Origin of the sequence: Rhodococcus sp. NPDC058532 (assembly GCF_042719255.1) — a bacterium.
GTDB lineage: Bacteria > Actinomycetota > Actinomycetes > Mycobacteriales > Mycobacteriaceae > Rhodococcus_G.
Window position 1 is genome coordinate 174,700 of sequence record NZ_JBHXNU010000007.1, and the last position, 55,315, is coordinate 230,014.

Below are 55,315 nucleotides of genomic sequence, written 5' to 3' on the forward strand. Positions count from 1 at the left end.
CCCGCCTCCGCGGCGATGACGTCGATTCCGGCGCGGGCGAAGCCGTCCCGGCCGAACACCTTCCTCGCCGCGTGGAGGATCGCGGTGCGCTTGTCGGAGCGTCGGGTCCGGCTCGCGGTGGTCGAGGTGTTGGCGCTGGTCATGGGCATGATCCTAGCGCAAGTACAACGACCGTTGCAATTATGCAACGGACGTTGTACTTTGGCGTCATGACCACAACAGCCACCCGGCGCGGCCGCGACACCGCGGTGCACCCCGACGCCCATCGCGTCACCCTTGCCGCCGTCCTCCTCGGCTCCCTGATCGGGCCGATGCTGATGTCCGGGACGGCCGTCGCGCTGCCGTCGATTGCCGCGGACCTGAACGCCTCCGGCGGTGCGGTGCAGTGGGTCGTCACCGGCTACTTCCTGTCCGCCGCCTGCTCCATGCTGGTCGCCGGATCCCTCGCAGACCGGTTCGGGCGCCGCCGAGTCCTGCGGGTCGGTGCCGCGATCTACGTCATCGGCACGGCCGCCGTTGCGGCAGCACCGAACATCTGGATTCTCAACCTGGCGAGGACGGCCTCCGGCATCGGGGCGGCCGGGATCATGGTCGCGGGAGGAGCGTTGCTCGCCGCGACCTTCGACGGTCCGGCGCGGACTCGAGCCTTCGCCGCCGTCGGGTCGACGGCGGGCGTGGGTCTGGCGATCGGCCCGACGGTCGCGGGCCTGCTGGTCGGCGGGGTGGGGTGGCGGGCAACCTTCCTCGTCTTCGCGGTGCTCGGGTCGCTGATCCTCGCCGGGGCGGCGGTCGTCGCGGAGTCCCGTTCCGACTCACCAACGGGCATGGACCACGCCGGACTCGTCACGCTCGTCGGGGGGCTCGGTCTGATCCTGCTTGCGGTCACGCAAGTGTCCGAGGCGGCGGGAGCCAGCCCCCGGGTGCTGGGCCAACTCGGACTGGGGGCGGCGCTTCTCGTTGCGTTCGTGGCGATCGAGCGGCGAGCCCAGAGTCCGCTGCTCGACCTGGATCTGTTGCGGGACAGGCGGTTTGTTGCATGGTGCTTGGCCTCCGGCCTCCTTGCCCTCGGATCGACCACCGTCCTCGTCTCCCTGCCGACCTATCTCCAGGGCGTGAACGGTCTCGCACCGGGGCGCGCGGGTGCCGTCATGCTGATGCTGACCGTCCCGGTGATGGCGGTCCCCGCGCTCGGTGCCCGGCTGGTCAACCGGGGAGTCTCGCCGCGACTGCTCATCACCGCGGCTCTGGTCGCGCTGGCGTTGGGAAACGCCTGGCTGCTCGTGCTCCATCCCGGCATCTCCACCGCCGAACTTGTTGGCCCCCTCGTCGCCATCGGTGCGGGCAACGGCCTCGCGATCGGCATCATCGACGCCCAGGCGATGGCCCTCGTCCCGCCCGATCGGGTGGGGATGGCCGCCGGACTGCTCAACACCGTGCGCGGCGCGTCGAATGCCGTCCTGCTCGCACTGTTCGGTGCGGCGATGGCCACGATGCTGCGCACCCGGATCGGGGATGGGCCGCTCGCCAGTCGGGTGCTGTCGGGTGAACTCGACGGCCCGGACATCGACTTCCTTTCCGACGCCCTCACCCAGGCGTGGCGGAGCGCGCTGCTCGTCATCGCCCTGCTCTGCACGGCCGCCGCGGCCACCGTCGCGGCACTGCTCCGCCCCGCAACTGTCGTCTCGACCCTGTCCGACTCAATCAAGGAGAACCGCTCATGACCACTCGCCGCCTCCGCATCGCCGTCATCACCGGCAGCACCAGGGACGGGCGCTTCGGCCCGACCGTGACCGCCTGGTTCGCCGAGCACGCCGCCTCGTTAGGGTCGGTCGACCTCGACATCGTGGACCTTGCCGAGTCCGAACTTCCTGTGGTGCATCCGGATTGGGGTGCTGAGCGGACGCCCGCGCACGCCCGGCTCGGCGTCCGACTCGATGCGGCGGACGCCTTCGTCATCGTCACCCCCGAGTACAACCACAGCTTCCCGGCGGCGCTGAAGAACGCGATCGACCTGTTCCGGGACGAATGGAGCGCCAAGCCGGTGGGATTCGTGTCGTACGGCGGGCTGGGCGGCGGGTTGCGCGCGGTCGAACAGCTTCGCCTGGTGTTCGCGGAACTGCATGCCGTCACCGTCCGCGACAGCGTGAGCTTCCACGGTGCCGGATCCGTGTTCGACGACGGCAGGCCCATCGACCCCACCGTGTGCACGTCGGCCGCGACGAACATGCTCGACCAGCTCGTCTGGTGGGGGACCGCCCTGCGGGATGCGCGGACCGCGCGCCCCTACGGAATCGCGGCCTGACCCAGGCCGCCGCCGACTGCCGATTCGTCCCGGGGCCGCATGTCGGTGCGGACACGTAGCTTGGGGCACGCACCAGTCCTTGGCAACACTTGCGATAGGAGTCTCACGTGCCTCAACGTCAGTCCCAGGTCGGTTCCCCCTGTTGGGTCGATCTGTTCACCTCCGATCCCGCCAGCGCCGTTCCGTTCTACAGCGGACTGTTCGGGTGGTCCTGCGACACCAACGAGGACCCGCAGTACGGCGGGTACGCCATCTTCAGCAAGGACGGTGAGCCGGTCGCCGGGATGATGAAGCAGGGGCCGGACGATCCGTACGGCGACGTGTGGACCGTCTATCTGGAGGCCACCGACGCCGCGGCCACCGTGGACCGGGCCGCCGCCGCGGGTGCCCAGGTGATGATGCCCGCCATGCAGGTGGGCGACCAGGGCACGATGGCGGTCCTCGCCGACCCGGCAGGTGCGGTGATCGGGGTGTGGCAGCCGGATCGGCACCGCGGGTACGGCCGCTGGGGAGAGCCGGGCACCCCCGCCTGGTTCGAGACGATGTCCCGCGACTACCGGGCCGCGCTGCCGTTCTACGAGTCGGTGTTCGGGTGGACGATGACCTCGATCGGGGACACCGACGAGTTCCGGTACTCGCAGGCAACCGTCGCAGGCGACGAGATCGCAGGCGTGATGGACGCGTCCGGCTTCCTGCCCGAGGGGGTGCCCTCGTTCTGGCGGTACTACCTCGCCGTCGACGACACCGACGCGGCGCTGGCGCGGGTCGTTGAGCTCGGCGGGACGGTGACGGCGCCCGCCGAGGACAGCCCGTTTGGGCGGGTCGCGTCGGTGGCGGACCCGCTCGGCGCGCAGTTTCAGATCGTGCAGCCGCCACGCGAGTGACGTGACGGGTCCGGGGTCTGCCACCGCAGGGGGGGCGGCCCCGGACCCTGCCGTCGTTGCGTGCCGTCCGGCCAGGAAATGGCAGGTCAGGACTATTGCCAACGGTGCAGACCCGGGCGTACCGTGAATCTTGCGGATCAAGGAAAACCGAATCGGTAACGGCTCGAAGAACCTTGAAAAGCAGAGATCCGGCCGGGAACGCGAACAATCGCTACGTTCTCGGCCGAACCCCTGTTCGGGGTTCTTCGTCCGACCCCCGGCGGTCGGCCCGGTCAGCGACCGGCCGCGAGCCGCTCCCGGCGCAGTCGGGCGACCTCCGGCAGATCCAGCGGCGCGAGCGCGTCGACGCCCAGCGCCCTGGCCAGCAGCAGATCCGCCAGCTCCGGGTTCCGCGCCAGCACGGGACCGTGCATGTAGGTGCTGATCACCGACCCCTGCACCACACCCTCGTGCCCGTCGCCGACACCGTTGCCGACGCCGTGGGTGACCTTGCCGAGCGGGGCGGCGGCAGCGCCGAGCACGGTGCCGCCGCGGTGGTTCTCGAACCCGGAGAGCGGTTCGCTCAGACCGTCGATCAGCGGGCGGGTGATCACCTCGCCGATCGCGCGGGTCTGCTGCGGGGAGGTGGTCACGTCGAGCATCGACACCCCGTCGACGCGTTCGCCCGCGGACGTCTCGTACCAGTGCCCGAGCACCTGGATCGCCGCGCAGATCGCCAGCACCGGCGCCCCCCGCTCCGCCGCCCGCTGCAGCCCGGGATACCGGGTGAGGTGGCGTGTCGCGAGCCGTTGGGCCGAATCTTCGGCGCCGCCAAGGGTATACACGTCGAGGGACTCCGGAACGGGGTCCGACAGGGTGATGTCGACGATCTCCGCGTCGATGCCGCGCATGCGCAGGCGCTGCCGCAGGATCAGCGCGTTGCCGCCGTCCCCGTAGGTGCCCATCACGTCGGGGAGCACCAACCCGATCCGCACGGTCGACTCAGACATGCTCGGTCCTCCTCGCGATCGCCGTGTTCAGGTCCCGGAAGGCGGTGTAGTTGGCCAGCACCTCGACCCGACCCTCGGGGCAGGATGCGATGGCGCGCAGCGGATCCGGCTCCAAGGTGTGCTCGACCCCGGCGTAGGTGAGTCGGACCGCGAGGTCGGTGGCCCGTTCACCGGACGCAACGACCTTGACGCCCTCGAAGTGCTCGAACCGGACGTCCCACAGCCAGGACAGGTCCTCCCCGTCCGGCACCTGGCCGTTGACCGCGATGACGAGGCCGTCGACGGAGTGGTCGATCATCGACAGCGCCTCCTGCCAGCCTGCGGGGTTCTTCGCGAGCAGCATCCGCAACGAGTGCGGTCCCACCTGCACGGCCGCGTACCGGCCCGCGATCTCCCGGACGCCCGCGGCCGCCGCGACCGCGGCAACCGGGTCGGCGCCGAGGGCGACGGCCGCGGCGACCGCCTGCGCCGCATTGCCGCGGTTCGCCCGGCCGGGGAGGGTCAGCGTCATCGGGATCACGAGACCGTCCGGCCCGTAGAGGTTCTCGTCGTCCAGCCACCACCGCGGGGTCGGGCGGGCGAAGTCGGTGCCGGTGCTGCGCCAGGTCCCGTCCGCGTCCCACACGATCGGCTCACCGCTGCGGGGGCAGCTGACCGAGTCGCCTGCCCAGCCGCTGCCCGCAGCCACCCACACCACGTTCGGGTTGTCGTAGGCGGCGGAGGTGACCAGCACGTCGTCACAGTTCGCGACCACCACCGCGTCCGGGTGGGCGGCCAGCCCGGCTCGCAGCCTGCGCTCGATCATGTTGATCTCGCCGACCCGGTCCAGCTGGTCGCGGCTCAGGTTGAGCAGCACGATCGCCTGCGGATCAAGCGCGTCCGCGACGTGCGGGGTGTGCAGCTCGTCCACCTCGATCGCGGCCAGCTCCGCGCCCTGGCCGACGCTCAGCGCGGCGACGATGCCCGCGTCCATGTTCGCGCCGTCCGCCTGGGTGGCGACGGTGCCGACGGTCGCGAGCGCCGCCGCCGTCATCCGGGTGGTGGTCGATTTGCCGTTGGTGCCGGTGACCAGCACCGTCCGCTTGCCGCGACCGAGCTGCGTCATCAGCGTCGGGTCGATCTTGAGGGCGATCAGCCCGCCGATCATCGAGCCCTTGCCCCGGCCTGCCTTCTGCGACGCCCAGGACGCCAGCGCCGCGGCGCGCAGGGCCAACCGCCCGCGCGCGGAGAATCGAGTGCTACTTGCCACGCGCGCAGTGTTCCACATCGGCCCGGAAGGCCCGGAGTCGTGCCGGTGCCGCGGTGGCAGGTGCCACAGTTCGCGGGCCGGGGCCGACCGGGCCGAGTGGGAACCTGGCGTCAGTTCAGGGTGACGGACCCGGTGCAGGACGTGGTGGGCATGCCCCACAGCGCGTGCTTGTTGTAGGCGCTCATCGTCAGGTCGTACTTTCCGGGGCCGGCGTCGAGGAAGAATTTCGCGGAATCGCCGCCCGGGGTGCCGACGGTCGCGGTGTCGGTGAGGGTTCCGGTCTTCCCGTTGTCGACGTTGCGCCAGTCCAGTCGGACGTCGGACTGGTACCCGCCCGCGAAGAACCACAGGCTCGCGACGTCGTGCAGCCGCAGGGTGCCCTTCCCCGGCCCCTCGTTGGGGAGGCTCTGGGTGAGGAACAGGCGGGCCGGTGCGTACGGCTGGTCGACGATGTACGGGCTGAGGCCGAGGCAGCGGGTCATCGGCACCTCGGTTTCCGCGGATGCCGTTCCGGCTCCGGCGACGGCGAGGCCGGCGGCGGCGAGAGTGGCGGCGGCGATGCCGGTGACGCGACGCAGGGACATGAGGAATCCTCTCCTAGACGGGTCGTACTCTTCGGTCTTGTTTTGTGTCGCCCGTGGCCGCCGATGTGTTAGCAAGGGGTGGACAGACGACCGCGCCGGCCCGGGGGGAGCCCGGACCGGCGCGGTGGTGTCGACGGACGACGATCAGCCGAGGGCCTTCGCCTTCAGCGTCGCGAACTCCGCGTCGGTGATGGTGCCCGCGTCGTGCAGCGCCTTGGCGTCCGCGATCTGCTCGGCGGGTGACTTGCCAGCCACGTCCCGGATGTAGGCGTCCTGCTCGGACTTCATCTGCTGCGCCGCGGCAAGCGACCGCTTCGTCATCCCGTCACCGCGGGCGATCAGGTAGATCAGGGCGGTGATGAATGGCAGGAAGATCAGGAAGAACACCCACACCGCCTTCCACCAGCCGGACAGCTTGTGGTCGCGGAACAGGTCCCCGATGATCGAGAACAGCAGCATCAGGTACGCCACGAAGGCGAACGTGATGAGGATCAGCCACAGAAAATCCCAGAACGAGTCGACGGCAGAGTTCATCGGACTCCTCCATTCACATGAGTGTTTCGAGTGTTGCTACGAGAATCCGTGATCGGGGGGAATCCTGCCTCACCCGTGGCAGGTGAGATCGGTATTCATCCGCGGAGGGTGAGGCGTGTCGCCGGTCACCCCTGGAGGCTGAGCGCATGGACGAGACGCTGAACATCGGTCCGGTGGAACTGGTCGTGTTGGCATTTCCCGGATCCCAGGTGGACGCCGCGACCATCGCCGCGCTCCAGGACGTCGTCGAACGGGGGTACGTGACACTGCTCGACCTCGTCTACCTGCACAAGGACGAGGCGGGCAAGGTGACGCAGGTCGACGTCGACGAGGACCTCGGCGACGTGGGGCTCCAGGTCCTGTCGATCGAGGCGAAGGCCCTGATCAGCGACGAGGACCTCGATATCGTGCGGGACTCGCTGGATCCGGGCAGCTCCGCCGCGATCATCGTCTACGAGGAGTCGTGGGCGCGGCAGATCGCGTCGAGCGCGCGGGCGGCGGGCGGCGAGGTCGCATTGCACGTGCAGATCCCGCGCGACGTCATCGTCGCCGCGGTTGAGGCAGCACTCTAGGAGAGGGAGAGATCATGGTGTTCAGGGCTGGACGTGTCGGACGTCCCGGACTGCTCGGCACCGTCGCGCGGACGGCGGTGGTCGCGGGCACCGCGCGGGCCACCACCAACGCGATGGATCGCCGGGCGCAGCGCAAGTACTCCGAGCAGCAGGCGTACGCGCAGCAGCAACAGCAGGAGCAGGCCTACCAGCAGCAGCAGTACGCCCAGCAGGCCGCGGCCGAGCAGGCCTACCAGCAGCCCCCGGCCCCGGCCGCGGCGCCGGCGGAGGACGACATCATCGCCAAGCTCGAGCAGCTCGGCAAGCTGCACGCTTCGGGCGTGCTCACCGACGACGAGTTCGCCGCGGCGAAGGCGAAGCTGCTCGGCTGACACCACCGAAAACGGGTGAAGGGCACTGGTCACCGGCCCGGCCGGTCGCCAGTGCCCTTCACCCGTTGGGGTGGGGAGCCTCAGTGGGCGCGGTTGACGGCGGAGACGAGCGCGCGCAGCGATGCGGTGGTGATCGAGGTGGCGATGCCGACACCCCACACGACCTTCGTCGACCCGTCGGGCAGCGTCACCGCGGCCTCGACGTAGGCGGCGGCCTGCGCGTCGTCGCCCGCGGACATCGCGTGCTCGCTGTAGTCGAGCACCCGCACGTCGAAGCCGATGGTGCCGAGCGCGTCCACGAAGGCGGCCAGCGGGCCGTTGCCGGAGCCGGCGATCTCCTGCTCCTTGCCGTCCACCTTCACCACAACGGAGATGGCGTCGACGCCGCCGTCCACCTCGGACGCCGTCACCTTCTGCCGCATCCGCTCCAGCGGGTTGATCGGGGCCAGGTACTCCTCGTTGAAGACGTCCCACATCTCCTTCGGGGACACCTCACCGCCCTCACCGTCGGTGATGCGCTGCACGGACTGGGAGAACTCGATCTGCAGCCGCCGCGGCAGTACCAGGCCGTGGTCGGCCTTCATGATGTAGGCGACGCCGCCCTTGCCGGACTGCGAGTTCACCCGGATCACGGCCTCATAGGTGCGGCCGACGTCCTTCGGGTCGATCGGCAGGTACGGCACCGCCCAGACAATGTCGTCGACGTCGGCGTCCTGCGCGTCCGCCGAGAACTTCATGTCGTCGAGACCCTTGTTGATCGCGTCCTGGTGGCTGCCGGAGAACGCGGTGTACACCAGGTCGCCGCCGTACGGGTGCCGCTCGGCGACGGGCAGCTGGTTGCAGTACTCGACGGTGCGGCGGATCTCGTCGATGTTGGAGAAGTCGATCTGCGGGTCGACGCCGCGGGTGAACATGTTCAGGCCCAGCGTCACCAGGCAGACGTTGCCGGTGCGTTCACCGTTGCCGAACAGGCAGCCCTCGATCCGGTCCGCGCCAGCCTGGTAGCCCAGCTCGGCCGCCGCGACCCCGGTGCCGCGGTCGTTGTGCGGATGCAGCGACAGGATCACCGAGTCGCGGCGCGCCAGGTTGCGGTGCATCCACTCGATCGAGTCGGCGTACACGTTCGGGGTCGCCATCTCGACGGTGGCGGGCAGGTTCAGGATCACCGGATTCTGCGGGGTCGCGCCGAGCACCTCGGTGACCGCGTCACACACCTCCTTGGCGTACGACAGTTCGGTTCCGGTGTAGGACTCGGGGGAGTACTCCCAGCGCCAGTGGGTGTCGGGGTACTTCTTGGCCTCCTCGAGCACCAGCGCGGCCGCGTCGGTGGCGATCTTCTTGATCGCGTCCTTGTCGGCGCGGAACACGACCCGGCGCTGCAGGATCGAGGTGGAGTTGTAGAAGTGCACGATCACGTTCTTCGCGCCCTGGCAGGCCTCGAAGGTGCGGGTGATCAGTTCCGGCCGCGACTGGGTCAGCACCTGGATGGTGACGTCGTCGGGGATGGCGTTGTCCTCGATGATCTCGCGGACGAAGTCGAAGTCGGTCTGGCTCGCGGACGGGAAGCCGACCTCGATCTCCTTGTAGCCCATCCGGACCAGCAGGTCGAACATGCGGCGCTTGCGGGCCGGGCTCATCGGGTCGATCAGCGCCTGGTTGCCGTCCCGCAGGTCGACGGCGCACCACTGCGGCGCCCGGTCGATGACCCGGTCGGGCCAGGTGCGGTCGGCGAGGGTGACCTCCTCGACCTCCTCCGCGAACGGCCGGTACCGGTAGGTCGGCATCGAGGAGTTCTTCTGGGTGTTCCACGCGGGCTGATCGGCGGGCGCGGGCTTGGACGGCGGCGTGATGGTGCGCGAACCGGAAGTAAAGGCGTCGGCGGGTGACATTGACGAATCTCCGAAATGAGGGGACGGGTAGTCCAAAAGGTGAATCGACCGGCGCGACTGAACCCCGCGACGGGAGCCGGTCTGGATCAGACCCCGTCGCGGCAGTTAAGGAGGAGCGCCCGCTGCATGAACGGCAGTCTACCCGCACGCCGGTTCGGTGCGCCGGGTGACCGGCAGCGTGTCGACCCGCCCCGGCGGCAGCTCGCGCCGTTGCTGGACGCTTGTTTTACGAATCCTCCACGCGGCCGTGACCGTTTCGTTAGTGTGTCCCGGTCAGGGCGGATTCGGCCCCCTGTCAGGGATTTCTCTTGGAAGCGAGAGCGTCATGGCGGTACTGAACAGAGGACGACACCGGATCGCTGCCCGCCTCGGCGCGGTGGCCGCGGGAGCGGGTCTGATCGCGGCCGGACTGGCCGTGGCGGCGCCGGTGGCCTCCGCGGACACCATCGTCGGCGGGTGCACGATCGTGTCGACCCCGACGGCGGCCAAGTTCACCAATTGCCCCGGCGCGACCCTGCAGGGTGCCGACCTCGAGGGCGTCGACCTGTCCTACGCGAACCTGTCCGGCGCGAACCTGCTCGGCGCGAATCTCGAGGGCGCGAAGCTCGAGAACGCGAACCTGTCCCAGGCGAACCTCTACCTCGCCCACGCCTCCGGCGCGAACCTGGAGGGCGCGAATCTCGAGCAGGCCACCCTGGTCAGCGCGGATCTCACCGACGCGACGCTGGTGAACGCCAAGCTGACCGGCGCCAAGTTCCACGAGGCCAAGATCCTCGGCGCGAACTTCGCTGGCGCGACCGGCGCCGACCTGGCCGGTGCGATCACCACCGGGGGCGGCAGCGCCGGCGGTTCGCTCGATCTGGGCGGCGGACCGCTGATCGACCTCGGGAACCTCACCGATCTCAGCTTCACCGGGTCGACCAACCACTCGCAGGTCGGCTGACCGCCAGACACCGACGAACGGACCTCCGCGACCGCGGGGGTCCGTTCCGCATTTCCGGTGGCGATATCAGTCGGGGAGCTGCCGCATCTCGACGACCGTCAGGCCGAGCGTGTCGAAGCGCGCGAGCATCGCGCGCAGCGCCCCGTCGTCCTCGATCGGGCCATAGAGCCGGGTGTAGTCCCCGGTGCCGTGCGAGCGCGCCAGTTCCGGGAACGCGGCAAGCGCGCGTTCGGACAGCTCGCCCCGCAGCAGGAATTCGTAGCGGGTCCGCCTGTGCCGGGGCTGTGTCACGGTCGCGGCCTCCTAGGGGCGGAGCGGGGGAGTGGGTGAATCCTCTTCTCCCACTGTCCCCAGTGGCCGCGCGCTGCGCCTCACCCGCGGGTGATGAGATGCCGGGTCACAGCAGCCCGAGCCCGCGTGCCGTGGTGATCGCGTCCCGTCGGGAACCGACCTCCAGCTTGCGGTAGATGCCGCGCAGGTGCGTCTTGACCGTGTTCACCGAGACGAACAGGTCGGCCGCGATCTGTTCCGCGGTCCGCCACGAGGGCAGTTCCAGGAGCAGTTCCATCTCCCGCGCGGTGAGCGGGTTCGGGGCGGCGGCCTCCGCCGGTATCCGGGACAGGATGTGGCCGACGAAGTCCTCATGGCTGCCGAAACGGCCACGGTGACGGCCGAGCAGGTCGCGGATCCCGGGGCCCGCCTCGGCGAACGGAAGCACCAACGACTCCGGCTCGGCGAGGATCACGGCCTCAAGCAGCGCGTCCCGAACCGCGATCGACTGGTTCTTGCCGTCCGCGATCGCGGCCTCGGCGAGCCAGGCGCGGATCATCGTGGTCACCGCGGTGCAGGGGGTCGCGCCGGTGAGGACGGGGGCGAGCTGGGAGCGGGCGGAGTCCGGACGTCGGCGGTGCAGATCGTGCAGGGCGGCGATCACCGCGGCGTCGCCGGCGGACGGCCACCGGCCCGCGGTGAGCTGACCGACCACGTCGGGGAGCCCGTTCGACTGACCGGAGTCCAGCAGCGCGCGATGCACGGCCGGGGCCATCAGTGCGGTCACGCCGGGGGGCAGCGGGCGGCGGTGCGCGAGCAGGAACTGGTCGCGTGCGTCGGTGCCCCGGGTCGGGTGGCCGTCGGTTCCGCCGGGGGCGAGGACCGCGGCCAGGCAGGACACCGCCGACGCCACCGTCGGGTTCGGGGCACCGGTCAGCTCGGGAACGCAGCGGGCGGCCAGGTCGGCGGGATCGGCGTCCAGGCGCAGCGTTCGGCCCCACACCGCGAGCAGGTCGAGCAGCCGGAAGTCGACGCTGTCGGTGAGGCCGTGGGTGCGGGCGAGCGCGGCGCCGTCACGGTGCAGTCGGACGATCTCGGAGGGGCGGCACCGGCACGCCGCGACCGCGGCCAGGGCCATCGTCGCCTCGAGTTCGAGGGCGGGTGCGCGGGACGAACGCGCGGTGTCGAGCCCGTCGTGCAGGTGCTGCTCGGCGTCGTCGAGACGGCCGAGGCACAGTTCGGCGCTGCCCTCCGCGATGGTGGCGTAGGCGTCGACGTCGGGTTCACCGCACGGGGTGCCCGCTTCCCGTTGCAGGGTGTCCAGCGTCCGCTCGATCCCACCCCTGCGCAGGGCGAGTCGAAGCCGCAGCGCCCGTTCGAGACGCCTCTCGGCGCCTCGGAGTGCCGGGGTGGCCGCGCGGGCGGCGAGCGTCGACGCCGCGGCGGCCTCGTTGCCCCGGTCGAGTTCGGCGGCGGCCCTGACCAGTTGGGCGATCGGGGCCGACCGTACCCGGCGGGTGGCCCGATCGAGCACCCCGGTCACGGTGTCAGCGTGACCCCGGAGCACCGCACCGAACCCGAGCCCCGACAGCAACCTCAGCAGGGCCTCGTCGTCGCCCGCATGCAGGGCATGCTCCAGCGACCGGGCATCCGCGCCGGACGCGGCAAACCATTGGGACGCAACGCGTTCGAGGTCGGCGACGGCGCGGCGGCCGCGCCGGGACGCCTCCGCCCGCAGGTACTCCCGGAGCAGCGGGTGGTAGCGGTACCAGCCGGGGGCACCCGCGACCGGTTCGACGAGCAGGTTCTCCCGCCCAAGCATGTCGATCACCCGGTGGGCGTTCGGGTTTCGGGACAGTGATTCGGCGAGTTCGGCGTTGAATGCGTCCGGAATCGAGGTTTCGACGAGGAAGTCGCGGGTGTCGGGATCGAGTCGGTCCAGCACCTCGTCGACGAGATAGTCGGCCACGACGCGGTTGTCGCCGCTGAAGTCGGCGATCATCGTCGTGTGGTCATCGTGGTGGGCGAGCGAGATCGCGGCAAGACGCAGGGCGGCGGCCCAGCCGTGGGTGCGGTCCTGGACGACAGCGAGATCCTCCGGGGCCAGTCGCACGTCGTGCTCGGCGAGCAGTGCCGCCGCCTCGTCGTCGGTGAACGCGAGATCGTGGGGCCCGATGTCGAGGACCCGCCCGTCGAGCCGCAGGCGGTGCAGGGCAACCGGGGGTTCGAACCGTCCGGACAGCACCGTGCGCAGGGTCGGTGGCGCCCAGCGCAGGAACGACGCGAGGTCCTCGAGGGTGTCCGGGTCGTGCAGCAGGTGCACATCGTCGAGAACCATCACGATCGGCACGCCCAGTTCGCCGAGGACGGCGGCTGCCGCGGCGGAGAAGCCGGGGTCGTCGGGACCAGGGAGGGCAGGTAGCGCGGCGGTGATCTCGGCGTCGCCGATGGCGTGCAGTGCGGCCAGCGCGGCGGAGCCGAACGCGGCGCGACCGTTGTCGCAGGCCTCGACGGTGAGCCACGCGAGTCGGGGCGGGTTCGTCCGGTGTGAGACCGCGTCGGCCCAGTTCGCGAGCAGGGTCGACTTGCCTGATCCGACGGGCCCGCTGACCATCGCGACGGTGACCGGCGCCGAGTCCGGGGTGGTCATCGCGTGGCTGAGCGACTCGATCAGCCGCGGCCTGCGCTGCGGCGGTCGCGCGTGCAGCGGCGGTCGGGTGCGGTGGTGGTTCCACGGTGCGTCGGTCATCCCTTTGGTCTCCCCTCCAGGTCCTCGCGGGGCGACCGCGGTGCGCACGCAGGTGGGCACCGCGATATCGACCTTCGTCGCTGTCGCCTCACGAAGACTAGGTCGGATGGTCCGGTTCCGCGCGGCGGAACGACGCGCGACACCACCGGCTGTTGCCGAAATGAGATTCGAATTGCAGCGGATCGTTATTATCGATGGGTAGTGGGATCAGTGAACTCGTGGTGAACGAAGGGTTCGCTCGGGTGCGTCGAAAGCGTCGGTGATCCACTGGTATTCGGCGTTCGCTGCGGCCAACTCCGCAGGTCTGGGCGGGCGCGCAACCAGTCGGCGAACCCGCTGTCGGGCGCGCTTGCCGGGGCGTTTGATGTCGGTGTGGCGCGCGCGCCGCTACGCTCGGCTCAGCGCCGTCGATCGAGAGGACCGGTCCCATGAGCAATCTCGAGGCCCGCCCGGACGAGGTCGTCTGCGCGAGTCGTGACGGCACCGCGCCGCGGCTGCTCGACTACCGGGAGGTGCCGCTCGGCGGCGCGCGTGCGATGACCGTGCGCCGATCGCTGCCGCAGCGCGGCCAGACCCTGATCGGGGCGTGGTGCTTCCTGGACCACTACGGCCCCGACGATGTCCGCCGCAGTGGCGGCATGCGGGTCGCCGGGCATCCGCACACCGGGTTGCAGACGGTGTCCTGGGTATTCAGCGGCGAGATTGAGCATCGGGACACCACCGGCGCGCACGCGATCGTCCGGCCAAGGGAGGTCAACCTGATGACCGCGGGATCCGGGATCGCGCACTCCGAGTACTCCACCCCCGACACGGCCATCCTGCATGGCGTCCAGTTGTGGGTCGCGCTGCCGGACGAACATCGTTTCACCGCACCAGCTTTCGAGCACTACGCGCCGCCGGTGCTCGACGTCGAGGGCGCGCAGGCGGTGGTGTTCCTCGGCAGCCTGTTCGGGACCGCGTCGCCGGTGCGGACCTTCACGCCGCTGCTGGGCGCCGAGTTGACGCTCCGGCCCGGGCAGACACTGCGGGTGCCGCTCGACGGATCGTTCGAGCACGGCGTCCTGGTCGACAGCGGGTCGGTCGAGGTGGCGGGCGTCGCCGCGACCATCGGGCAGTTGGTGCACCTGCCCGCGGGCGCCTCGGAGGTGGACCTCGTTGCCGCCGGTGACGGTCCGGTGCGGCTGCTGCTGCTCGGCGGCGAACCGCTCGGCGAGCAGATCGTGATGTGGTGGAACTTCGTCGGCCGCAGCCACGACGAGGTCGCCGGGTTCCGGGCGGACTGGCAGAGCGAACGCGACAACCGGCCCGCGGCGGCGGATGGCCGGTTCGGCCCGTTCCCCGGTGAGTGGGGCGAGACGATCCCGGCGCCGATGCTGCCGAACGCCCGGCTCCGGCCGCGCGACTGAGCGGCTCGCATTGAATGGGGGTTCATGGTCGAGTCCGCGGCGGCGGATGACACATGAACCCCCATTCAACGCATCGCCTCATCCTTCGGAGGTGAAGCGACGGCCAGGAGTTCCGGCCACTATCGGACGCGCCGCAAGTTTCGGGACTGCTGAGGTGATGTCGATGGATCGTGGTGCCGCGAAGACTGCCGCCCACCGGGGGTGGTGGCTGTTCGCCTCGTTGGACGGCTACAACCGGAAGTGGCTGCGACCGGACATCGCTGCCGGCCTGACGGTCTGGGCGGTGCTGATCCCGGAGAGCCTCGCCTACGCCACGATTGCTGGTGTCACCCCGGTCGTCGGCCTGTACGCGGCGATTCCAGCGCTGATCCTGTATGCGGCACTGGGCAGCTCCCGGCACCTCGTGGTCGGACCGATGTCGGCGACTGCCGCGTTGTCCGCCGCGATCATCGCCCCGGTCGCCGGTGGCGACGGCGGGCACTACCTGGCGCTGTCGGCGGTGTTGGCGATCTTGACCGGGATCGCCGGTCTGCTGGCCGGACTGTGCCGTCTCGGGTTCGCGGCGTCGTACATCTCCGAGCCGGTGCTGAAGGGCTTCATCGTCGGTTTGGCGTTAACCATCATCGTCGGCCAGGTGCCCAAGCTGTTCGGTATCGACAAGGCCGACGGCGACTTCTTCGAACAGTCGTGGGGTGTGCTGACCCACCTCGGCGACACCCAGTGGCCGACGCTCGCGGTCGGTGTCGTCAGCCTGGTGCTGGTGCTGGTGCTCAAGCGGTGGCTTCCCCTCGTGCCCGGCTCGCTGGTGGTGGTATTGCTCAGCATCCTGGCCGTCGCAGTGTTCTCGCTCGACGAGCACGGCGTCGACATCGTCGGTCACATCGAGTCCGGGCTGCCATCGCTCGGACTGCCGGAGGGAGCCGCGTGGCATGACTACTACGACCTCGCGGGCCCCGCATTCGGTGTGCTGCTGATCGGTTTCGCGGAGGGCCTCGGCGCCGCGAAGACGTACGCGGCGAGGGCCGGATACGAGATCGACGCGAACCGTGAACTGCTCGGTCTCGGCGCCGCGAACCTCGGCTCCGGGCTCAGCTCGGGCATGGTCGTCAATGGCAGCCTGTCCAAGACCGCGGTTAACGGCGCTGCCGGGGCAAAAACTCAGGTCAGCGGGCTGGTGGTGGCGGTGCTCACCGTGCTCACCCTGCTCTTTCTGACCGGACTGTTCGAGCAGCTGCCCGAGGCCACGTTGGCCGCGGTCGTCATCGCCGCGGTGATCGAACTGGTCGACATCGCGGCGCTGCGGCGCCTGTATCGGGTGTGGTCCCGCCAGCTCGGCACCATCTACGGGCTCGCCGCGCGGGCCGACTTCCTCGGCGCGCTCGCCGCACTGCTCGGTGTGCTGCTGTTCGACACGCTGCCCGGACTGGTCATCGGGATCGCGGTGTCGATGTTGCTGCTGCTGTACCGCAACTCGCGCCCGCACGTTGCCGACCTCGGGCAGGAGGGCTCGGTGTGGGTGGACGTCGAGCGTCACCCCAACGCAACGAGCCCCGCGGGCGCCGTCGTCGTGCGGGTCGAGGGCGGCCTGTTCTTCGCGAATGCCGACTTCGTGAAGGACACCGTCTCGCGGCGCTGCACCGAGGCAACGCGGGTCGTGGTGATCGACGCGGAAACCTCGCCATACATCGACGTCAGCGCCGCAGAGATGCTGGTGCAGCTACAGGCCGCACTGCGGCGTGACGGGATCGAACTGCGCATCGCACACGACATCGGGCAGGTTCGGGACGTCCTCGCCGACGTCACGCGTGCGGGTGAACGGCTCGCGGTGTTCGGCACGGTGGACGAGGCGCTGTCCGCCCCCTCGGGGAACGTGCCGCCCGGAGGCTGGAGGGAGAACCGATGACCACTACCCGCGCGACCGTGGAACGTCCGGACCACCAGGGATTCGCGGCGGGCACCTCGCTCGGAGCAGCGGTACTCCTACTGACCGTGGGCGTCCTGTCGATGTGCCAGGGAATTTCGGCGATTGCTGGCGACCGGCACCTCGTAGTCGGGGTCGACTACACCTATGCGCTCGACGTCGTGGCCTGGGGCTGGATTCACCTGACATTGGGAGTGGTCCAGGTGATCTCGGCATTGGGACTGATGAAGGGCAGCATGTGGGGGCGGGTCGCGGCGGTCACCTTCGTTGCGGTGTCGTTGTTCACGAACTTCCTCTGGCTGCCCTACTACCCGGCCTGGGCCTTCGTGATTATCGCCCTCGACGTCGTGGTCATCTGGGCAGTCACGATATGGAATCCCGACGGGCGGTGAGCCAATGGACGGTGAGATGAGATCGACACAATGGTCGTCGGCGCGCAACGGCGCGATCCGGGACGCCATACACGCGTTCGTGGTCTCATGCGAGAAGCATGTCAACGATGGAATGCCGGGAGCCGCAGCCGATTCGGAGGACGGGCCACCGTGCCCATGATCGAGTTGCTGTCGGAGCCGAGACGGTGAGCGCGCGTGCCGATCGGGCAACCGGATGCGCGAGCGGAGGCTGAAGTCCATGAGGTCGACTCGTCGAGCCGTTCGCGGGTGGATCCGCGATCGGATGCCGGAACGCAGACATCTCAAGAATGACCTGATCGCCGGGCTGCCCGGCGCGATCGCCAGCGTTCCGGACGGGATGGCGTCCGGGGTGCTGGCTGGCGTCAGCCCGGTGCACGGCCTGTACGCCAGCTTCGCCGGGCCGCTGTTCGGCGGGATGCAGACCAGCACCAAGCTGATGGTGGTCACCACGACCGGCGCCTCCGCGCTTGCTGCCGGTTCGGCGATCGCCGATGTGCCCGAGTCGGATCGCGCCGACGCCCTGGTCCTGCTCACCCTGATCGCTGGCGCGGTGATGGTCGCCGCCGCGTTGCTTCGGCTCGGCCGGTACACCCGGTTCGTATCGCATTCGGTGATGACCGGGTTCCTCACCGGCATCGCCGTCAACATCGTGCTCGGCCAGCTGTCGGATCTGACCGGGGCGTCGGTGTCCGGATCCGTCGCGCTCGCCAAGGCTGCCGACCTGATCACCAACCCGACGCGGATCGACTGGCCGTCCCTGGCTACCGGTGTGCTCGCGCTGCTGCTGCTGGTCGTGCTCGCCAGGACCCGCGTCGCGCTGTTCGGTTCACTTGTTGCCCTTGTGATCCCGTGTGTGCTGGTGGTCGTGCTCGGGTGGGACGGCGTCGCGCGGGTCGCTGACGGCGGCGCGATCCCCACCGGGTTCCCGATGCCGCAGATCCCAGATCTGGGCCTGCTGTCGGCGTCACTGGTCGGCGGCGGGTTCGCGGTCGCGGCCATCATTCTGGTGCAGGGCGCCGGTGTCGCGGAGGCCGCCCCGAACCGCGACGGCTCCCGGTCGCTGCCCGACCAGGACTTCTCCGCGCAGGGCGTCGGGAACCTCGCGTCCAGCCTGTTCGGGGGGATGCCGGTCGGCGGGTCGGTCGGGCAGACCGCGGTCAACGACGCCGCCGGGGCGAAGGGGCGGTGGGGGGCGGTGTTCTCCGGGATCTGGATGCTGGTGATTCTGGTGCTCTTTTCCGGCCTGGTCGGGAAGGTCCCGATGCCGACGCTGGCCGCGGTGCTGATTGTCGCGGGAATCGGCTCGATCCGGCCCGCCCAGATCCGGTCGATCATCTCGAGCGGCCCGACGTCGATCATCGCGCTCGTCACCACCTTCGTTGCGACGCTGCTGCTTCCGGTGACCGCGGCGGTCGGGATCGGCGTCGCGCTGTCGCTGTTGCTGCAGCTCAACCAGGAAGCCGTGGACCTGCGGGTGGTGCGACTCGAACTGGATGCGGACGGGCGGTTGGCGGAGGCGCCGGTGCCGACGGAGTTGGGGGACCGTGAGGTGATGATCCTCGACGTGTACGGCAGCCTCTTCTACGCGGGTGCGCGGACGCTCCAGGTGCAGCTGCCCGACCCGGGCGCCGCGGATTCGCCGGAGGTGATTCTGCGGTTGCGGGGTCGAACGACATTGGGCGCCACCTTTTTCAAGGTGATCGCCGAGTACGCGGGTCGCCTCGACGCGGTCGGTGGCAGGTTGTACCTGAGCGGTCTGGCGCCCGAGGTGCTCGAGATGTGGGACGCCGAACGCCTGGACAGTCAGGGTATCGCGCTGGAGGTGTTCAGCGCGACACCGGTTCTCGGTGAATCCACCATGCGCGCGCTCGCGGACGCCGAGAGTCGCCTGGTCCGCCGCGCCCGCCGGTCCGATGCCGACGGGCCGGGGGGCCCGTCCGGTTCTCAGGAGGAGTGAGATGGGTGACCTGATCGCACTGTTGGTGCCGGAGATGATCGGGCTTATCATCACCCCCGCCGCGATCGCGGGGTGCATCCTGCTACTGCAGTCGGACAACGCGATCCGCAATGCGCTGAGCTTCGCGGCCGCCTTCCTGTTCGTGTACACGGCGATCGGGGGCGCCGCCCTCCTCGGCGGCGCGGGTGATCCGTCGGCCACCTCGCGGACGGTGTCACACTGGATCGGCCTTGTCATCGGTCTGCTGTTCCTCGCCGTCGGGCTGGTGCAACTGTCGCAGCGGAAGAAGCTGGGTGCGGAGAAGCCGAAGTGGATGGTCGAACTCGAATCGGCGACACCGCGGCGGTCCTTCCTGCTCGGTCTGGTGCTGGCCAACCTCAACCCGAACCTGTTCATCATGCTGTCGGGCATGAGCATCATCGCCAGCTACGGCTCCACCTGGCCGCAGGCATTGATCGGCACCGCGCTGCTGCTCCTGGCCGCAATGCTCGACTTCCTGATCCCGGTCGGCGCGTACCTGCTGCTCGGTGACCGGGCCAGGCGGGTCCTCGACGCGGCGAAGGGCTGGATGGTCGGCCGCAACAAGGAACTCGGGGTTGCGGTGTTCCTCGGATTCGGCCTGCTCTTCACGATCCGGGGCCTGACCGCGTTGCTGTGATCGCCGTTGCCGGTTCCCCCGGCGGCCCCTAACTTGGAGTCATGACGGCGGAGCTGCGAGCCGACCTGGTGTGCGAGGGCGGCGGGGTACGCGGCATCGGGCTGGTCGGTGCCGTGGACGCGCTCGCCGAGGCGGGGTACAGCTTCCCCCGGATCGCCGGATCCAGCGCAGGCGCGATCGTCGCGGCACTCGCGGCGGCGTTGCAGCGGGCCGGGGAGCCGCTGACCGCGCTGCGCGAGATCATCGCGGGGATCGACTACCGCAAGTTCGAGGACACCACCCTGCTGGGCAAGATCCCGCTGGTCGGCGGCGTGCTTTCGCTGGTCACCACCGACGGTGTGTACCAGGGCGACTACCTTGAGAAGTTCCTCGGTGGCATCCTCGACGATCTCGGGGTGCGCACGTTCGGTGATCTCCGCACCGGCGACGTGTCGGAGCGACACGGGTGGGCGCTGGTGGTTGCGGCGACCGATCTGTCCCGCCGCCGCCTGGTCCGGATCCCGTGGGATCTGCCCGCATACGGGGTCGAGGCCGACGAGTTCCCGGTGGCGCGGGCGGTCCGGGCGTCGTCGGCGATCCCGTTCCTGTTCGCTCCGGTGCGGGTCCGCGGCGCGACGTGGGTGGACGGCGGACTGCTTGCCAACTTCCCGATCGACCTGTTCGACCGGGAACGGGGCGCGGCCCGCTGGCCCACGTTCGGGATCCGGTTGTCGGCACCGCCGGGTGTCCCGCCGACCCACCCGGTGCGGGGGCCGCTCTCGCTCGGTCTCGCGTTGGGGATCGCCGCGGTCGGCATCCTGTTCGGGAATCAGGACGCCGCCTACGTCGACGATCCGTGCACGGTGCGGCGGACCGTGTTCGTTCCGTCCGGCAGCGTCAGTCCGATCGACTTCCGGATCGACGCCGCAAAGTCGGCCGCCCTCTACGAGAGCGGCGTGACCGCGGGCAGGGAGTTCGTCGAGGCGTGGGACTGGGCCGCGTTCCGGGCGGACTGCGTGCGGGTGGGTTCTGGCTCACGACCCGCCCGTCGGACGCACCGACCGTGAACCGGGGTGACATGCGGGGCGCTCAGCCCGCCGGTGCGGGGTCCGCGTAGCAGTCGCGTACGGCGACATCCATCGGGAAGCGGACGGCGGTGTCGCCGAACAGGAGTCGGGTCGCGGCCGCCGTCGCGTCGAGGACATACCCGGTCGCCGCCGCCGCGTCACGGCAGTGCACCACCACCTCGTCGTGCTGGAAGAACACCAGTTCCGCGTCGGGTACCTCGGCCAGCCGGCGGCGGAGTTCGGCGAGCAGGCACAGTGCCCACTCCGCGGCGGTGGCCTGCACCACGAAGTTCCGGGTGAACCGGCCGCGCGCGTGCGCATCGCCGCGCGACCACCAATTGTCGTCGGGCGGGGGGCAGGCCCGGCCCAGCCACGAGTGCACCACCTCGCCGCGTTCACCGGCCCGAGCCGCCTCCTCGACGTAGCGCACCGCCGCGGGAAATCTCCTGCGCAGCAAGGTGAGAAGGTATTTCGCCTCACCTGCGGTGGCACCGTACAGCACCCCGAGGATGGCGACCTTCGCCTTCGCGCGGTCGCCGTCGAACACCTCCGCGGCGACCGGGGCATACAGGTCGTCGGCCCCGGCGGCGGCGACCATCCGCGGGTCGCCGGACATCGCGGCCAGGATGCGCGGTTCGAGCTGCCCGGCGTCGGCGATGACCAGCGTGTGCCCGGGGTCGGCGATCACACTGGCGCGCACCGGTTTCGGAATCTGCAGGGCGCCGCCACCGCGGCTGGCCCAGCGTCCAGTCACCACCCCGCCCGGCACGTACACCGGGCGGAACCGGTCGCCGCGCACCCAGGCGTCGAGCCACCCCCAGCCGTTTGCGGAGTGCAGCTTCGCCAGGTCCCGGTACCGCAGCAACGGCGCCGTCGCCGGGTGGTCCACCTCACGCAGCACCCACGCCCGGGTGGACGAGAGGTCGACACCGTCGCGGGCGAAGGCCCCCACCACCTCCTGCTGCGATGCCGGGTTCACCCGCCTGCCGAACGCGGCGCTGACCTCGTCGGCCGCCTCCCGCAGGCGTACGGGGAGGACCTCCCCGGGGACGCGGGGCCCGAGCGCGGCCTCCAGCAGTCGCAGATGGGCGGCGGTGGAGAACGGCAACCCGGCATGGCCCATTTCCGCTCCGGCCAGCGCGCCCGCCGATTCCGCCGCAACCAGCAGGCGCAGGCGGGCATCCGTGCCGATCCGCGCGAGCTGATCGGCGTGCTCGGCCAGTGCCGCCGCCGGGTCCACCGGCGGGGCGGCGTCGAACAGGGCGGGGCGGGTATCCGCCGGAGGCGCACTCGGGTGTACCGGTCGCCCGTCGCGGGTTCCCAGGATTGCGCCGGTCAGGGCGAGGTCGTGGCAGCGGTCGACCCGCAGACCCGCCCGCAGCACCTCCGGATACACCCTCGCCGTGTCGGGCCACACCCAGCGCGGGCGCTCCGGCTCGAGCGCCCGGACCGCCGCGGCGGCGTCCGGGAACTCCGCCGGGGTGCCGGTCGCGGTGCCGTCGTCGCCGGTGCGGATCGCGACCACCCGGTCGCGTCCCGGCGTCAGCACCACCCTCATGGCGCCCAGTCTCGCCGATCCCTCCGACACCCGCTCCACGGCTGAGTCCGGGGACCAACCAATTAGTACATCGATTGCTGAATTCAGAAACAGATGTACTATTGCTGCGTGGTGATCCCGACGCAGCATGACGCCCTCGCCCGATTCGGGCACGCCCTCTCGGATGCGACGCGGGCCCGAATCCTGTTGGGTCTGCGCTCCGGGCCCGGGTACCCGTCCCAGCTGGCCGACGAGCTCGGGGTGTCGCGGCAGATCCTGTCCAACCACCTCGCCTGCCTGCGCGGCTGCGGACTGGTGACGGCCGTTCCTGAGGGTCGGCGCAGTCGGTACGAACTGGCCGACCCCCGGATCGGTCACGCCCTCGATGACCTGCTCGGGCTGGTGCTCGCCGTCGACCCGAGCTGCTGCCCGGACGCCGACACCGGCGAATGCTGCTGACCCGACCACCGAGGGGATCGATTCGATGACGCGAATGACCGAGACCGCGCGCGCCGTGTACCGCGGGGAGATGGCCGCGGCGAGGGGGGCAACGACCGCCCAGACGCGGTGGCGGCACCTGGAGCGGGCCCACATCGCCTCCCAGCCGGATCCGTGGCTGCACACCTGCAACCACGTCGCCATGTTCGTCCTCGCCGTGCGCCAACGCGACCGACGCGAAGCGCTGGGGCAGGTGCTGCGGATCGCCGTCGCCGCACCCGGATCGCTGGCTGGCCGCTTTCCGGACGGCAACACCGGCCGTGTCGCCGCCGGCCTCCGGACCCCGATGCCGATTCCGGCGGACCTGGCGGAGTTGCTGTCGCGGTGACGCAGGCCGGTCCAGCTCACCGACCCGGTCGGGTACGCCTTGGCGAGAGCAGCGGCAGCGGGTACTGCGCGGCACCGCCGAGCAGTGCCGCCAGCGGCCACCCCGATGCGCTCCTGCACCGCACGCACGCGCATCCGTCGGGCAATGTTCAGCGGGTTAATCGTGGCGGGGAAACGGCCCCCGCGCAGCGGCGTGACGTCGGCGGCACGGCTGGGTGCGGGCGGCGCCGACCCCGTCGGTAAGCTTGACCATCGGACTTCCTACAACGGACCCCAAACCCGGAGGTTGATTGGCGTGGCGCTCGTCGTCCAGAAGTACGGCGGATCCTCGGTGGCATCCGCCGAACGCATCCGACGTGTCGCCGAACGGATCGTGGAGACCAAACGCGCGGGCAACGACGTCGTCGTCGTCGTGTCCGCGATGGGTGACACCACGGACGAACTGCTGGATCTTGCGCAGCAGGTGTGCGGCACCCCCCCGGCCCGCGAGATGGACATGCTCCTGACGTCGGGTGAGCGGATTTCCAACGCCCTCGTCGCGATGGCTATTCACGGCCTCGGCGAGGAGGCCCGGTCGTTCACCGGCTCGCAGGCTGGCGTCATCACCACCGGCGCGCACGGCAACGCGAAGATCATCGACGTCACCCCGGGACGCGTTCGCGACGCGCTCGACCGCGGGTCGATCGTGCTGGTCGCCGGCTTCCAGGGCGTCAGCCAGGACAGCAAGGACGTCACCACCCTCGGGCGCGGCGGCTCCGACACCACCGCGGTCGCCCTCGCCGCGGCGCTCAAGGCGGATGTCTGCGAGATCTACACCGACGTCGACGGCATCTACACCGCCGACCCGCGGATCGTGTCCGACGCGCAGCGGCTCGACACCGTCTCCTTCGAGGAGATGCTGGAGATGGCGGCATGCGGGGCGAAGGTCCTGATGCTGCGCTGCGTCGAGTACGCCCGCCGCTACAACGTGCCCGTGCACGTCCGCTCCTCGTACACCACCAAGCCCGGCACCATGGTGTCCGGATCGATGGAGGACATTCCCGTGGAAGAAGCCATCCTCACCGGCGTCGCACACGACCGCTCGGAGGCCAAGGTCACCGTCGTCGGCCTGCCCGACGTTCCGGGGTACGCGGCCAAGGTGTTCCGCGCCGTCGCGGAGACCGAGATCAACATCGACATGGTGTTGCAGAACATCTCGAAGGTGGACACGGGCAAGACCGACATCACCTTCACGCTGCCGCAGACCGACCTGCCCGCCGCCGTCGCGAAGCTGACGGAGCTGCAGGGCGAGATCGGGTTCTCCGAGATCCTGTCCAACGAGGCGATCGGCAAGGTGTCCCTCGTCGGTGCCGGCATGAAGAGCCACCCCGGCGTCACCGCCACCTTCTGCGAGGCGCTCGCGGAGGCGGGCATCAACATCGATCTGATCTCGACCTCGGAGATCCGGATCTCGGTGCTCGTCGACGAGGGCGACCTCGACGACGCGGTGCGCGCGATCCACAAGGCATTCGATCTGGGCGGCGACGAAGAGGCCGTCGTCCACGCAGGAACGGGACGGTAACCCCATGGCACTGACCATCGCTGTCGTCGGCGCCACCGGACAGGTCGGCGCGGTCATGCGCACCCTCCTGGAGGAGCGCAACTTCCCCGCCGACACGGTGCGGTTCTTCGCGTCCGCCCGGTCCGCGGGAACCACGCTGCCGTTCCGCGGCAAGGACATCGTCGTCGAGGACGCCGCCGCGGTTTCCGACGAGGACCTCAAGGGCATCGACATCGCGCTGTTCTCGGCCGGTGCGACGCTGTCGCGTGCGCAGGCCCCCCGGTTCGCCGCCGCTGGCGCCACCGTCATCGACAACTCGTCCGCGTGGCGCAAGGACCCCGAGGTCCCGCTCGTGGTCAGCGAGGTGAACCCGGAGGAGGCGAAGAACCCGCCGAAGGGCATCATCGCCAACCCGAACTGCACCACGATGGCCGCGATGCCGGTGCTCAAGGTGCTGCACGACGAGGCGGGCCTGCAGCGGATGATCGTGTCCAGCTACCAGGCGGTGTCCGGCAGCGGTCTTGCCGGTGTCGAGGAGCTCGTCGGCCAGGTCCGCGCGGTCGTCGACAACGCGGAGAAGCTCGTCCACGACGGTTCCTCCGTCGATTTCCCTGCACCGAACAAGTACGTCGCGCCGATCGCCTTCGACGTCATCCCGCTCGCAGGCGCGCTCGTCGAGGACGGCAGCGGCGAGACCGACGAGGACCAGAAGCTGCGCAACGAGTCCCGCAAGATCCTCGGCGTTCCGGATCTGCTGGTCAGCGGCACCTGCGTCCGCGTCCCGGTGGTGACCGGGCACTCGCTGTCGATCAACGCCGAGTTCGGCAACCCGCTGTCGGTGGAGCGGGCGAAGGAACTGCTCGCCGACGCGCCCGGCGTCGAGCTGGTGGAGGTGCCGACCCCGCTGGCCGCCGCGGGCAAGGACCCGTCGCTGGTCGGTCGCATCCGTCAGGATCCGGGTGTCCCCGGAGGCCGCGGCCTCGCGCTGTTCGTGTGCGGCGACAATCTCCGTAAGGGTGCCGCGCTGAACACCATTCAGATCGCGGAGCTGCTCGTCGGCTAGTCCGACACGCCAGCCTCTACTCCGTTCCCCGATGCCGCGTCGGCTCACCTCAGGTGACCCGACGCGGCATCGGGGAACGTGCGTTTCCGGGTGTCCGTCGAACGATCGAATCCCAGCTCCATGACGTGGTCCTTCGGCTGTGACAGGTGTTGCCTGAGTAACACCTGTGCGACCACTGCCGACGTAATGCTCGTCCAATGCGAAATGCATGGCGGGGGCAATGCCGCCCCGGAGTCGTTCGGCTGCCGGGGTTTTCGCATGAGGGCGATGACCGGCCCGGCGCACACGCCGTCGGGGGGACCGCAGCCTTCAGCAGGAAGGCCGGAAGGTGGGGACATGACACGTCGTTCGACGGCAGGGGCACACCGGATTCGGACCGTGGCGGCGGCCGCGACGGTGGCGCTCGGCGTGGCGGTGAGCGCGCCAGCCATGGGGTGGGCGCAGGAGCCGGTGGAGGGCAGCGGCCCAGAACAGACCACACAGACCAGCAACACCGATGGTGCCTCCGCGGGGGACGCCGGGACCACGAACGAGTCTGGATCCGGCGACCAGCCGCAGCCAGCCGATCAGTCGCAGCCGGGCGATCAGTCGCAGCCGGGCGACCAGCCGCAGTCCGGTGATCAGCAGTCCGGCGGGCAGCAGTCGGGCGGGGACCTGCAACAGGGCGGCGCGGGGACCGCGGGCTCGGCAGGAACGGGCAGCGTAGGTAGCGGCGGGGGGACCGGCAGCACCGGCGGGGCGACCGGGAGCGCTGGGACGGCCGTCGACGACGCCGCCATCGCCGAGGCAGAGGCCAAGGCGAAGGCCGCCGCCGAGGCAGCGAAGAAGGCCGCCGCCGAGGCCGCGACGTCGGGGGACGCCTCGGCCGTCGCCGCGAAGGAGGCCGCCGCGGCCACCGAGGCGATGACCAAGGCCAGTGTCGAGGCGACGAAGGCCGCCGTCGAGGCGAACCGGGCGCAGGAGCAGGCGACGGCCGCGGAGGAGGAAGCGGTCACGGCCGAGCGGGCGGCGACCGACGCGAACGCCGCGCTGGCGACGGCCGAGCAGGCGGCCGCGGACGCCCAGGCCGCCGCCGACGAGGCGAAGAAGACCGCCGACGAGCTGGCGAAGGCCGCGGAGGGCACCCCCGACGGCTCCGCGGAGCGGGCCGCTGCCGACGCCGCGCGGGCGGACGCGGACCAGAAGAAGTCCGCCGCCGCCGCTGCCCAGGCGGACGTGGACACGAAGAAGAAGCTGGCCGACGCGAAGTGGCAGGAAGCCGAGACCGCGGTGAAGAAGGGGAAGATCGGCAAGGCCATGGCCGCTGCCTGGGAAGCGGCCAAGGCGGAGCACGAGGCCGAGTTGCTTCGAACGAAGGCCGTCGCCGCCGAGAAGACCGCCGCCGCAGCGGAAGAGGCGGCCAAGGCCGCGGAGCAGACCGCCGCCGACGCCACCACCACCGCCGACGCCGCGACGAAGGCCGCGCAGGATGCCGCCGCCGAGGCAAAGGCCGCGCAGGACGCCGCCGACGAGGCGAGGGCTGCCGCGGACCTAGCCGGTCAGGAGGCGGCCGCCGCGGGCGAGACCGCCACCGACAAGCGGGCCGCCGCCGACGCCGCCAGCAAGGCCGCCGCGGAGAAGGCCACCACGGCCGACGCCGCCGCCGCGAAGGCGCAGGAGCTGTACGTGGCTGCCGAGCAGGCACAGGCCGCGGCCGATGAGGCGAAGGCGAAGGCAGACGAGGCCGCCACGGCGGCCGAGGCGGCGCAGGCGGAGTCGGACAGCGCGACGAAGGCAGTCGAGGACCTGAAGAAGCAGGCCGCCGAGGACATCGCCGCGGGGACCGACCTCGGCGACACCGATGTCGTCATCGGTGACACCACCACGCCCGGTACCGGGGTCACCCAGGTCGGCGACAACATCGCCGTCGTCGAGAAGACCGGCGTCAAGCTCGTCGGGTTCCGCAACACCGCGGGCGCGTTCGAGGTCGTCGACTACCTCACCACCGATGCCTCCGGGGCGACGGCCCTCGGCGGTGGACTTCCTCCGGTCGATCTCGCGCTCGGCGACTCCGCGGACGGGTCCGGCTCCGCCCTGCCGATCGTGCTCGGTCTCGGCCTCGCGGGTGCGGCGGGGGCCGCCGGTGCGATCGCCTGGCGTCGACGGCAGGGCGGCGGTGCCGACACCGCCGCGTAGGTTCGGCGTCCTGCTCGCGGTGGGGCTGTCGTGCCTGCTCCTCGCGTGCGGGGGGCAGGGCATCGACCCGCCCGAACGCGCGCCGGTACGGCCGCAGATCGACGCGGCCGCACCGGCGCCGTTCGTCGCGCCCGCCGAACCGAACCACATCGAGCTGCGCAGCGGGGCCGGGATGACCTATCTGAGCAGCGCGCTGCACCCCGACCCGCTGTGGCGGGACGGGCAGCGACTCGATCCGGTCGACGAGCGTCCGGTGTGGTGGGCCGAGAGCGGGATGCCGGGGAGTGCGTCGACGCAGACCGCGGTCGTGGTGGGGCACAACTACTCTCGCCGCGAGGCGCCGTTTCGCGCACTGCGCGTGGTCGAACCGGGGGACCGCGTGCTGCTGCGCACGCCGTCGGGTGTGCTCGAGTACGCCGTCGAGACGGTCGGGCCGCTGCCGAAGGGGTCGCTGCTCGGTGAGCACGAGCTGCGCGCCCCGGTGGCTGGCCGGTTAATCCTGGCCAACTGCGACGTCCGGGACGGGGAGCCGACCGACGACAACTTCGTCGTGGTCGCGCAACTGGTCGGACGCTGACCGCGGGTCAGGGGAGCCGGAGGCGGGGGACCGGGGGCCGGTCCGGCCGGGCGGATGCCGCGGGCTCGTCGAGCTCGGTCACCAGGTGCTCCGCCCACGCGATCAGGCCGGGGACGTCGAGGGCGTGCGGCGGGTTCGCGGTGTGCGCACCGAGCAGATCGGCGCCGCGGCGCAAGGACCTCGCCGCGGCGTCGTTGTCGCGACGCGTCACCTGCGTGAGTCCCTCGGTCAGCAGCGCCAGACCCTGCCACAGTTCGAGTTCGTCGTCGGGCGCCGACGCCGCGGCCCCGGCGAGCAGCGTCGCCGCCTCCTCGGGGGCGCCGTGGTCGAGCAGGCGCTGCGCCTCGGTGACGGTGGCAGCCGGAGCGAACCTCGGAGGCAGGTCGGTCATGCCTGCACGCTAGCCGGTGCGCTCGGGGTCGGGAAGGAACCGGCGCGCGGCGTCGTCGGCGGCTGGGGGCTCCGGGCCGCGCAGCAACCTGCCGACGACCCCCTCGTCGAGGGCGAGGGCCTTCACGACCACGGTCGCCGCGACAACGACCCCGGACTGGATGAACAGCCAGGTGATCGCCGTGAACACCAGGCCGAGTTCGCCGAACTTCTGGGACGCAGAGGAGGAGGCGAGCGGCAGGTAGACCGCGCCCGCGATTCCCAACACGGTCAGCCCCGCCGACGAGGCGCCCGCCGTCGCCCACAGCACCCGACCGGCCAGCCTCCCCTCGGTGAGCAGGTACGGGACCGCGGACCAGAGCAGGAACCAGACGGTCGCGGACCCGGCCACCGCCAGCGGCGGCCCGATCCAGTCGACCGAGTCGATGTTGCGCACCCACCCGAGCAGGCCGATGGCGCTGGCGACCGCGATCAGCACGGCAACCCAGCGCCACCACCCGCGGATCGTCAGCGGCGGCACCCCCCAGACCCTCCCGTACACCCGGCCGAGTGCCCGCGCGAAGGAGGTGCCGCTGAGCAGCACCATGAGCACGCCGATCAGGCCGAACGCGGCGAAGGTCGGGGGACTCGACTCGACGGTGTCGGCCGTGATTCGGGTGACCGTGGTCAGGGCGCCCGGGTCGATGCCGAGCTGGTCGGACAGGGATTCCGAGACGGCGCCGAGGTTGCCGATCGTGCCGATCGCGATGATCACCGGCAGCACCGAGGTGAACTCCTGCGCGGCGAGCGTCATGGATCGATCACCCAGTTCGATGTCGATCAGCCCCCTGATCACCCGGCTGACGGTTCGGCCCGGTGCGGTGCGCCGCATCCATCCCTGTGCCGACTGCTTCTGGACTTCGAGGGCTTCCCGTGCCAACGCGACGGAGAGCTTCGTGGATTTCATCATCGCGGCCGCCGCCCTTGCGCGTTCCCCGGAGATTCGATGGCCGGGCCGATTCAGAACAGGATGGCGACGAGGATCGGGGCCGCGGTCAGGACCAGGGCGACGACGACGATGGCGGTGACAACCTTGATTCGCTCGGTGGACATGGCGTCGATCCTAGGAAGCCGGCGGGTCGCGGGCGTCACCCTCGCCGGATGAGGTCGGCCCCGTCCGGGTGGGGGCGTCCGCCCGCAACACGCCGCTCGCCTCCCCGGCGCCCGGGGCCGCGAGGGGGAAGCTGTCGGTGGACCCGCCGCCGCCTTTTCTTGACTAATTCCAGAAAAGGTGTTGCAGTGGGGGAGGTGATCGGGTTCCCAACCCCGCCGCGGCCTCAGCCCCCGCGGCAGGTCACCGCCGGGTTCAACCGAGGTCCAGAGCAGAACGACCACCGCGCCGAGAGTGCGGAGAACAGCGAAGGGATCACTTCATGAGCACAGACCCGAAGTCCACCGACACCACCCTGACTACCGCGGTCGGCGCGCCGGTACCGGACAACCAGAACGTCGCCACCGCCGGACCCCGCGGTCCGCAGCTGCTGCAGGACGTCTGGTTCCTCGAGAAGCTCGCCCACTTCGACCGGGAGGTCATCCCGGAGCGGCGCATGCACGCGAAGGGCTCCGGCGCGTTCGGCACCTTCACCGTCACGAACGACATCACGCAGTACACCTCGGCGAAGATCTTCTCCGAGGTCGGCAAGAAGACCGAGCTGTTCGCGCGGTTCTCGACCGTCGCGGGAGAGCGCGGCGCCGCCGACGCCGAACGGGACATCCGCGGCTTCGCGGTCAAGTTCTACACCGAGGAGGGCAACTGGGACCTCGTCGGCAACAACACCCCGGTGTTCTTCTTCCGCGACCCGCTCAAGTTCCCGGACCTCAACCACGCGGTCAAGCGGGACCCGCGCACCAACATGCGCAGCGCCAACAACAACTGGGACTTCTGGACCAATCTTCCCGAGGCGCTGCACCAGGTCACCATCGTGATGAGCGACCGCGGTATCCCCGCCTCCTACCGCACGATGCACGGATTCGGTTCGCACACCTTCAGTTTCATCAATGCCGCGGGCGAGCGGTACTGGGTCAAGTTCCATCACCGCTGCCAGCAGGGCATCGAGAATTTGACCGATGCCCAGGCGACCGAGCTCGTCGGCCAGGACCGGGAGAGTCACCAGCGCGACCTGTACGAGGCGATCGAGCGCGGCGAGTTCCCGAAGTGGAAGCTGATGGTGCAGATCATGCCGGAGGCCGACGCGGAGAAGGTGCCGTACCACCCGTTCGACCTGACCAAGGTATGGCCGAAGGGCGACTACCCCCTGATCGAGGTCGGCGAGTGGGAGCTCAACCGCAACCCCGACAACTACTTCGCGGAGGTCGAGCAGGCCGCCTTCAACCCCGCACACGTGGTGCCCGGAATCAGTTTCTCGCCGGACCGGATGCTGCAGGGTCGCCTGTTCTCCTACGGTGACGCACAGCGATACCGGCTGGGCGTCAACAACTTCCAGATCCCGGTCAACGCGCCCCGCTGCCCGGTGGCGAACTTCCACCGGGACGGCGCCATGCGGGTGGACGGCAACCACGGCAGCTCGCTGCACTACGAGCCGAACTCGTACGGCAAGTGGCAGGAGCAGTCGCAGTACCGCGAGCCCGCGCAGGCGGTCGGCGCGGTCGCCGACCGGTTCGACTACCGAGCGGACGACGACGACTACTACTCGCAGCCCCGGGCGCTGTTCAACCTGATGAACGCCGAGCAGAAGCAGGCGTTGTTCGACAACACCGCCCGCAACATCCACGGCGTCGACCCGCAGATCATCAAGCGGCACATCGACAACTGCACCAAGTGCGATCCGGCGTACGGGGAGGGTGTCACGAAGGCCCTCGCCGCCCTCGACGCCTGATGTACCCCCGGTAGCGGGGACCGTTCGCCGCGGTCCCCGCTACCCGCGGCGGGGAGGGTTTTCTTGACTTATTCCAGAAATGCACCCGATACTGGGGCCATGCGCGACGCCGACCCCCATGCAGACCCGCGCGCCCTGCTGCGCTCGGCGGGTCTCCGGGTGACCGCGCCACGGGTCGCCGTTCTCAACGCGGTCGCCGCCCGGCCGCACACCGATGCGGATGGTGTCGCCGCCGAGGTCCGCGCGGATCTCGGATCGGTGTCCACCCAGGCCGTCTACGACGTCCTCAAGGCCTGCGTGAAGGCCGGACTCGTTCGTCGCATCGAGCCGGCGGGCTCACCCGCACTGTTCGAGACGCGCACCGGCGACAACCACCATCACCTGGTGTGCCGGGCGTGCGGAACCGTCGTCGACGTGGACTGCGCAGTGGGACACGCGCCCTGCCTGGAGCCCTCGAACGCGCACGGTTTTGCGATCGACGAGGCCGAAGTCGTGTTCTGGGGCGTGTGCCCGTCCTGCCGGGCCTGAGCGACACGGTCTCGATCATCGAGGCGGCGTCACCAGTTCGACCACCAATATGCGACGCACGCGAACAGGAAAAACAACACGGTCTCCACGGCCGCCTCCCCTCGTAGTGCTCAACACCATCATGCCCCCGCGGATCGGGCGGCGCCGCCGTGTCGGCTCCCCGATCTACCCTGGACCGGCACCGGCATTCACCGTCCTGCCCGGCCCACCCAGGAGGTCCCGAGATGTCCCCCCTCGTTCCCGCTCGGCCGCACACCGACGTCACCTGGCTCGATCTCGACGAGACGCAGGTCGCCGTACTCCGCCACGACGCCGTCTCCGTGACCGATCTTCCGACGCTGTTCGACGCCGGATTCCGGGCACTCGGCGCGCTGATCGCCAGCGGGGCGGTGACCCCGACCGGTCCCGCGGTTGCGATCTACCACGGCGACCCGTCGCAGGTCTTCGACATCGAGATCGGGTTCCCGATCGCCCGGCCGCTCGCCGACCCACTCAGCACGCCCGCGGGCGACGTCACGGGCAGGGTCGTCCCCGCCGGCCCGGCGGCCGCGTTCTCGCATCTTGGCCCCTACGACACGTTGGCGACCGCCTGGGAGAGGCTCATGACCGCGGTGCACGCCGCCGAGGTGCCGCTGCGGGCGGGCGGGTTGGTCGAGGTGTACGTCACGGAGCCGACCCCCGACGTCGACCCCGCGACGATGCGGACCGACGTGATCGCGCTGACCGATCGGGTTGCCGTGTCCTGAACCGGGTTCCGTGCCCGTACCCGCCGACGACGAACGCCCCCACCGCGCGGTGGGGGCGTTCGTCATCGGGAGGGCCTACGAGCTGAAGAGGTTCTCCAGCGAGCCGAACCCGCCGCCCGGGGTGCCCGGTTCACCGGATCCGGAGACGCGCACCGTCTCGGCGGCCGCGGTCGACGGGTTGTGGGTGCTGTCACCGGAGTAGACGGCGGTGATGGTGTGGTCGCCGTCGGTGGTGAAGGTGTGGCTCAGGGTCGCAACACCGTCAACGACCGGAGCGGAGCCGATCACCTCGGTGCCGTCCCGGAACTCGACCGTGCCGGTGGCGGCGTTCGGGCTCACGATCGCCTTGAGGTCGACGGCGGCACCCACCGCGGCGGTCGCGGGCACGGCCACGGTGGTGGTGGAGTCCACGACGACGATGTCGGTCGAGACCTCGACGGTGCCCGGGGCCGAGGTCGACGGGGTGTGGGTGGCGTCGCCGGAGTAGACGGCGGTGATGGTGTGGTCGCCGTCGGTGGTGAAGGTGTGGGTCAGCGTCGCAACGCCGGCCGCGACCGGGGCGGTGCCGAGAGGCGTTGCACCGTCCTTGAATTCGACGGTCCCGGTCGCCGTGTTCGGGGTAAGGGACGCGGTCAGGGTCACCGCGGCGCCGGTCTTGGCGGTGGCGGGGACGTTCACCGCGGTGGTGGTGTCGACGATCACCGGGTCGGTGGATACCTCGATGGTGCGTGCGGCCGAGGTGGACCCGTTGTGCCCGGCGTCGCCGGAGTAGACGGCGGTGATGCTCCGGGTGCCATCGGCGGTGAAGGTGTGGCGCAGGGTTGCGCTGCCAGCGTCGACGGGGGCGGTGCCGAGGGACGTTGCACCGTCCTTGAATTCGACGGTTCCGCCAGCACCGGCGGGGGTAACCGTTGCGGTGAGGTCCACCGCGGCCCCGGTCTTGGCGGTCCCGGGGACGGTCAGCGTGGTGGTCGAGTCGACGATCACCGGGCCGGGGTCGTTGACGGTGATGGTGGCCAGCGCCCCTGCACCCGCATTGAGCCCCGCCGACTGTCCGTCACGCGGCGTGCACCGCGTCGGAGCCCACTGTGTGCTCCCCCAGAACGTCGCGCGCGGCAGGAACGAGTAGTAGTTCTCGTTGTTGTTGTACGCCGCGGCGCTACCGGCCGTGCGGACCTTCGGGGTGATGGTGCCCGCCCCGCTCGCGGTGACTGTGACGTCGACGGCGGGGAGCCGGAACCAGCTGTCGCCGCCGGTGCCGTTGCCGTTGAGATCCTTCTTCAGCTTCGGCGCGCGGATCCCGCCCTCGCTGTTGGTGCTGTTGTTCGCGCCGTTGGCGATGACCTGGTTGTCGCCCGACAGGCGCAGGATGCTGCCCGCGGCGTCCGCGACGCCGGAGGTGTTGACTCGCAACACGCTCGGGGCGACCCCGTCGATGTTCACGCCGGTGCCCGGGACCACGGCGGCGCTGACGAAGGTGGCGTTCGCGGGGATCTCGTAGTCGACCTTGAGTCGCGAGATGTTCGTGGTGGTCGCGCCGGACTCGCTGTCCGGATACGACGAGCCGCCGGGCTGGATCCGATAGGTGAACGTCTGCCCGACGTCCACCGAGGCGGGCGCATCGACGGTCATCGAGGTCGCTGCCGTCTTGTGCACCGTGAGGGTTGCGCTGGCCTGGCAGGCGTTGGTGAACGGTGTCGTGGTGGGTGCGGCACCTGCCGGTGCCGCGGTAAACACCATGCCCGCGACGACCGCGGCGGAGGTGATCGGCACGGCGATGCGCCGTGCACTCGGTGTGGACATCGAGACTCCTTGTGCCCCGTCGGTGCGATCCGATGGGCCTGGGCTGGGCGAAATTCACAGCAGCATGCCAGCGGGGCCGCGAGTCCGTTGCGGTTTCGAGATAATCGTCGGGCCGAAGGCGCTATCCCGGTGCGCAGCCGACCAGCTCCCGGCGCATGGCGTCGTGCTCGGCAGGCGTCACCCACAGTGCGTACCGCGCCTTCACCGCCACCTGACGGGCAAGGTACATGCAGCGGTAGGCCTTTCGGGGTGGGAGCCAGCTGGCCGCATCGCCGTTCCCCTTCTCTCGATTCACCTCGGCGCCGACCGCCTGCAGGTTCAGCGGGTCGTTCGCGAAGGCGGCCCTCCTCGCCTCGTCGAGCTGTCGCGCACCCGTCTGCCAGGCGTTCGACAGCGACACCACATGGTCGATCTGCACCAGGGGTGAGGTGTCACGGCCGGACGTGAATTCGTGTGTCTCGCCGGTGTACTCGTCGAACAGCACCCCGGACGTGACCTTGCAGCCGCGGCTCCGCCCGCGGGTGACGACCGCCGTCAGATCGCGGCGCAGCACATCGTTGCGGGTATCGCAACCGTTGTGTCCGCCCTCGACCGTCACGTCGTCGCTCCACGCCTGACCGAATGCCTCCCGGTCGTAGCCGGTGGCGGGTGCGCGACCCTGCACCGGCAACCTCGACAGCAGAGTCAGCGCGTGCGCCGGAGAGGCGGCAGGCGCGGAGATCGCGGCACCGCCCGGCGGCCGATCGGCAGGCGCGGAGCAGGCACCGGGCAGCAGCGTCAGGCACGCCGACAGCGACACCAGGACGGTGCGGCGGCGTCGGGACGAGACGGCGGTGATCGGCTGCTCCTCGGGTCGGTCCGGAGGCCCCACTATGCTCGCGCGCACCGACACGGCCCCGGCGATCCCGCTGGCGCCGAGGGGCGTCCGGGAGTCCTGCGGGTCGGGTCGGGCACCGATAGCCTCGGCATCATGCGAATCAAGATGTGCGGCATTCACGTCATCGACCCGGCGTCGGCCTTCGACTTCTACACGACGACTCTCGGGTTCGAGGAACTGCTCGCGATGCCCGACCACAATCTGTTCATCGTGAAGTCGCCGCAGGATCCGGACGGTGTCGGGCTGCTCCTCGAGCCGAGCGACAATCCGGTCGCCACCGCCTACCGGGAGGGCGTGTACGGGCTGGGGTTGCCGTCCATCGTGTTCGGTGTGCCCGATGTGCGGGCCGAGTACGAGCGGTTGATCGGGCTCGGCGTCCGCTTCACCGGAGAGCCGACCGTCGATCCGTCCGGGGCGTCCGCGGTCTTCGACGACACGTGCGGCAATCTCGTCCAGATCCATCAGGACTGACCTCCGCGGGGGCTCCGTGAACGCCGCGGAGCCCGGCGACTACCGTCTTGTCAGACAACCGGAGGAGTTGGAAGGTGGACGTGGTGATGGATGCCGAGGGCGTGGTGTTGTCCGTGCGAGGTGCGAGCGTGGTCCGGCAGGGGCGGGCCCTGATCGGCGCAGTCGACGTCGAGGTGCGGGAGGGGGAGCAGTGGGCGCTGCTCGGCCCCAACGGTGCAGGCAAGTCCACCCTGCTCGCGCTGTGCGGTGCCCGGCTACATCCGACTCGCGGGACGGTGCACGTCCTCGGGCACCGGCTTGGCCGGGTCGACATGCGGTCGCTGCGCACCCACATCGGGCACGTCGATCCGCGGTCGCGGATCGAGCCGCACCTCACGGTCCGGGACGTCGTCCTCACCGGCCTGCATGCATCGGCCGACCTGCCGAGGCGGTGGGCGCCGTCCACCCCCGAATCCGACCGGACCGACGACCTGATCGGCGCGCTCGGCCTGCGGGCCCGCGCAGCCAGTCCCTGGGCCGTCCTGTCTCAGGGCGAGCGCGGTCGTGCCCTCATCGCCCGCGCCCTCGTCACCGAACCGGACCTGCTGCTGCTCGACGAGCCGACCACCGGACTCGACGTCGCGGCGCGGGAGATCCTGCTCGACGTCCTCGCGCACCTGCGAGTGCTACGCCCGGCCCTGGCGTCGGTGCTCGTGACGCACCACCTCGAGGAACTGCCCACGTCCACCACGCACGCACTCGTCCTCGCCGAGGGGCGGGTCGTCGCGTCGGGTCCGGCGGGGCGGGTCCTCGACTCCGACGTCGTCTCGCGGGCGTTCGGGCACCCGATCCGGGTCGAGCGGACCAACGGCCGCTGGTCCGCGACGAGCGCCGCCCGCGTTCCCTGACCGGCCCGCCAACGACGAAAGCCTCCATCCGAATGAATCGAATGGAGGCTTTCGAATGACCGTCGGGGTGGCGGGATTTGAACCCACGACCTCTTCGTCCCGAACGAAGCGCGCTACCAAGCTGCGCCACACCCCGGTCTTACCGACCGCCCGTTCCCGGGCAGCCAGCAAAGCTTAGCGCACGACTGCCGAAGAACGCGAAACGCCTGGTTGGACCCCCTGTTTGGGGTCCTTGTCCGCGGTCGGTACCAGCGTCAGCAGCGTCGCCTCGGGGCGGCAGCAGAACCGCGCAGGCGCGTACGGAGAGGTGCCGATTCCGGCCGACACGTGCAGCTGCATGCGCGCACCCCACCGGGACGGGCCCTTCACCCGCGACCGGTCGATCTGGCAGTTCGTCACCAGCGCGCCGTAGAACGGCAAGCACAGCTGTCCGCCGTGCGTGTGGCCGGCGAGGACCAGGTCGTATCCGTCGTCGGCGAACCGATCCAGCACCCGCGGTTCGGGGGAATGCGTGATCCCCAACGTCAGATTCGCCGCCGGGTTCGGGGCCCCCGCGATCGTGTCGTAGCGGTCCCGCTTCAGGTGCGGATCGTCGACGCCCGCCGTCGCGATCCGCACGCCAGCGACCTCAAGCTCCCGGCGGGTGTGCGTCACGTCCAGCCAGCCGCGCTCGGTGAACGCGGCACGCAGGTCCTGCCACGGCAGCGGCTCGCCGAAGGTCCGCTTGTGCTCCTTCTTGAAGTACTTGAACGGATTCTTCGGCTTCGGCGCGAAGTAGTCGTTGCTGCCGAAGACGAACAGCCCGGGCCGGGCAAGCAGGCTGCCCAGCGACTGCACCACCGCGGGCACCGCGCGCTGATGCGACAGGTTGTCGCCGGTGTTGACGACCAGGTCCGGTTCGAGTCGGTCCAGCTCCCGCAGCCAGTTCTGCTTGAGCTTCTGCCCCGGCATCATGTGCAGATCGCTCAGATGCAGCACCCGCAGCGACGACGACCCCGGTTCGAGCACCGGCATCGTCACCTCGCGCAGGGTGAAGGCGTTCCGCTCGATCAGGGACGCGTAGCCGACGCCGAGGGCCGCGGCACCCGCGAGTCCGGCAGCGGTGCCACGGAGGACGGTGCGTGGGTTGTCAAACACCACTTCAGGATACGCAGCGCCCGCAATCGACATGCGCGTCGCCGGGCGGGGCGCGTAGCGTTCGAAACCATGTCCGACTCCACAGTCACCCTCAAAGCCACCCTCCGCGCCGACATGACGGCCGCGATGAAGGCCAAGGACACCCTGCGTCTGCAGACGCTGCGGATGGTCCTCGCCGCGATCCAAACCGAGGAGGTCGCGGGCAAGGAAGCCCGCGAACTCAGCGACGACGATATCCTCAAGGTGCTCGCCAAGGAGTCGAAGAAGCGCGGGGAGGCCGCCGAGATCTACACCGAGAACGGGCGCGGGGAACTCGCCGCGAATGAGCGCGCCGAGGCGCAGATCATCGACGGATATCTCCCGACCCCACTCACCGACGCCGAGCTGGCGGACGTCGCCGACACCGCCATTGCCCAGATCGCCGAGGAGATCGGTGCCCGCCCGGGGATGAAGCAGATGGGTCAGGTCATGAAGGCCGCGACCGCCCTCGCCGCTGGCAAGGCCGACGGCTCCCGGGTCTCGAAGGCGGTCCGGGACCGGCTGTGAGCGCTCCGCGCCTGTGCGTGATTCGTACCCCCATCGGGGTACGAATCACGCACAGTCGCGAAGCGGCTGGTCAGCGGGGGAGGGGGAGCGGCAACAGCTCCGGCAGGCTGGGCAGCTGGATCGGAAGCTGACCGAGACCCGGTGCCGGTCCGGGACCCGGCGCGGGGGATGCCGGGGCCGGGGCGGCGGCCCGCAGCGTGCCGTCGCTGACGTACAGCGTGACCGAGGAACCGGGGACGGCGGACCCGGCGGGTGAGGAACTCAGGACGGTGCCCTTCGATCCGTCACCCGCGGTGGACACCGCGTTCACGCCAAACCCGGCGGCCTTGAGCGCCGAGGTCGCCCGCGCCTCGCTCATGCCCGCGACGTTCGGGACCTGCGCGTTCTGCGACCCGCGCTGGTACTTCGGGTCGATCGGCGGCAGGGCGGTCGGACCGAACCGGTCGACGATCGGTCCCATCGCCTTGAACCAGGCGTGCGCCGGTTCGTTGCCGCCGAAGACGTTGCCGTCGCCGCACTGGCGCAGCGGCGAGGTGCAGATCTCCCGCGGTGTCGGCGAGTCCGCGTAGACGTACACGGCCGCGGCCAGGTTGTTCGTGAAGCCGAGGAACGCCGACGACATGTGCGACTCGGTGGTGCCGGTCTTGCCGGACATCGGCAGCGTCCAGCCGTTTGCATTCGCGGCCGCGAACGACGTGCCACCGGGCTTGTCGTCCTTGCTCATCGCGTTCGCGAGGGTGTCGGCCAGGCCCGGCTCGACCACCTGCTCGCAGGCCTGCTGGGTGATGGACACCGGCTTACCGTGCCGGTCGAAGATCGAGTCGATCGGCGTCGGCGGGCACCACTTGCCGTGCGAGGCGAGCGTCGCGGCGACGTTCGACAGTTCCAGCGGATTGATCCAGGTGGGGCCGAGGGTGAACGAGCCGAGGTTCTGCTCCTTCTGCATGTCGGCGACCGACTGGCCGTCGCCGTACCCGGACGTGCCGGGCTGCGTGTACGAGCGCATGCCGAGCCGCACCGCCATGTCCACGGTCGGGGTCACCCCCACCGACTCGATCAGCTTGACGAACGCGGTGTTCGGCGACTGGGCGAGCGCATCGGTCACCGACAGCGAGGCCGGGTACTTGCCCGCGTTCTCGACGCAGTACGTGGCTGCCGGGCAGCCCCGCGCGCCGCCGTTGCCCATCCCCTTCACCTCGACCCGCGACGGAACCTGCAGGACCGCGTTGGTGCCGAGGCCCTTCTCCATCGCGGCCGCGGTGGTGAAGACCTTGAAGATCGAGCCTGCGCCGTTGCCGACGAGCGAGTACGGCTGCGGCTGCACCGTTTCGTTGACGGCCCCGTTGAGGCCGTAGGCGCGGCTGCTGCTCATTGCCAGCACCCGATGCTGGTCCTGGCCGGGCTGCACGACGTTCATCACCTCGGCGACGCCGTCGACGTCGGGGCGGGCGGTCGCCGTCAGGGCGGCGTGCACCGAGTCCTGCACCGCGGGGTCGAGGGTGGTCTTGATCAGCAGACCGCCCTTCTCCACCTGTTCGCGGCTGATGCCCGCGTTGGCCAGGTACTGCAGGGCGTAGTCGCAGAAGAAGCCGCGGTCGCCGGCGGCGATGCAGCCGCGGGGCAGCGACTTCGGCTCCGGCAGCACCCCGAGCGGCTCCTGCTTGGCCGCGCGGATCTCGTCGGCCCGGTCCGGGATGTTGACGATCATCGTGTCCAGCACGGTGTTCCGGCGCTCGAGGACGCCCTCGGGGTTGGTGTACGGGTTCAGCGCCGAGCTGGACTGGACCATGCCGGCCAGCATCGCGGACTGAGTCAGACCCAGGTCCTTCGCGTCGATGCCGAAGTACGTCTGCGCCGCGTCCTGGATACCGAAGGACGCGTTGCCGAACGGAACGAGGTTCAGGTAGCGGGTAAGGATCTCGTCCTTCGTGAGCTTCTTGTCCAGCGTCAGCGCCATCCGGATCTCGCGGATCTTGCGGGCGGGAGTGGTCTCGATCGCGGCCCGTCGCTCGGCATCGGTCTTCGCGACCACCAGCAGCTGGTAGTTCTTCACGTACTGCTGATCGATCGTCGACGCGCCCTGCTGCACCTGACCGCTGGTGGTGTTGGTGAGGAACGCGCGCACGGTGCCCTGCCAGTCGACGCCCTGGTGGTCGGCGAAGCGGCGGTCCTCGACCGAGACGATCGCGAGCTTCATGTCGTTGGAGATCTTGTCGCTCGGCACCTCGAATCGGCGCTGCTCGTACAGCCATGCGATCGGGTTGCCATTCACGTCGACCATGGTCGACACCGCGGGGACATCCCCCTCGACGAGCTCGGCGGAGACGTTGTCGACGGTGTCGGCGGCGCGATTCGACACGATGCCGAAGCCGCCGGCAAGGGGGAACATCACCCCCGCCAGGAGTGCGCCGGCCAGAGCCGTGCAACCGGCGAGTTTCGCGACTGTTTTTGCGATGGGCACTCCGACAGGGTACGTGCCCGTCCCGGTCCGGCTCCCGTGCGCAACCAGCCGATTCGATCTGGATGCACGTCCGTACCAAAAAAGTGCGCTCAGGTCTTGCGCAGACCGTTATACATTGCCTAAATTGTGACCCAGTGTGATTCAGATAACACTAGATCGGGAATGTGGTGCGCCTCGCCATGATAGGGCTGGGCACGCGCACTTCCGGAGCGTCAGCGAGGGCGACGCTTGTACTGCAGGAGGGGCAGAAGATGACCGTGACCACCCCGGGTCGCCGGTTGGACGTTGAAGAGGCCGAGGCCCGCATTGCGTGGGTTACGCAGGCACGATGCCGCACGGTCGATCCTGATCAGTTGTTCGTTCGCGGAGCCGCGCAGCGCAAGGCGGCCACCATCTGCCGGCACTGTCCGGTGCTGATGCAGTGCGGAGCGGACGCGCTGGACAACAGGGTCGAGTTCGGAGTGTGGGGAGGCATGACCGAGCGTCAGCGCCGCGCCCTGCTCAAGCAGCATCCCGAGGTGGAGTCGTGGGCGGACTTCTTCTCGGCGCAGCGAAGCCAGGCATCCGTCGTCTGAACCCCCGTCATCCGAACGGGTGAACCTTCGGCCACCGGCCGGGATCCTCAGTGGATCCCGGCCGGTGCGCTGCGTGGGTGCCGGCCCGCCGCCCAGGAGTATGCTTGCTGATAGGCAACTAATGTCAGCGAGGCGCACATGACCCCTGTCCCCACCGAGGACGACGTCACCCGGCTCAAGGTCGCGCTCGCCCGGATCTCCCGCGTCGTCGACCGGCGGGTATCCGGTGGCGGGCTCACCCGCACCCAACTGGCGGTGCTCGGCACCGTCTCGCGGATCGGGCCGCTCGGTCTCGGGGCGCTCGCCGAGGTCGAGGGGCTCAATCCGACGATGCTCTCGCGTGTGGTCGGCAAACTGGAGGCGGACGGGCTGCTGCGTCGCAGCGCCGACCCGACGGATCGGCGCGCCGCCCGGGTCGAGGCGACCGACGCGGGCGCGGACCTGTCCCGCCAGCTGCGCCGTGAGCGCACCCGACTGTTCGCCGACGCGCTCGGCAGGCTGCCCGATGGCGACGCCGACGCGGTCATCGCCGCGCTGCCCGCCATCGAGGCCCTGGCCAGGGAGATCGCGGCGCCGACGCCGTGACCGCGCTCGCCGACTTCCGTCGCGATACGTTCTCCTCGCTGGCCATCCCCAACTATCGCCGCTACTACACCGGCCAGGCCGTGTCGATGATCGGCACCTGGATGCAGTCGGTCGCGCAGGCCTGGCTGGTGCTGCAGCTGACCGGGTCCGGGACGGCGCTCGGGTCGGTCGTCGCCCTGCAGACCCTGCCGGTCCTCCTGGTCGGCCCGTACGGCGGCGTCGTCGCGGACCGCCTCGACAAGCGCAGGCTGATGATCGGGCTGCAGTCGATGATGGGGCTGCTCGCGTTGGTCCTCGGCGTGCTCACCGTCACCGACACCGTCGAACTCTGGCACGTGTACCTCCTCGCGTTCCTGCTCGGCCTGAACAACAGCTTCGAGAACCCGGCGCGGCAGTCGTTCGTGCTCGAAATGGTCGGGCCCGAGGACCTCCGCAACGCGGTCAGCCTCAACTCGGTGCTGGTCAACGCGGCGCGGGCGGTCGGCCCCGCGGTCGCAGGCCTGGTCATCGCGGCGGGCGGGCTTGGGGTCTGCTTCCTCGTCAACGCGCTCAGCTTCGTCGCCGTCGTGGTGTCCCTGGCCAGGCTCGACGTCGCCGCCCTACGCCCGTCGCCACCCGCACCGCGGGAGGCGGGACAGCTGCGGGAGGGTCTGCGCTACGTCGCCCGCACCCCGGAACTGCTCGTGCCGCTGCTGATGATGGCGCTGGTCGGCTGCCTCGCCTACGAGTTCCAGGTGGTGCTGCCGGTCCTCGCCCGCGACACCTTCGGCGGCGAGGCCAGCGTCTACGGGTTCATGACCGCGGCGATGGGGGTCGGTGCGGTGCTGGGCGGACTGGCCGTCGCGGCGCGCGGACGAACCGGAATCCCGGCGCTGATCGCCTCCTCGGCGGTGTTCGGCGTCGCCATCGCCGCGGCGGCCCTCGCCCCGACGCTGTGGATCGAGCTGGTCCTCCTGGTCGCCGTCGGCGCCGCCAGCGTCGGGTTCCTGTCGGTCGGCAACAGCACCCTGCAGCTCGAGGCCGCACCCCACATGCGCGGGCGGGTGATGGCGTTGTGGTCGGTGGCGTTCCTCGGATCGACCCCGATCGGCGGGCCGATCGCCGGTGCGGTCGCCGAGCATTTCGGTGGTCGGGCAGGCCTGCTGATGGGTGCCGTCGCCTGCCTGATCGCCGCCGGCCTCGGGGCGCTCGTGGTGCGGCGGCACCGGCGGGCGCAGACGGAACCTAACCCGGATCCGGTCAGCCCCGACCGGTGAGCTGATCGGCGACCGCGCGCAGCGCCGCCAGGTCGGACACCTCGAACGGCAGTGACGGCACCCCCACCACCGGAACCCGCGGGTGCGCGCCGGTGAACCGGCCGAGCAGGTGCAGTTCGCGTTGCGCCGTCCGTGCCCGTTCGGCGTGGATCCGCAGGACCGCGGCCGCCAACGGGTGCTCGCCGCGTTCCTTGAGCAGATCCGCCGCGGCGACGGCGTGGTCGGCGGGCAGCGCGCTCAACGTCGGGTGGGTTCGGTTGAGGACGAGGCCCGCGAGCGGCATGCCCTCCGCGGACAGGCGCTCGACGAAGAACGATGCCTCCCGCAGCGCGTCCGGTTCGGCGGCCGCGACCACGAAGAAATGGGTGCCCGGCGCGCGGAGTAGTTCGTACGTGTGCGCCGCCCGCTCCCGGAACCCGCCGAACATCGACTCGAAGGACTGCACGAACGCGGACGCGTCCGAGAGCATCTGGCTGCCGACGATCGTCGACACCGCCCGCAGCGCCAGCCCCATCGCCCCGGTCACCAGGCGGCCGATTCCGCGACCCGGCGCCGACAGCATCCGGATCATCCGACCGTCGAGGAAGGTGCCCAGCCGCTGCGGAGCGTCCAGGAAGTCCAGGGCATTCCGCGACGGCGGCGTGTCCACGACCACCAGGTCCCACTCGTCGCTCGCCGCGAGCTGACCGAGCTTCTCCATCGCCATGTACTCCTGCGTGCCGGAGAACGAGGTGGCGACGGTCTGATAGAAGGGGTTCGCGAGGATCTGCTGCGCCTTCTCCGGCGACGAGTGCTCGAGCACCATGTCGTCGAACGTGCGGCGCATGTTCAGCATCATCGCGTGCAGTTCGCCGGTCGCGCCGGCGCCGAGGGCTACCGGCTGCGGGGTGTTGCCGAGGTCCTGAACCCCGAGGGCCTGCGCCAGCCTGCGCGCCGGGTCGATCGTCAGCACCACGACCCGCCTGCCCTCCTCGGCGGCCCGCAGCGCCATCGACGCGGCGGTCGTCGTCTTCCCGACACCGCCGGACCCGCAGCACACCACGACCCGCGATGCCGGGTCGGTGAGGATGGCGTCGACGTCGAGCGCGGCGGTCATCGGACCCCCTGCTCGGCGAGTTGATCGGCCAGCTCGTACAGGCCGCCGAGGTCGACGCCGTCGGTCAACGCGGTCAGGTGTAGCCGCGCGACCTCCAGCTTGTCGAGGTCGACCGCGCTGGCATCCTGCGCGGCCAGCGTGGAGGCATTCTCGATCGTCTCGGTGAGCAACCCGGCGAAGTCGCTGTCGGACAGCGTGATCCCGGCCGCGTCCAGACCAGCGCGGACCGCGGCGGCGTCGATGGTCCCGGTCGCGGCGGCGGCCATCGCGTCCGGCGGCAGGTACGCGGTCGCGGACCGGTTCACGATCACGGTGCCGATCCGCAGGTCCGCGGCCTCGAGTTCCTCCACCGCATCCGAGGTTTCCTGCACCGGCAGCGCCTCGAGCAGCGTCACCAGGTGCACCATCGTGTCGTCGGAATGCAGCAACCGCACGACGCCCTCGGACTGGGAGTGCACCGGGCCGCCCTTCGCCAGGTCGGACATCGCCTTCGTGACGTCGAGGAAGCTGCCGATCCGGCCGGTCGGCGGCGAGTCGACCACGATCTCGTCGTACACCGGCACCCCGTTCCGGTCGGTGCGGATCACGCACTCCTTGATCTTGCCGGTCACCAGCACGTCCCGCAGTCCCGGCGCCAGGGTGGTGGCGAACTCGATCGCCCCCATCCGCTTCATCGCGCGGCCCGCAAAGCCCAGGTTGTAAAACATGTCCAGGTACTCGAGGAAGGCCGTTTCGATGTCGAGCGCGAGCGCGAAGACCTCGCCACCGCCGTCCGCGGTGGCGATCTTGGTTTCGGCGGGCGGCAGCGGGGGGACGTCGAAGAGTTGCGCGATCCCCTGTCGTCCCTCAACCTCGATGAGCAGAACGCGGCGTCCGCCCGCGGCCAATGCCAACGCCAATGCCGATGCGACAGTGGACTTTCCAGTTCCGCCCTTGCCGGACACGAAATGCAGCCGGGCCTTATCGGCCTTCGCCGGCCACTCGTAGGCGGGTGCGTTCGCAGGTGCTACCACCCCCCGAGCCTATAAGTCGTGGCTGCGAATCGGTGCGCGACTAGGCTCTCCAACCATGAGTGAATTGACAACCTGGGAGTACGCGACCGTCCCGCTGCTCACCCACGCGACCAAGCAGATCCTCGACCAGTGGGGCGGAGACGGCTGGGAACTGGTCACCGTGCTGCCCGGCCCCACCGGTGAACAGCACGTCGCCTACCTCAAGCGTCCGAAGGGCTGAGGGTCGTGGCCGAGTGGAACGCGCGGCTCGGCGAGCTCGGGATCGCGCTGCCGCCGGTGGCCGCTCCCGTCGCCGCGTACGTGCCGGCGGTCCGGACCGGTGACCTCGTCTACACGTCCGGGCAGCTGCCGTTCGTCGACGGCGCGCTGCCGGTGTCGGGCAAGGTCGGCGGGGCGGTGGACGCGGACACCGCGAAGGACGCCGCCCGTACCTGCGCGCTGAACGCGCTGGCCGCGATCGACTCCCTGGTCGGGATCGACTCGGTGGTGCGGGTGGTCAAGGTCGTCGGGTTCGTTGCGTCCGCGGACGGGTTCACCGGGCAGCCTGCCGTGATCAACGGTGCGTCCGAGTTCCTCGGCGAGGTGTTCGGAGACGCGGGTGTGCACGCACGGTCGGCCGTCGGGGTCGCGGAGCTGCCGCTCGACGCACCCGTCGAGGTGGAGCTGATCGTCGAGGTCTCCGACCGATAGTCGACACCGAGGTCCGCTGACCGACACTGTTTCTCGTCGGCCCGCCCTCCGCACTGCGGTGGGCGGGCCGACGTCGTCTCCGTACAGTGTGCCCATGGACCTCGCACATCCGTCGTACGCGCAGCTGCGCCAGGTCACCCCGATCGCGGCGGTGATGCTCGAGCGCAATCCCGGGATGATGACGCTCGACGGCACCAATACCTGGATCCTGCGCGCACCGGGCCGCGAGGAGTGCGTGGTCGTCGATCCGGGCGAGGCGGACGAGGATCACCTGCGCAGGGTTGCGGAGGTCGGGCCGGTCGCGCTGACCCTCATCACCCACCGGCATCACGACCACACCGATGGCATCGACCGATTCGTGGAGATGACCGGAAGCCCGGTGCGCGCCGTGGACGAGGCGCTGCGCAGGCACACCGATGCGGGGCTGCCCGATGGCGAGCTGATCGAGGAGGTCGGCCTCGCGATTCGGGTGCTTCGCACGCCGGGGCACACCAAGGACTCGACGTCCTTCGTGATCGAGGGGGAGGGGTCGGTGCTGACCGGCGACACGATTCTGGGTCGCGGGACCACCGTCCTCGACGCGACCGACGGCGACCTCGGCGACTATCTGGCGTCGTTGCGCTCGCTGATCGATCTCGGGGCCGGGCGCACGGTGCTGCCCGGTCACGGCCCGGATCTGCCCGATCTGCAGGCGGTAGCGGAGCAGTACCTGGCGCATCGGGAGGATCGCCTCGATCAGGTGCGGTCCGCGCTCGGGGTGCTCGGCGCCGGGGCGAGCGTGCGCGCGGTCGTCGAGCACGTGTACTCCGATGTGGATCCGAAGCTGTGGCCGGTCGCCGAGCAGTCGGTGCGGGTGCAGCTGGACTACCTGCGCCGATAGCGTCGTGATGTCCCTCACAGTCCGGCGTCGGGTGGTGTGAAAGTCGCACCTGGCGACGGGTGTCCCCGGTCGAGGGGCTGGCACGCGACGGGTGCTTAGGCGAAGGAAATGCCCGATTCACCCCCCGAAGTATTTAGTTATGGGTATAAAACTACCCAACGCCACCATCGGTGTGCGCCCTATCACAGTGATCGAGCAAGGAGCAGTACACATGGGATCCGCAGAGAATCTTCTCGAGGCCAACGGTGCGGGCTTCGGCCTGCTCGACATGCTCGCGCTGCTGCCGCTGATGAAGGCCATCCAGGGTCTCGATTCCGTCAGCGCGGACGGCTCGGCGTCCTAACCCAACACGAGTAGACACGGGAGACCAGCACATGACCTCAGTCGAGAACCTCACCGGACTGATCGATTCGCTCACCAAGTTCTTCGGCGGCCTTGCCTCGGGTTCGGCCGCCACCACCCCGCCGTCGACCGACGCCTGAGCGCGTCGGCGACCGACACTTTTCAAGGAGAGAACCATGGGATCCGTTACCGACCTGTTCGGCGTCGTCAAGGCGCTCGTTCCCGTCCTCGGGGACTTCCTGAACAACGCGGCGGGCGGCTCGCTGAGCCCCGTCGAACCGATGGAGTAGGCTCCGACGCCTGGACAACGCAAATGGCGGTCACCCGGAGAAATCCGGGTGACCGCCATTCGTCGTTGTCGGCCGGGTCCAGCTCACCCCACGGCGCGGGGAGCGGATTCGCTCAACGCGCGCGGCGGGCCAGCCGCTCCGAGTCGGAGATGAGGACGCTCTTGCCCTCAAGCCGAATCCAGCCGCGGTGGGCGAAATCGGCGAGCGCCTTGTTCACGGTCTCGCGCGAGGCGCCGACCAGCTGGGCGATCTCCTCCTGGGTGAGATCGTGGGTGACGCGCAGCGAGCCGCCCTCCTGGGTGCCGAACCGCTGCGCGAGCTGCAGCAGCGCCTTCGCGACACGACCGGGAACGTCGGTGAAGATCAGGTCGGCCAGGTTGTTGTTGGTCCGGCGGAGGCGACGGGCAAGGACCCGCAGCAGCTGCTCGGCGATCTCGGGGCGCTGCTCGATCCACGACTTCAGCGCGTCGCGATCCATGCTCACCGCGCGCACGTCGGTCACGGTCGTCGCCGACGAGGTTCGCGGTCCGGGGTCGAAGATCGACAGCTCGCCGAACATGTCGGACGGGCCCATGATCGTCAGCAGGTTTTCGCGGCCGTCGGGGGAGCGGCGCCCGAGCTTGATCTTGCCGGACACGATGATGTACAGGCGATCGCCCGGCTCGCCCTCGTTGAAGATGACGTGTCCACGGGGGAAATCGACGGGCTGCAGCTGCTTGACCAGCGCCGCGACCGCCGAGGGCTCGACTCCCTGGAAGATACCGGCTCTGGCCAGGACCTCGTCCACGTGCGCTCCTTCATCGGAAGATCGGGTGGCGTCCGGCACCCGGTAGGAGGCCGTATGCCGATGTCGACACGGTCAACGTGTCGACTGTTTGGTGACTATCGCTCGAAAGTCTATCGTCCCGAGCTGCAGGAGTGACGGGCGCCACGCCTGCGCGTCGCGGCCGGTGGTGGTGGTGGTGCTCCGCCGTTCAGCTCGCGCGGCGTTCGGTGAGGTCGTCGGTGTCGTCGGCCAGCCCGCGCCGACGACGAAGGTGGAAACGGGCCAGCGCTCGCGGCAGACCCTCCTGTGCCAGGGTGGCGACCTCGGCGTGGCTCGCCTTGTCGAGGAACTCCTCAACCTCCTGCTCACGGACCGTGAGCCGGCTCAACCGGAATTCCACCCGCTCCATCGCCAGCGCGAACAGCATGAGCAGCACTGGGAAGAGCACCACAGCGAGACCTTGCATACCGGGCAGTAAACACGGCCAATGTCTCAGAAGCGAAACGAAGCGCAATCGGTTGTCGGTGCCATCCGTAGAGTCGAGGGCGTGTCGACCACTGTTTCGAAGAGCCCCGTTCCGCGCGGGGCGGCGGCGTCGCTAGGGGGGCCGGAGCGGGAGGAGACCCGTCTTGCTCTCGTGCGCCGCGCCCGCCGCATGAACCGGCGCCTCGGGGAGGCCTTCCCGCACGTCTATTGCGAGCTCGACTTCAGCACGCCGCTGGAGTTGTCGGTGGCGACGATCCTGTCCGCGCAGTGCACTGACGTGCGGGTTAACCAGGTGACGCCTGCGCTGTTCGCGCGCTACCCGACGGCAGCGGACTACGCGGGCGCCGATCGGACCGAGCTTGAGGAATACATTCGAAGCACCGGCTTCTATCGGAACAAGGCGACCTCGATCATCGGGCTCGGGCAGGCATTGGTGGAGCGATTCGACGGGGAGGTGCCGGGGACGATGGCGGACCTGGTGAGCCTGCCCGGCTTCGGGCGCAAGACCGCGAACGTCGTTCTCGGGAACGCCTTCGATGTGCCGGGAATCACCGTCGACACCCACTTCGGTCGGCTCGTGCGGCGGTGGCAGTGGACCGCGGAGGAGGACCCCGTCAAGGTCGAGCGGGCGGTCGGCGAGCTCATCCCCCGGAAGGAGTGGACGCTGCTCTCGCACCGGGTGATCTTCCACGGCCGCCGGGTGTGCCATGCGAAGAAGCCGGCATGCGGGGTGTGTGTCCTCGCGAAGGACTGCCCGTCGTACGGCGCGGGCCCGACCGACCCGGTCGCGGCCGCCACCCTCGTCAAGGGTCCGGAGACCGAGCATCTCCTCGACCTGGCCGGTCGGTGAGGTCGGACGTGCGGATCACCACAACCGGGCGATGGAGCCTGGCCGCCCTCGTCGTTGTCGCTGCCCTGGTGGTCGCGATCTGGCCGCGGGGCGGCGACGAGCCGGACACCCGCAGTCACTCCGACTTCATGAGCTCGGGGGCGACGCCGTCCGCGGTCGAGCGGATCGCGGGTGACACCGACGCGGCACTCGCCGGACCGCGGGCGGCTGCCGCATTGCCGCCGTGTCCGGCCCCGGCCCCCGGTACGGTCGCCTCCGGCCCACTCGCAGGCATCGAGCTGGGTTGCCTCGCCGACGGTGGCCGGGTCGACGTCGGCGCTGCGCTGGCCGGGAAGCCCGCGCTGGTCAACCTGTGGGCCTACTGGTGTGGACCGTGCGCGAAGGAGCTTCCTGCGCTCGACGAATACGCGCGTCGCGCCGGTGACACGGTGACGGTGCTGACGGTCCATCAGGATCCTAAGGAGGGAAATGCGTTGTCGGCGCTGACGGAGTACGGAGTCCACCTGCCCGGCGTGCAGGACGGCGCGGCGCGGGTCGCTGCCGCCGTCGGCGCGCCGAAGGTGCTGCCCGTCACCGCCCTGATCCGTGCCGACGGGACGGTCGCCGCGGTGCTGCCGCAGCCGTTCGACGATGCCGATCAGATCGCGGCCGCCGTCCGGGAGCACCTGGGCGTGGTGTCGTGACCAGGACCCAGCATCCCGCTCCGGAGTGGTTGCGGCGGGTCGCCACGTTGCCGCCCAGCGGCGACGACCCGACCAACCCCGTGCTGCGCAGGCGGGCCCCCGGCGGCACCACCGTGCGGGACGCGTCGGTCCTGGTGCTGTTCGGCGGCTCGGAGGATGCCGACCCGGTCAGCCTGGGCGGACTCCCGGAGAACGCCGACGTGCTGCTGACCCAGCGGGCGGCGACCCTGCGGCAGCACAGCGGCCAGGTCGCCTTCCCCGGCGGTGCGGCCGACCCGGAGGACGACGGCCCGATCGCGACCGCCCTGCGGGAGGCTGAGGAAGAGACCGGCCTCGACCCGTCCGGGGTGCGGACGCTGGCCGTCCTGCCGGGGATCTTCGTTCCGCCGTCGGGATTCGACGTCACCCCGGTAGTCGCGTACTGGGATCGGCCGACCCCGGTCCGCCCGGTCGACCACGCCGAGACCGCTCGGGTGGCGCGAGTGCCGATCCGGTCACTGCTCGACCCCGACAACCGGTTCGTCGTCGAGCATCGGCTCGGTTACCGCGGCCCCGCCTTCCAGATCGACGGGTTCCTGGTGTGGGGCTTCACGGCGGGCGTGCTCGCAGGCCTGATCGCCGTCTCCGGGTGGGAGATCGAATGGGACCGCAACGACGTGCGTGACCTCGAGGTCACACTGGCCGAACTGGACGCGGGCGTCGCCGAGGTGCACGAGCGGTGAGCGGCTCGTCCTGGATCGATCTCGCCGTGCTCGCGATCGCGGTCCTCGCCGCGACCTCCGGGTGGCGGCACGGCGCCGTCGCGTCCGCGCTGGCCTTCCTCGGGGTGGTCCTCGGCGCCGTCGCGGGCATCCTCATCGCACCGCACGTGCTGGTGCACGTCGACGGTGGCCGCGCCCGGGTGCTGATCGGGATCCTGCTGATCATCGGGTTGGTGATCATCGGTGAGGTCGCGGGCATGGTGCTCGGGCGCGCGGCCAGGGGCAGCATGCACAGCCCGGTCGCCCGGTCCGTCGACAGTGCCGTCGGAGCAGGCCTGCAGGGCGCAGCGGTGCTCGTCGCGGCCTGGCTGCTCGCGATCCCGCTGACCGCCTCCTCGCAACCCGAGGTCGCGGCTGCCGTCCGTGGGTCGAAGGTGCTCACTCAGGTGGACGACGTGGCCCCGAACTGGATGCGGCGCCTGCCGAGCGAGTTCTCCGCGCTCCTCGACACGTCCGGCCTGCCGGACGTGATCGGACCGTTCGGGCGCACCCCGATCGCGGTCGTCGATCCGCCGGACGCCGCGATCGCGCAGGGGCCGCTGGCGCAGCGGCTACAGCCCAGCGTGCTGCGGATCCGCGGCGTCGCGCCGAGCTGCCAGCGCGCGCTCGAGGGATCCGGGTTCGTGGTCGCGCCGCAGCGGGTGATGACGAACGCCCACGTCGTCGCGGGTACCGACCAGGTGGTGGTGGACAGCCTCGACGGCCCGCTCCCCGCGACCGTGGTCCTGTTCGACCCGCAGGTCGACGTTGCGGTCCTCGACGTGCCGGGACTGACCGCGGACGTGCTGCCGTTCGCCCCCGACCCCGCCGACACCGGTGCCGACGCCCTGGTGCTCGGCTACCCCGGTGGGGGTCCGTTCACGGCGAGCGCCGCGCGGATCCGGGAAACGCTGGACCTCAACGGCCCGGACATCTACCGGGCCGCCGACGTCACCCGCGAGGTGTACACGGTGCGCGGGTCGATCCGGCAGGGCAACTCGGGAGGCCCGCTCGTCGACGACGAGGGCCGGGTGCTCGGCGTCGTCTTCGGTGCGGCGGTCGACAACAGCGACACCGGCTTCGCGCTCACCGCGGCGGAGGTGTCGCGGCAGCTCGAGGAGGCCGGTTACGCCAGCGCCGCCGTCGATACCGGGAACTGCATCCTCTGACGCGCCTCCGCCGCCCGTGCGTGATTCTTACCCTCCCCGGGGTAAAAATCACGCACGGTTGCGGAGCGCGCCGAGCAGCGCGGCGGTGACGTCCTGGTGTCGTTCCCACTGCGGGTAGTGCCCGGCTCCGGGGACGGTGTGCAGGTGTCGGTGCGGAGCCCACCGGGTGTCGGCCTGCAACGTCGACCGCAGCACGTACGGGTCCGCGTCGCCGTGGATCTGCAGCACCGGGATCTGCAGCACCCGATCCATCGCGGACATGAACCGGCGACCGTCCGGACGCCATTGGCTGCGGAACGCCCACCGCTGGTACTCGAGCCCGCAGTGCGCCGCGCCGGGAATCTGGATCGCGGATCGGTTCCGCGCCACGACCTCGTCGAACTCGCCGTCGGCCATCAACCCCGTCGACGCCGTGCGGTCGCGGAGCAGCTGCTCGACCGCGGCGCCGCCATCCCGGATCAGTCGACGCTCGGGTCGCCACGGCAACTGGCAGGCCAGGAACGAGGGCAGCAGCGCCGACCGCTGGGGACGAGACCGGATGACCGCGCGCTTGAGCGCGATCGGGTGCGGCGACGCGAGCAGCGCGATGGATCGAACCAGACGCGGATGCAGGACCGCCGTCGCCCAGCAGACCAGGCCGCCCTCGGCGTGACCGACCAGGGCCGCGTCGGTGTGCCCGAGGGCGCGGATCAGGCCCGCGACGTCGCCAGCGAGTGTCCAGCCGTCGTACCCGCGGGGCGGCTTGTCGGTGTCGCCGTATCCGCGCAGGTCCAGCGCGACCGTGCGGTATCCGGCGTCGGCGAGCGCGGTCAGTTGGTGACGCCAGGTCCACCAGAAGTCCGCGAACCCGTGCAGCAGAACCACCAGCGGGGCGTCCGTGTCGCTCGGGCCTGCCTCGACGGCGTGGAATCGGATGCCGTTGGCGCGCACGTCGCAGTGCCGCCACGGACCGTCGATGCGGACGGTTGACGGGTCGGGGAAGGTCACGGCCGGTCGAGTCAGGGCGCGGTGCGACGCGCGTACTCGCCCGGGGTATAGCCGCCGGATCCGTGACCGGCCTCGGCCGCGGTCGGCAGCACGGTTGCGGCCTGCCGCAGCGAGTCGATGGTCTTTTCCGGCGCCCGCAGCTTGCGCACCCGGAGGTAGCCGAGCAACGCGAGCACGCCGGTGACCAGCACCATCAGCAGGAACACGATCAGGAAGGCCAGCCAGCGGGCGACCCACAGGTCGAGCAGTTCGGCGAGGAAGAAAAAGAAGAAGAACGCGCTGAACACCAGGACGGCCAACGCGAGGATGAAGAACAGCGAGCCCTGCAGCCCCTTCTTCACCTCTCCGGTGACCTCGGCCTTGGCCAGTTCGACTTCCGCCCGGACCAGGGTGGAGACCTGCGCGGTCGCGTCCTTGACCAGGTTCCCGATGCTGGCGGCGCCCGGAGCGTGCGCGTCGACGTCGGTCAGCGGGATCGACGAGATGGTGTTCGGCACCCCGTCCCCGGTCCTACCGCTGCGGTCGCTGATGCTCACGTCGAAGCCTCTCCGTTGTCGTCGTCCGGGTCGGTGGCGGCACGTGCCTGGTGGACGCGTCCCCGGCGCAACAGTAGCGCCGACCCGATCAGGGACGCAGCCAAGGATGTCAGCAGGACCGCGACCTTGGCCTTGTCCTGCTCGGTGCCCTCGAGTGCGAGTTCGGTCACGAGGAGGCTAACCGTGAAGCCGATCGCGCCGAGTACCGACAGCGCGAACATGTCCCGGAAACCGAGTCCGGCCGGTTTGACGGCGATGCCGAGGCGGACCGCCAGCCACGACAGCCCGCCGATTCCGACGATCTTGCCGAGAAGCATGCCCAGGATGATGGCCAGGGTCAGGCGGTCGGTCAGCAGCGTGCCGAGGACATCGCCGTTGACCGGCACTCCCGCGGCGAAGAAGGCGAAGATCGGTACACACACCCCCGCGGACCAGGGCTGGAGTCGATGCTCGAGGCGAACGGCAGGCGCATCCTCTTCGCCGGGATCGGGACGGACCCGGGTCAGGAGCCCGAGCGCGACGCCGGCGAGTGTGGCGTGGATACCTGCCTCGTGCATGCAGTACCAGGTGAGCAGGGCAAGCGGGACGTACAGCCACGGACTGGTCAGCCGACGATGCTGGGCGAACCAGTACCCGGCCGCACAGGCAACGGCACCGAGTAGCCACACGAACGCGATCGTCGTGGTGAAGACGGCCGCGATGATGAGGATGGCGAGCAGATCGTCGACGACCGCGAGGCTGAGTAGGAACACCCTGGCGCCTGCCGGGATCCGGGAGCCGGTCAGCGAGAGGACGCCGAGGGCGAAGGCAATGTCGGTGGCGACGGGGATGGCCCATGCCTGTTCGATGCCGGGCTGCCCCCACCCGACCGCGAGGGTGATCAGCGCGGGTGTGACGACGCCGCCGAACGCCGCGATGATCGGCAGGAGCGCCTTTCGCCGGTCGGCGAGCTCGCCGACCACGAGTTCACGCTTGAGCTCCAGGCCAGCGACGAAGAAGAAGACGGCGAGCAGGCCGTCCTGCGCCCACGCCCCGATCGTGAGGTTCAGGTGCAGCGCGCTCGGGCCGACCTGGAGGTCACGGAGTCCGGTGTAGGCGTCCGCCCACGGGGAGTTGGCCAGGATCAGCGCGAGTGCCGCGGCAGCCAGCAGGATGGAGCCGCCCACCGTTTCGGTGCGGAGGTATCGCGACAGTT

The 55,315-nt window shown here is 70.2% G+C and carries 57 protein-coding genes and 1 tRNA gene (2 of these 58 running past the window's edge); 35 read left to right on the plus strand and 23 right to left on the minus strand.

Annotated elements, in window-relative coordinates:
• Positions 1–143, minus strand: partial view of a TetR/AcrR family transcriptional regulator gene (locus ACFWQG_RS11230; RefSeq protein ID WP_378507681.1) — the 5' portion only. It extends 517 nt beyond the left edge of the window; only the first 143 of its 660 coding nucleotides appear in the window; the start codon lies at positions 141–143; its stop codon lies beyond the left edge, outside the window.
• Positions 144–209: 66 nt separating this feature from the next.
• Between ACFWQG_RS11230 and ACFWQG_RS11235 the strand changes: the two genes are divergently transcribed.
• The 3 genes from ACFWQG_RS11235 (at position 210) to ACFWQG_RS11245 (ending at position 3,186) form a co-directional block, all read left to right on the plus strand.
• Positions 210–1,721, plus strand: a complete 1,512-nt coding sequence (locus ACFWQG_RS11235; protein ID WP_378507682.1) for an MFS transporter — start codon at positions 210–212, stop codon at positions 1,719–1,721.
• Positions 1,718–2,302 (plus strand): NADPH-dependent FMN reductase, encoded by a 585-nt coding sequence (locus tag ACFWQG_RS11240; RefSeq protein WP_378507683.1) that lies wholly within the window; start codon positions 1,718–1,720, stop codon positions 2,300–2,302. Before ACFWQG_RS11235 ends, ACFWQG_RS11240 begins: the two co-directional genes overlap by 4 nt.
• A gap of 107 nt (positions 2,303–2,409) precedes the next feature.
• Positions 2,410–3,186, plus strand: a complete 777-nt coding sequence (locus tag ACFWQG_RS11245) for a VOC family protein (RefSeq protein ID WP_378507684.1) — start codon at positions 2,410–2,412, stop codon at positions 3,184–3,186.
• 272 nt (positions 3,187–3,458) lie between these two features.
• Here ACFWQG_RS11245 and ACFWQG_RS11250 read toward each other — a convergent pair whose 3' ends face one another.
• The 4 genes from ACFWQG_RS11250 to ACFWQG_RS11265 form a co-directional block, all read right to left on the minus strand.
• Positions 3,459–4,175, minus strand: a complete 717-nt coding sequence (locus ACFWQG_RS11250) for a type 1 glutamine amidotransferase (protein ID WP_378507685.1) — start codon at positions 4,173–4,175, stop codon at positions 3,459–3,461.
• Positions 4,168–5,424, minus strand: a complete 1,257-nt coding sequence (locus ACFWQG_RS11255) for a MurT ligase domain-containing protein (RefSeq protein WP_378507686.1) — start codon at positions 5,422–5,424, stop codon at positions 4,168–4,170. The genes ACFWQG_RS11250 and ACFWQG_RS11255 overlap by 8 nt, the downstream gene beginning before the upstream one ends.
• Positions 5,425–5,534: 110 nt before the next feature.
• Positions 5,535–6,008, minus strand: a complete 474-nt coding sequence (locus ACFWQG_RS11260; RefSeq protein WP_378507687.1) for a hypothetical protein — start codon at positions 6,006–6,008, stop codon at positions 5,535–5,537.
• Between the two features lie 144 nt (positions 6,009–6,152).
• Complete coding sequence (locus ACFWQG_RS11265; RefSeq protein ID WP_378507688.1) at positions 6,153–6,542, minus strand: SHOCT domain-containing protein; 390 nt, start codon at positions 6,540–6,542, stop codon at positions 6,153–6,155.
• Positions 6,543–6,688: 146 nt separating this feature from the next.
• Here ACFWQG_RS11265 and ACFWQG_RS11270 point away from each other — a divergent pair, with 146 nt between their 5' ends.
• Entirely contained in the window at positions 6,689–7,114 is a 426-nt protein-coding gene (locus tag ACFWQG_RS11270) for a DUF6325 family protein (protein ID WP_378507689.1), read from the plus strand.
• Between the two features lie 14 nt (positions 7,115–7,128).
• Positions 7,129–7,485: an SHOCT domain-containing protein gene (locus ACFWQG_RS11275; RefSeq protein ID WP_378507690.1), complete on the plus strand. Its 357-nt coding sequence runs from the start codon at positions 7,129–7,131 to the stop codon at positions 7,483–7,485.
• Between the two features lie 80 nt (positions 7,486–7,565).
• On the opposite strand, the gene leuA is transcribed toward ACFWQG_RS11275, so the two are convergent.
• On the minus strand, positions 7,566–9,374 hold the full coding sequence (gene leuA, locus ACFWQG_RS11280) for a 2-isopropylmalate synthase (RefSeq protein WP_378507691.1): 1,809 nt from the start codon (positions 9,372–9,374) through the stop codon (positions 7,566–7,568).
• Between the two features lie 325 nt (positions 9,375–9,699).
• Here leuA and ACFWQG_RS11285 point away from each other — a divergent pair, with 325 nt between their 5' ends.
• A complete protein-coding gene (locus ACFWQG_RS11285) occupies positions 9,700–10,317 on the plus strand; it encodes a pentapeptide repeat-containing protein (RefSeq protein ID WP_378507692.1) in 618 nt (205 codons plus the stop codon).
• A gap of 66 nt (positions 10,318–10,383) precedes the next feature.
• On the opposite strand, the gene ACFWQG_RS11290 is transcribed toward ACFWQG_RS11285, so the two are convergent.
• A complete protein-coding gene (locus tag ACFWQG_RS11290) occupies positions 10,384–10,608 on the minus strand; it encodes a hypothetical protein (RefSeq protein WP_378507693.1) in 225 nt (74 codons plus the stop codon).
• Positions 10,609–10,714: 106 nt separating this feature from the next.
• The gene (locus tag ACFWQG_RS11295) at positions 10,715–13,336 is read right to left on the minus strand and encodes a LuxR C-terminal-related transcriptional regulator (protein WP_378507694.1); all 2,622 of its coding nucleotides are present in this window, start codon (positions 13,334–13,336) and stop codon (positions 10,715–10,717) included.
• A gap of 428 nt (positions 13,337–13,764) precedes the next feature.
• On the opposite strand from ACFWQG_RS11295, the gene ACFWQG_RS11300 reads away from it, so the two are divergent.
• The 6 genes from ACFWQG_RS11300 (at position 13,765) to ACFWQG_RS11325 (ending at position 20,737) form a co-directional block, all read left to right on the plus strand.
• A complete protein-coding gene (locus tag ACFWQG_RS11300; protein ID WP_378507695.1) occupies positions 13,765–14,742 on the plus strand; it encodes a pirin family protein in 978 nt (325 codons plus the stop codon).
• A gap of 163 nt (positions 14,743–14,905) precedes the next feature.
• Positions 14,906–16,645: a SulP family inorganic anion transporter gene (locus tag ACFWQG_RS11305; RefSeq protein WP_378507696.1), complete on the plus strand. Its 1,740-nt coding sequence runs from the start codon at positions 14,906–14,908 to the stop codon at positions 16,643–16,645.
• Positions 16,642–17,055, plus strand: a complete 414-nt coding sequence (locus ACFWQG_RS11310; protein WP_378507697.1) for a hypothetical protein — start codon at positions 16,642–16,644, stop codon at positions 17,053–17,055. The genes ACFWQG_RS11305 and ACFWQG_RS11310 overlap by 4 nt, the downstream gene beginning before the upstream one ends.
• A 283-nt stretch (positions 17,056–17,338) precedes the next feature.
• Positions 17,339–19,033, plus strand: coding sequence for a SulP family inorganic anion transporter (locus ACFWQG_RS11315; RefSeq protein WP_378507698.1), 1,695 nt, complete (start codon positions 17,339–17,341; stop codon positions 19,031–19,033).
• 1 nt (position 19,034) lies between these two features.
• Positions 19,035–19,691, plus strand: coding sequence for a GAP family protein (locus ACFWQG_RS11320; protein WP_378507699.1), 657 nt, complete (start codon positions 19,035–19,037; stop codon positions 19,689–19,691).
• 41 nt (positions 19,692–19,732) lie between these two features.
• Positions 19,733–20,737, plus strand: a complete 1,005-nt coding sequence (locus ACFWQG_RS11325) for a patatin-like phospholipase family protein (protein ID WP_378507700.1) — start codon at positions 19,733–19,735, stop codon at positions 20,735–20,737.
• Between the two features lie 22 nt (positions 20,738–20,759).
• Here the strand turns inward: ACFWQG_RS11325 and ACFWQG_RS11330 are convergent, their stop codons facing one another.
• Positions 20,760–22,295, minus strand: coding sequence for a bifunctional 3'-5' exonuclease/DNA polymerase (locus tag ACFWQG_RS11330; RefSeq protein ID WP_378507701.1), 1,536 nt, complete (start codon positions 22,293–22,295; stop codon positions 20,760–20,762).
• 93 nt (positions 22,296–22,388) lie between these two features.
• Here ACFWQG_RS11330 and ACFWQG_RS11335 point away from each other — a divergent pair, with 93 nt between their 5' ends.
• From ACFWQG_RS11335 to ACFWQG_RS11360, 6 genes are all read left to right on the plus strand, one after another.
• Positions 22,389–22,733 carry an ArsR/SmtB family transcription factor gene (locus tag ACFWQG_RS11335; protein WP_378507702.1) on the plus strand — a complete coding sequence of 115 codons (345 nt, stop codon included), beginning with the start codon at positions 22,389–22,391 and terminating at the stop codon, positions 22,731–22,733.
• 25 nt (positions 22,734–22,758) lie between these two features.
• Entirely contained in the window at positions 22,759–23,100 is a 342-nt protein-coding gene (locus tag ACFWQG_RS11340; RefSeq protein WP_378507703.1) for a DUF3703 domain-containing protein, read from the plus strand.
• 294 nt (positions 23,101–23,394) lie between these two features.
• A complete protein-coding gene (locus ACFWQG_RS11345) occupies positions 23,395–24,660 on the plus strand; it encodes an aspartate kinase (protein ID WP_378507704.1) in 1,266 nt (421 codons plus the stop codon).
• Positions 24,661–24,664: 4 nt separating this feature from the next.
• Positions 24,665–25,702 carry an aspartate-semialdehyde dehydrogenase gene (locus ACFWQG_RS11350; RefSeq protein WP_378507705.1) on the plus strand — a complete coding sequence of 346 codons (1,038 nt, stop codon included), beginning with the start codon at positions 24,665–24,667 and terminating at the stop codon, positions 25,700–25,702.
• Positions 25,703–26,038: 336 nt separating this feature from the next.
• A complete protein-coding gene (locus ACFWQG_RS11355) occupies positions 26,039–27,877 on the plus strand; it encodes a hypothetical protein (RefSeq protein WP_378507706.1) in 1,839 nt (612 codons plus the stop codon).
• Positions 27,825–28,454, plus strand: a complete 630-nt coding sequence (locus ACFWQG_RS11360; protein ID WP_378507707.1) for a class F sortase — start codon at positions 27,825–27,827, stop codon at positions 28,452–28,454. The genes ACFWQG_RS11355 and ACFWQG_RS11360 overlap by 53 nt, the downstream gene beginning before the upstream one ends.
• 7 nt (positions 28,455–28,461) lie before the next feature.
• Here the strand turns inward: ACFWQG_RS11360 and ACFWQG_RS11365 are convergent, their stop codons facing one another.
• Positions 28,462–28,845 (minus strand): DUF309 domain-containing protein, encoded by a 384-nt coding sequence (locus ACFWQG_RS11365; protein ID WP_378507708.1) that lies wholly within the window; start codon positions 28,843–28,845, stop codon positions 28,462–28,464.
• A 9-nt stretch (positions 28,846–28,854) separates the two neighbouring features.
• Positions 28,855–29,790 (minus strand): hypothetical protein, encoded by a 936-nt coding sequence (locus tag ACFWQG_RS11370; protein ID WP_378507752.1) that lies wholly within the window; start codon positions 29,788–29,790, stop codon positions 28,855–28,857.
• A gap of 466 nt (positions 29,791–30,256) precedes the next feature.
• Between ACFWQG_RS11370 and ACFWQG_RS11375 the strand changes: the two genes are divergently transcribed.
• The 3 genes from ACFWQG_RS11375 (at position 30,257) to ACFWQG_RS11385 (ending at position 32,994) form a co-directional block, all read left to right on the plus strand.
• A complete protein-coding gene (locus tag ACFWQG_RS11375; RefSeq protein ID WP_378507709.1) occupies positions 30,257–31,720 on the plus strand; it encodes a catalase in 1,464 nt (487 codons plus the stop codon).
• Positions 31,721–31,819: 99 nt separating this feature from the next.
• The gene (locus tag ACFWQG_RS11380) at positions 31,820–32,248 is read left to right on the plus strand and encodes a Fur family transcriptional regulator (protein WP_378507710.1); all 429 of its coding nucleotides are present in this window, start codon (positions 31,820–31,822) and stop codon (positions 32,246–32,248) included.
• Between the two features lie 224 nt (positions 32,249–32,472).
• Positions 32,473–32,994 (plus strand): GyrI-like domain-containing protein, encoded by a 522-nt coding sequence (locus ACFWQG_RS11385; protein WP_378507711.1) that lies wholly within the window; start codon positions 32,473–32,475, stop codon positions 32,992–32,994.
• 75 nt (positions 32,995–33,069) lie between these two features.
• Here the strand turns inward: ACFWQG_RS11385 and ACFWQG_RS11390 are convergent, their stop codons facing one another.
• The gene (locus ACFWQG_RS11390; RefSeq protein ID WP_378507712.1) at positions 33,070–34,797 is read right to left on the minus strand and encodes an Ig-like domain repeat protein; all 1,728 of its coding nucleotides are present in this window, start codon (positions 34,795–34,797) and stop codon (positions 33,070–33,072) included.
• A gap of 121 nt (positions 34,798–34,918) precedes the next feature.
• Positions 34,919–35,668: an HNH endonuclease family protein gene (locus ACFWQG_RS11395; protein ID WP_378507713.1), complete on the minus strand. Its 750-nt coding sequence runs from the start codon at positions 35,666–35,668 to the stop codon at positions 34,919–34,921.
• A 99-nt stretch (positions 35,669–35,767) separates the two neighbouring features.
• Between ACFWQG_RS11395 and ACFWQG_RS11400 the strand changes: the two genes are divergently transcribed.
• Both ACFWQG_RS11400 and ACFWQG_RS11405 read left to right on the plus strand, forming a co-directional pair.
• Positions 35,768–36,145: a VOC family protein gene (locus ACFWQG_RS11400; RefSeq protein ID WP_378507714.1), complete on the plus strand. Its 378-nt coding sequence runs from the start codon at positions 35,768–35,770 to the stop codon at positions 36,143–36,145.
• Positions 36,146–36,231: 86 nt separating this feature from the next.
• Positions 36,232–37,032, plus strand: a complete 801-nt coding sequence (locus tag ACFWQG_RS11405) for an ABC transporter ATP-binding protein (protein ID WP_378507753.1) — start codon at positions 36,232–36,234, stop codon at positions 37,030–37,032.
• Positions 37,033–37,094: 62 nt separating this feature from the next.
• On the opposite strand, the gene ACFWQG_RS11410 is transcribed toward ACFWQG_RS11405, so the two are convergent.
• Both ACFWQG_RS11410 and ACFWQG_RS11415 read right to left on the minus strand, forming a co-directional pair.
• Positions 37,095–37,168: transfer RNA gene (locus tag ACFWQG_RS11410), tRNA-Pro, on the minus strand.
• A 38-nt stretch (positions 37,169–37,206) separates the two neighbouring features.
• The gene (locus ACFWQG_RS11415) at positions 37,207–38,169 is read right to left on the minus strand and encodes a metallophosphoesterase (protein ID WP_378507715.1); all 963 of its coding nucleotides are present in this window, start codon (positions 38,167–38,169) and stop codon (positions 37,207–37,209) included.
• 69 nt (positions 38,170–38,238) lie between these two features.
• Here ACFWQG_RS11415 and ACFWQG_RS11420 point away from each other — a divergent pair, with 69 nt between their 5' ends.
• The gene (locus ACFWQG_RS11420; protein ID WP_378507716.1) at positions 38,239–38,715 is read left to right on the plus strand and encodes a GatB/YqeY domain-containing protein; all 477 of its coding nucleotides are present in this window, start codon (positions 38,239–38,241) and stop codon (positions 38,713–38,715) included.
• 70 nt (positions 38,716–38,785) lie between these two features.
• Here ACFWQG_RS11420 and ACFWQG_RS11425 read toward each other — a convergent pair whose 3' ends face one another.
• On the minus strand, positions 38,786–41,176 hold the full coding sequence (locus tag ACFWQG_RS11425; protein WP_378507717.1) for a penicillin-binding protein: 2,391 nt from the start codon (positions 41,174–41,176) through the stop codon (positions 38,786–38,788).
• A gap of 251 nt (positions 41,177–41,427) precedes the next feature.
• On the opposite strand from ACFWQG_RS11425, the gene ACFWQG_RS11430 reads away from it, so the two are divergent.
• From ACFWQG_RS11430 to ACFWQG_RS11440, 3 genes are all read left to right on the plus strand, one after another.
• The gene (locus tag ACFWQG_RS11430) at positions 41,428–41,751 is read left to right on the plus strand and encodes a WhiB family transcriptional regulator (RefSeq protein ID WP_378507718.1); all 324 of its coding nucleotides are present in this window, start codon (positions 41,428–41,430) and stop codon (positions 41,749–41,751) included.
• 138 nt (positions 41,752–41,889) lie between these two features.
• Positions 41,890–42,336 carry a MarR family winged helix-turn-helix transcriptional regulator gene (locus ACFWQG_RS11435; protein WP_378507719.1) on the plus strand — a complete coding sequence of 149 codons (447 nt, stop codon included), beginning with the start codon at positions 41,890–41,892 and terminating at the stop codon, positions 42,334–42,336.
• Complete coding sequence (locus ACFWQG_RS11440; protein ID WP_378507720.1) at positions 42,333–43,592, plus strand: MFS transporter; 1,260 nt, start codon at positions 42,333–42,335, stop codon at positions 43,590–43,592. The genes ACFWQG_RS11435 and ACFWQG_RS11440 overlap by 4 nt, the downstream gene beginning before the upstream one ends.
• Here ACFWQG_RS11440 and ACFWQG_RS11445 read toward each other — a convergent pair.
• Both ACFWQG_RS11445 and ACFWQG_RS11450 read right to left on the minus strand, forming a co-directional pair.
• Positions 43,576–44,688, minus strand: a complete 1,113-nt coding sequence (locus tag ACFWQG_RS11445; RefSeq protein WP_378507721.1) for an ArsA family ATPase — start codon at positions 44,686–44,688, stop codon at positions 43,576–43,578. The two genes, ACFWQG_RS11440 and ACFWQG_RS11445, sit on opposite strands and share 17 nt — an antisense overlap.
• The gene (locus tag ACFWQG_RS11450; protein WP_378507722.1) at positions 44,685–45,701 is read right to left on the minus strand and encodes an ArsA-related P-loop ATPase; all 1,017 of its coding nucleotides are present in this window, start codon (positions 45,699–45,701) and stop codon (positions 44,685–44,687) included. Before ACFWQG_RS11450 ends, ACFWQG_RS11445 begins: the two co-directional genes overlap by 4 nt.
• A gap of 55 nt (positions 45,702–45,756) precedes the next feature.
• On the opposite strand from ACFWQG_RS11450, the gene ACFWQG_RS11455 reads away from it, so the two are divergent.
• The 4 genes from ACFWQG_RS11455 to ACFWQG_RS11470 all read left to right on the plus strand — a co-directional run bounded on the left by ACFWQG_RS11455 (position 45,757) and on the right by ACFWQG_RS11470 (position 47,614).
• On the plus strand, positions 45,757–45,921 hold the full coding sequence (locus tag ACFWQG_RS11455; RefSeq protein WP_085999530.1) for a DUF4177 domain-containing protein: 165 nt from the start codon (positions 45,757–45,759) through the stop codon (positions 45,919–45,921).
• Between the two features lie 5 nt (positions 45,922–45,926).
• On the plus strand, positions 45,927–46,391 hold the full coding sequence (locus ACFWQG_RS11460; protein WP_378507723.1) for a RidA family protein: 465 nt from the start codon (positions 45,927–45,929) through the stop codon (positions 46,389–46,391).
• A 94-nt stretch (positions 46,392–46,485) separates the two neighbouring features.
• Positions 46,486–47,271, plus strand: coding sequence for an MBL fold metallo-hydrolase (locus ACFWQG_RS11465; protein WP_378507724.1), 786 nt, complete (start codon positions 46,486–46,488; stop codon positions 47,269–47,271).
• Positions 47,272–47,482: 211 nt separating this feature from the next.
• Entirely contained in the window at positions 47,483–47,614 is a 132-nt protein-coding gene (locus tag ACFWQG_RS11470; RefSeq protein WP_378507725.1) for a hypothetical protein, read from the plus strand.
• A gap of 401 nt (positions 47,615–48,015) precedes the next feature.
• On the opposite strand, the gene ACFWQG_RS11475 is transcribed toward ACFWQG_RS11470, so the two are convergent.
• Both ACFWQG_RS11475 and ACFWQG_RS11480 read right to left on the minus strand, forming a co-directional pair.
• Positions 48,016–48,690, minus strand: coding sequence for a Crp/Fnr family transcriptional regulator (locus ACFWQG_RS11475; protein ID WP_378487218.1), 675 nt, complete (start codon positions 48,688–48,690; stop codon positions 48,016–48,018).
• A 187-nt stretch (positions 48,691–48,877) separates the two neighbouring features.
• Positions 48,878–49,135: a hypothetical protein gene (locus ACFWQG_RS11480; protein ID WP_378507726.1), complete on the minus strand. Its 258-nt coding sequence runs from the start codon at positions 49,133–49,135 to the stop codon at positions 48,878–48,880.
• A 21-nt stretch (positions 49,136–49,156) separates the two neighbouring features.
• On the opposite strand from ACFWQG_RS11480, the gene nth reads away from it, so the two are divergent.
• The 4 genes from nth to marP are packed head-to-tail and all read left to right on the plus strand — an operon-like array spanning position 49,157 to position 52,597.
• Positions 49,157–50,005, plus strand: coding sequence for an endonuclease III (gene nth / locus ACFWQG_RS11485; protein WP_378507727.1), 849 nt, complete (start codon positions 49,157–49,159; stop codon positions 50,003–50,005).
• An 8-nt stretch (positions 50,006–50,013) separates the two neighbouring features.
• The gene (locus ACFWQG_RS11490) at positions 50,014–50,688 is read left to right on the plus strand and encodes a TlpA family protein disulfide reductase (protein ID WP_378507728.1); all 675 of its coding nucleotides are present in this window, start codon (positions 50,014–50,016) and stop codon (positions 50,686–50,688) included.
• On the plus strand, positions 50,685–51,410 hold the full coding sequence (locus ACFWQG_RS11495; RefSeq protein WP_378507729.1) for an NUDIX hydrolase: 726 nt from the start codon (positions 50,685–50,687) through the stop codon (positions 51,408–51,410). Before ACFWQG_RS11490 ends, ACFWQG_RS11495 begins: the two co-directional genes overlap by 4 nt.
• A complete protein-coding gene (gene marP / locus ACFWQG_RS11500) occupies positions 51,407–52,597 on the plus strand; it encodes an acid resistance serine protease MarP (RefSeq protein ID WP_378507730.1) in 1,191 nt (396 codons plus the stop codon). The genes ACFWQG_RS11495 and marP overlap by 4 nt, the downstream gene beginning before the upstream one ends.
• 48 nt (positions 52,598–52,645) lie before the next feature.
• Here the strand turns inward: marP and ACFWQG_RS11505 are convergent, their stop codons facing one another.
• The 3 genes in view from ACFWQG_RS11505 to nhaA are tightly spaced (at most 11 nt apart) and all read right to left on the minus strand, a layout consistent with a single transcriptional unit that may run on beyond the window.
• A complete protein-coding gene (locus tag ACFWQG_RS11505) occupies positions 52,646–53,584 on the minus strand; it encodes an alpha/beta fold hydrolase (protein ID WP_378507731.1) in 939 nt (312 codons plus the stop codon).
• Positions 53,585–53,595: 11 nt separating this feature from the next.
• A complete protein-coding gene (locus tag ACFWQG_RS11510) occupies positions 53,596–54,120 on the minus strand; it encodes a phage holin family protein (protein ID WP_378507732.1) in 525 nt (174 codons plus the stop codon).
• Positions 54,117–55,315 carry the 3' portion of a Na+/H+ antiporter NhaA gene (nhaA, locus tag ACFWQG_RS11515; RefSeq protein WP_378507733.1) on the minus strand. It continues 22 nt past the right edge of the window, so the window shows 1,199 of its 1,221 coding nt (coding positions 23–1,221); its start codon lies off the right edge, out of view; its stop codon occupies positions 54,117–54,119. The genes ACFWQG_RS11510 and nhaA overlap by 4 nt, the downstream gene beginning before the upstream one ends.

Coding starts and splice junctions, on each gene's coding strand:
- ACFWQG_RS11235 (WP_378507682.1), top strand. CDS start 210: ATGACCACAACAGCCACCCGGCGCGGCCGCGACACCGCGGTGCACCCC.
- ACFWQG_RS11240 (WP_378507683.1), top strand. CDS start 1,718: ATGACCACTCGCCGCCTCCGCATCGCCGTCATCACCGGCAGCACCAGG.
- ACFWQG_RS11250 (WP_378507685.1), bottom strand. CDS start 4,175: ATGTCTGAGTCGACCGTGCGGATCGGGTTGGTGCTCCCCGACGTGATG.
- ACFWQG_RS11260 (WP_378507687.1), bottom strand. CDS start 6,008: ATGTCCCTGCGTCGCGTCACCGGCATCGCCGCCGCCACTCTCGCCGCC.
- ACFWQG_RS11265 (WP_378507688.1), bottom strand. CDS start 6,542: ATGAACTCTGCCGTCGACTCGTTCTGGGATTTTCTGTGGCTGATCCTC.
- ACFWQG_RS11270 (WP_378507689.1), top strand. CDS start 6,689: ATGGACGAGACGCTGAACATCGGTCCGGTGGAACTGGTCGTGTTGGCA.
- ACFWQG_RS11275 (WP_378507690.1), top strand. CDS start 7,129: ATGGTGTTCAGGGCTGGACGTGTCGGACGTCCCGGACTGCTCGGCACC.
- leuA (WP_378507691.1), bottom strand. CDS start 9,374: ATGTCACCCGCCGACGCCTTTACTTCCGGTTCGCGCACCATCACGCCG.
- ACFWQG_RS11285 (WP_378507692.1), top strand. CDS start 9,700: ATGGCGGTACTGAACAGAGGACGACACCGGATCGCTGCCCGCCTCGGC.
- ACFWQG_RS11295 (WP_378507694.1), bottom strand. CDS start 13,336: ATGACCGACGCACCGTGGAACCACCACCGCACCCGACCGCCGCTGCAC.
- ACFWQG_RS11300 (WP_378507695.1), top strand. CDS start 13,765: ATGAGCAATCTCGAGGCCCGCCCGGACGAGGTCGTCTGCGCGAGTCGT.
- ACFWQG_RS11305 (WP_378507696.1), top strand. CDS start 14,906: ATGGATCGTGGTGCCGCGAAGACTGCCGCCCACCGGGGGTGGTGGCTG.
- ACFWQG_RS11310 (WP_378507697.1), top strand. CDS start 16,642: ATGACCACTACCCGCGCGACCGTGGAACGTCCGGACCACCAGGGATTC.
- ACFWQG_RS11315 (WP_378507698.1), top strand. CDS start 17,339: ATGCCGGAACGCAGACATCTCAAGAATGACCTGATCGCCGGGCTGCCC.
- ACFWQG_RS11320 (WP_378507699.1), top strand. CDS start 19,035: ATGGGTGACCTGATCGCACTGTTGGTGCCGGAGATGATCGGGCTTATC.
- ACFWQG_RS11325 (WP_378507700.1), top strand. CDS start 19,733: ATGACGGCGGAGCTGCGAGCCGACCTGGTGTGCGAGGGCGGCGGGGTA.
- ACFWQG_RS11330 (WP_378507701.1), bottom strand. CDS start 22,295: ATGAGGGTGGTGCTGACGCCGGGACGCGACCGGGTGGTCGCGATCCGC.
- ACFWQG_RS11335 (WP_378507702.1), top strand. CDS start 22,389: ATGTACTATTGCTGCGTGGTGATCCCGACGCAGCATGACGCCCTCGCC.
- ACFWQG_RS11340 (WP_378507703.1), top strand. CDS start 22,759: ATGACGCGAATGACCGAGACCGCGCGCGCCGTGTACCGCGGGGAGATG.
- ACFWQG_RS11350 (WP_378507705.1), top strand. CDS start 24,665: ATGGCACTGACCATCGCTGTCGTCGGCGCCACCGGACAGGTCGGCGCG.
- ACFWQG_RS11355 (WP_378507706.1), top strand. CDS start 26,039: ATGACACGTCGTTCGACGGCAGGGGCACACCGGATTCGGACCGTGGCG.
- ACFWQG_RS11365 (WP_378507708.1), bottom strand. CDS start 28,845: ATGACCGACCTGCCTCCGAGGTTCGCTCCGGCTGCCACCGTCACCGAG.
- ACFWQG_RS11370 (WP_378507752.1), bottom strand. CDS start 29,790: ATGAAATCCACGAAGCTCTCCGTCGCGTTGGCACGGGAAGCCCTCGAA.
- ACFWQG_RS11375 (WP_378507709.1), top strand. CDS start 30,257: ATGAGCACAGACCCGAAGTCCACCGACACCACCCTGACTACCGCGGTC.
- ACFWQG_RS11380 (WP_378507710.1), top strand. CDS start 31,820: ATGCGCGACGCCGACCCCCATGCAGACCCGCGCGCCCTGCTGCGCTCG.
- ACFWQG_RS11385 (WP_378507711.1), top strand. CDS start 32,473: ATGTCCCCCCTCGTTCCCGCTCGGCCGCACACCGACGTCACCTGGCTC.
- ACFWQG_RS11390 (WP_378507712.1), bottom strand. CDS start 34,797: ATGTCCACACCGAGTGCACGGCGCATCGCCGTGCCGATCACCTCCGCC.
- ACFWQG_RS11400 (WP_378507714.1), top strand. CDS start 35,768: ATGCGAATCAAGATGTGCGGCATTCACGTCATCGACCCGGCGTCGGCC.
- ACFWQG_RS11405 (WP_378507753.1), top strand. CDS start 36,232: ATGGATGCCGAGGGCGTGGTGTTGTCCGTGCGAGGTGCGAGCGTGGTC.
- ACFWQG_RS11420 (WP_378507716.1), top strand. CDS start 38,239: ATGTCCGACTCCACAGTCACCCTCAAAGCCACCCTCCGCGCCGACATG.
- ACFWQG_RS11430 (WP_378507718.1), top strand. CDS start 41,428: ATGACCGTGACCACCCCGGGTCGCCGGTTGGACGTTGAAGAGGCCGAG.
- ACFWQG_RS11435 (WP_378507719.1), top strand. CDS start 41,890: ATGACCCCTGTCCCCACCGAGGACGACGTCACCCGGCTCAAGGTCGCG.
- ACFWQG_RS11445 (WP_378507721.1), bottom strand. CDS start 44,688: ATGACCGCCGCGCTCGACGTCGACGCCATCCTCACCGACCCGGCATCG.
- ACFWQG_RS11455 (WP_085999530.1), top strand. CDS start 45,757: ATGAGTGAATTGACAACCTGGGAGTACGCGACCGTCCCGCTGCTCACC.
- ACFWQG_RS11465 (WP_378507724.1), top strand. CDS start 46,486: ATGGACCTCGCACATCCGTCGTACGCGCAGCTGCGCCAGGTCACCCCG.
- ACFWQG_RS11470 (WP_378507725.1), top strand. CDS start 47,483: ATGGGATCCGCAGAGAATCTTCTCGAGGCCAACGGTGCGGGCTTCGGC.
- ACFWQG_RS11480 (WP_378507726.1), bottom strand. CDS start 49,135: ATGCAAGGTCTCGCTGTGGTGCTCTTCCCAGTGCTGCTCATGCTGTTC.
- nth (WP_378507727.1), top strand. CDS start 49,157: ATGTCTCAGAAGCGAAACGAAGCGCAATCGGTTGTCGGTGCCATCCGT.